This window comes from Oxynema mangrovii CENA135 (genome assembly GCF_016632315.1).
In the GTDB taxonomy this organism is placed as follows: domain Bacteria; phylum Cyanobacteriota; class Cyanobacteriia; order Cyanobacteriales; family Laspinemataceae; genus Oxynema; species Oxynema aestuarii.
In genome coordinates this window covers 173015-230685 of the sequence record NZ_JAEOXH010000003.1, presented here as the reverse complement: position 1 = coordinate 230685, position 57671 = coordinate 173015, and the positions used below count along the sequence as shown (strand labels likewise).

Here is a 57671-nt window from a genome sequence, read left to right as displayed (position 1 = left end):
GGCTAAATCGATGGTCATGCCTTTAAGATGCCAGGTGATAATATCGGCGAGGGTCAAGCTGGCAAAAAAGACAATGACGGTTAAGCTCCCGTTGACTAACAGTTCTTTATAGAAAAAACTCGATTTTTTTTCACGATCTTGAAGAATAGACGAGCGAATGAGGTCGTCTGTCGCAACTCCACACAAGCGGCGGAGTTCTCCTTTACTAATTTCCAATCCTTCTAAATCTCGTCTCACGGTTTCTTACTCCCGCTCATCGCCTGGTCGCTTGGACGATCGCCCTTCAGCCTAAATTTCGATCGCGAGGATCGCATAATTTGGCTAGTTCTTGTCTGGTGTTGAGGGCAATGTTTAAGGCTTCGGCGAGTAGGCGTCCGTGTTCGGTGGCGCGATCGCTGACCTGGAGTGCGGTTAAAGCGGTTAAGTTATTGGTAAATAGTTCGGGATTGCGGTTGATAAAATATCGATTTTTTCTCATAATCCGTTCGGTTTTTAAGGCGCGAATTAAATCGTCTCGGGTTAAATAGAGTGCTTCGATGACGCGATCGCGGTTCTCTAATTTAACTTGGGGATTTCCCGCTTCTTCGAGTCGGTCGTTGATATCGATGGTTTTGATAACGGCATTATAACGGTCGATGTCTTGCAGCAACCCGATGAGGGAGTTTCCCATGCGGTATTTCAACCAGAGAAACTGGATCGATTTGGCGATCGCGATCGCCACGGCGAGTTCGATAACGAAGGCGAAGATCTGGTAAGTCACTCCCCATCCGAGTTGACTGCTGACCCAACCGTGCGTTAAGGCGACAAAAGCGGCGACGATCGTCGAAAAATGCCGAAAAACCCAGGGAACGTCCGGCCCGAGATCGAGGGTCATCAAGGTTTCGATGGAGGGTCGCAGGAGAACTTCAGCATCGATACCACTGAGTTGGTGGATCTGTCGTTTGCTAATGGGTAAGCCTTCTAGATCGGGTTTCACCAGTCCCTTTCCTCGGAGTTCTCAATTGACAAACGGACGCGAAATCAATGAGGAGTGACTCCCCGCGATCGCGGAGGGTTGCAGTCTTTTCCTATTTTGGCATAGCCCGCGCGATCCCCTGGGTCGGCCACCGGAACTCCCCGGAATTTTCTCCCGTCACAATTTTGAGGTCGATCGGTAGGGGGCGATCGCCCGATCGAACGCGGTTAAGTCTCTTACTTGGTATCGAAAACAGGGACGATCTCAGAGAAAAAACAAGGGGGGCGCTTCCCTAGGAAAGGAGGTCTGGTTACAATTACAAGATGCCTAAAAACTGGGCGATCGCCCGGTTAACGACCCCAAATCCGGTGGTTTCCCCAACAGGTAGCTCGTCCCATCGAGGGCAATGGTGCCTCAAGAGAGATAATTTTTGCTGTACAGATGAACTGGGAAAATATGTTCGATTTCGAGCGTTTAGAGGAAATTTCCGGAGGAGATCTGGAATTTCAACGAGAAATCCTCGAAGCTTTTCTAGAAGATTCGCGGGAAACCTTAGTAAGAGTTCGCCAAAGTTGGCAAACCCAAGATGCGGGGGCGATCGCCGATGGCGCCCACCAAATCAAGGGTTCCAGTAGCAATGTCGGCGCTTCCTCGATTCAGAAAATCGCCCTAGAATTGGAACGTCAGGCCAAACAGGGTAATTTGAGCGATACGTTAGCGGCGATCGAAGGCTTAGAAGAACAACTCGACGGCGTCAGCCTGTTTATCCGGGAGCGATTGTCGGTGTGACGGAGCGCTCCGGTCGGGAGGGGGGAGACTCCCGACTTGAAAGATACTTTTCCGCTCGATTTTTTCTCTTTAAGTATAAATTTTTGACCGTTCCCTCCGATGCAGTTCTCGGGATGGTCGATGCGTTTAAAGGGTCGAAAACCCTTGTCAGGCTTGAATTTCAACTAAATATTACAAATTAAATCGTTAGTTTAAGATGTAACATAGACTACAATTGTCGATCTAAAACTCCCCTAAGTTATAAAGAGATTGACCATAAATTTGCTTTTAAACCTGAAGTTCAATTATTTTTCGATAGCGCCTTATCAATCTCTTCAATCTATAAACAAAGAGCAACTCAAGACAGAAATCAAATCCTGTGAGAAGGGGGAGAGTGCATTGAGTTCGCTCTGACTGGCGACAACAACGAAGATTCTGGGTGTGGTGTCGTGATCTTAAATTCCTTTTTTCTTTTTTCTCCCAGTCGTCCACCTCTATCTTCCGAGCCTCCGTTGCAACTGACAGAGATTCAAGACCCCAAAGAGCGCAGCACCGTGCTGCGAACCACGATCGGCAAAATTTGGAACTCCCGAGACTTTAGCGCGATCGTGCAGACGGCAGTGAACGAACTGTCGGCGTTACTCGATCTCGACGGCTGTAATTTCTTTTGGTATACCCCGGAGTCCCGGACAGTTCAGGTCGTCTGCGAACGGTGGAGCGACGATCGCCCCAGTGGCCCGCTCGGTAGCTATCCGGTCGAGCGCCTCGGAGCTGTCGCCGCCGGGATCGAGCGCGGCGAGGCGATCGCGAGTTCTGGGGAGACGGAGGGCGACGCGGCGACGCCGTTCGGGGCGATCTCCTACCTGTTCGTTCCCGTCGAATCTCCCGAAGGCGGATACGGCTATATCGGCGGGTTCGAGGCGGGGTCGAGGGAGTGGTCGGCGATCGAACTCGAATTCGTCCAACTGATCGCCCAACAACTGGCGATCGCCATCCATCAAGCCCAACTCTACGATCGCGTCAAAAAACAAGCCCAACGAGAACGACTGGTCAACCAAATTACCAGCCAAACGCGCCAAAGCTTCGACCTCGAAACGATTTTAACCCAGGCGATCGAACAAGTTTTAGAAGCCCTCGAAATCGATCGCTGCTTGGTTCACCTAGTCGAACAACCCAACCACGGCGATCGCGATCGCGGTTTCGACTCGTTCAAACGGCTCAATCGCGAGCTATTCGCCCCGGATCTCGACCCGGATGTCGCCTTTCGGCGCGCCCACCTGTTTGAAACTTGCCGCGAACCGTTTGCCAGTTCGATCGACGACTTCGACACCCACGGACCGATTTCGGAATGGGTAATCCAGCACCGCCAACCCGCGATCGTCAACGACGTCAGCGCCGACTCGCGCATCGGCACTCACAATCCGGAATATCAGAAAGCCGAGATCAAATCCTCCCTCGTCGTTCCCGTGCAAGCGAACGGCATCCTGCACGCGATCCTATATTTAAACCAATGTTCTCGGGTGCGCTACTGGTCGAAACACGACCGCGAACTCGCCCAAGCCGTCGCCGACCAACTGGCCATTTCCATCCAACAAGCCTGTCTGTACGCCCAAACCCGCGCTTCGATGGAACGAGAATCCCTGTTGCGCTTCATCGGCGAGCAGATCCGGCGAACCCTCGACCTGCAAACGATCTTGACCACGGTGGTGCGCGAAGTGCGCTCCTGCTTCGACAGCGATCGCGTGGCGATTTACCAATTCCAACCCGGGCGATCGGGCAAAATCGTCGTCGAAGAAAACAGCGTCACCCCCTCCCTGAGCGAAATTGTCCGACCCGACGATGATTTCTGCCGCGATTGCGAGCAATACCTCCAGCAGCATCCCAATAGCAGCGTGCGGGCGATCGACAACGTGCGCCACGCCGGATTCGATGCGGACCAACTCGCCTACTGGCAGCACCTGCAAGTCCACGCCAGCATGAGCGTCCCGATCGCGATCGGTTCCGAGTTGTGGGGGGTGTTGGTGGTTCAAGAATGCCAGCAACCGCGCAGTTGGCTGTCTTCGGAAATGTACCTGCTCGAACAGTTGGCCGATCGCCTCGCGATCGCCATCAAACAAGCTCAACTGTACGAACAAGCGCGCCTCGCGGCGGTCAGCGCCCAAATGAAAGCCGGAGAACTCGAAGCCGCCTTAAATCAACTGCGCGAAACTCAAAGTCAGTTGATCCAAAGCGAGAAAATGTCCAGTCTCGGTCAACTGGTCGCCGGAGTCGCCCACGAGATTAACAATCCGGTTAACTTTATCTACGGCAATCTCTCTCATGTCGATGGCTACACCGAAGATTTACTGCATCTGATCGAACTGTACCGACAACACTATCCCGATCCGGTGGCGGCGATCGCCGATTATGCCGAACAAATCGACCTCGAATTCTTGAGCGAAGATATGCCCAAGATCGTCAACTCGATGAAAATCGGCGCCGATCGCATTCGCGAAATCGTCCTTTCCCTACGCAATTTCTCGCGCACCGACCAAGCGGAAATGAAACGGGTAGACATTCACGAAGGGATCGACAGTACCCTGTTAATTTTACAAAACCGCCTCAAAGCCAAACCCGGCCATCCCGCGATCGAAATTGTTAAAGAATACGGGGATTTACCTCGGGTCGAATGTTATACCGGGCAGTTGAATCAAGTGTTTATGAATATTCTCGGCAACGCGATCGACGCCCTGGAAGGTTATAACAAAAAACGCTCTCGCGAAGAAATGGCCCAACATCCCAACCGGATTTTAATTCAAACCTTCCCCCTCAAAGCCGACGGCCAACCGTGGACCCCCGAGAGCGATCGCGCGATTCCCGACAAGGTGGCGATCGCCATCTCCGACAACGGCGAAGGCATGAATCACGAGGTTCGCGCCCGTTTGTTCGACCCCTTCTTCACCACCAAACCCGTCGGCAAAGGAACCGGATTGGGACTGTCGATCAGCTATCAGATTATCGTCGAAAAACATAAAGGCAGCCTCCAATGTATTTCCGCTCCCGGACAAGGGGCTCAATTTAGAATCGAAATTCCCGTGCGTCAACTGCCCGAAGCGACCAAAAAAAAAGAACGGAGTTTAGCCGCCGTCAATTAGTCTCTTTCGGAACGATTTTTATCAAAAATTGATTTAAAATTGGGTTGCAATCTGCTCGAAAGATCGCCAACTCCGGATCGTCGATCGCCGGGGTTGGCTGTCGTCTTTTGTCATTAAATCGTCGCCATTTCCAGATAAGGAATCCGACCGTCCAAGCGATCGAAAGCGGCACGGTCTTCCCAATAGTGGAGGACGAACAAGTGCCCGCCTGCGTCGATGCGGCGGTAGTCGCCCAAGACTTCAGCCAAGGGATCGCCCTCGTGCAAGCCGACAATAAAATAATGCCATTCTCCCCGACGGCGATCGCGGTATAGGTGGCGCAATAAGGCGCGAAAAATCTGGGGATCGTTGTCGCGAATCGCCACAAAACCGACGTAAAAACAAGGCACCGCCGCCCCCGGTTCCGGAAGAGGTCGGAGCGGGGTCAGACGGGCGATCGCGTTGTAAAACGGTCGCATTGTCCCTAAAGCCCGGCTGTATTTTTCGACATGGGTTTGACTAAAACTGCGCCGATCCCAGGCGGCGATCGCCCCGACGATCTCGTTCTCTCGCACGGCTAGATAGAAGTCTTCCGGGTTTAATCCTCGTAAGCGATTCGTTTGAAAATCTTCGACAAAATAACACGGTGCAAATTGTTTGTTCGCCTGTTCCAAGCGGACAAATTCTAAAATTTTTGCTAAATTTTGCCAACTGCCACGCTCGAATCGTACTCCAGAAATGCGAATTTCGGGTTTAGGTAAATCGAGATAAATGGCCGGAGTTTGAATGAAACCCACCTCTCGATATTCCGGCAACCCCGCCCGTCCGCCGACTAAATTTTCTAAGGCGTTGCGATTGCCATCGAGAATGAGAGAATAATATAAAGAAACGGGATCGGCGTCGTGAAGTTGTCGCAAAAAGCGATAACCTCTGGCGACGATCGTCCCCCGGCGATAGGCGGGATGAATCCGTAAATCGGCGAGATAACCGCAACGTTGGATCGTTCCATTTATCCATAACCGATTGGTCAGGCGACTGCCCAAACCGACAATTTGCCCGGTGTGAGTATCGGTACATTTAATCACCTGAAACGAGCGTCCTTGAACCTGACAGCCGCGAAAATAATTCGGTTCGCGGCGAAAACTGACTGAAATTTCGCCTTCCATCCAATCCCGGGCCATGCGATCGCGCAATTGGGCGTCATCGTCGGCAGTGGCGAGTGCAAAGACATATCGACTCACGATCGGTTCTCCAGATCGAAACTCATGGCAAAACTATAAAACTTCATCATGTTATTGAGGGGTAGGGAGGGGAGAACGATCGCCTTGAGGGGGCGCACTCGGGGGGATGGAGGCGATCGCGATCGCCCCGCGCCCCAGGAAGCGAGATCGGGCGGGTCTCATCCCCGTCGGCGATTTCGGTTAAAATACAAGTTCCAACGGCTCTCGTGATAGGAGATCATGGGCAACACTTTCGGGCATCTTTTTCGGATTACAACGTTTGGAGAATCTCATGGCGGAGGAGTAGGCGTCGTCATCGATGGATGCCCGCCCCAGATCGAGATTTCCGCAGAAGAAATTCAAGTCGAACTCGATCGCCGTCGTCCGGGACAGAGCAAAATCACCACCCCGCGCCGGGAAACTGACACCTGCGAAATTCTGTCCGGAGTTTTTCAAGGCCAAACCCTGGGAACCTCGATCTGTATTTTGGTTCGTAATAAGGACGCGCGACCCCAAGATTACAGCGAAATGGCGGAAAAATACCGCCCGTCCCACGCCGATGCCACTTACGATGCCAAATACGGGATTCGCAACTGGCAGGGGGGCGGACGGTCTTCAGCCCGCGAAACCATCGGACGGGTCGCCGCCGGGGCCATTGCTAAAAAAATTCTCAAGCAAATCGCCGGGGTGGAGATCGTCGGGTACGTTAAAAGAATTAAAGATTTAGAAGCGGTAGTCGATCCGAATACGGTGACCTTAGAACAAGTGGAAAGCAATATCGTGCGCTCTCCCGACGGGGAATTTGCCAACCGGGCGATCGAAGAAATCGATCGTTACCTGCGTCAGGGCGATTCCGTCGGCGGGGTCGTCGAATGTGTCGCCCGCAACGTTCCCAAAGGCTTGGGAATGCCCGTATTCGACAAACTCGAAGCCGATTTAGCCAAAGCGGTGATGTCTTTACCTGCGAGTAAAGGATTTGAAATTGGTTCGGGTTTTGCCGGAACCTTACTGACGGGCAGCGAGCATAATGATGAATTTTATATCGACGAAGCCGGGCAAATTCGCACGGTAACCAATCGTTCCGGGGGCATCCAAGGGGGGATCTCGAACGGAGAACATATTATCCTGAGAGCCGCCTTCAAGCCGACTGCTACAATTCGCAAAGAACAGCGCACGGTCACGCGATCGGGCGAGGAAACCGTACTCGCGGCGAAAGGACGCCACGATCCTTGCGTGTTACCCAGAGCGGTGCCGATGGTGGAAGCGATGGTCGCTCTCGTTTTGTGCGATCACCTCCTGCGCCATCAGGCTCAATGCCATACGGTGCGATCGCCCATCGAGGGCTAATGCGTTGGCGTCGATCCGGGACAATTGCCGATCGCCTGTGCCAAAGTAGATCGGGATCGGGATCGACCATGACAGGCTTTATCCGTGGTGGTTGTCCGGCTTTGCCCGATACCATAGTACCTGAGCCATGTAAAGGAATTTAAGAGCCAGTATGGAAACTAGCCCTTCCTCCAATCAATTTGTCGTCCAGTTTTGGGGCGTTCGCGGCAGTGTTCCTGCCCCTGGTAAGGATACGGTTCGCTATGGCGGCAATACCTCCTGTATCGAAATGCGCATTGATGGCAAACGCTTGATTTTTGATGCGGGTACGGGATTGCAAATGCTCGGCCAACAGTTACAGGCCCAAATGCCCGTAGAAGCCTACATGTTTTTTACCCACTACCATTGGGATCACATTCAAGGCTTCCCTTTCTTTACCCCCGCTTTCATTCGTGGCAACTCCTTTAAAATTCACGGAGCCCTCCCCCCCGATGCCGAATCCATTCAAGAGCATTTCATCGAACGGATTTTGCACCCCAATTCCCCGGTTCCCCTAGAAGGAATGCAGGCGGATCTCAACTTTTATGAAATTGTTTGTGGAGAGAATTTTAAACTCGACGATATCAAAATCGAAACCGGACCGCTCAATCATCCCAATACGGCCATGGGATATCGAGTGACGTGGAACGGTCACTCGGTATTTTACTGTACCGATACGGAACATTTTCCCGATCGCATCGATGAAAACGTCCTCGAACTTGCCCAAGGGGCGGATGTTTTGATCTACGATGCCATGTACACCGACGAAGAGTATCACAACCCGAAATCGCCGAAAATTGGCTGGGGTCATTCCACGTGGCAAGAAGGGGTCAAGGTCGCCAAAGAAGCGGGGGTCAAACAGTTAGTGATTTTCCATCACGATCCGACCCATCACGATGATTTTCTCGACGAAATGGCGGTTAAAGTGCGCGGGGCTTTCCCGAATTCGGTTCTCGCCCGCGAAGGCTTGATCCTCGACGTTCTCAAAAGCGGTACGCCCGTGGCGGTGTAGTCGTCCGGGGCGGCGAGGAAATTAAGATCGATCGCGCGATCGTCGATCGCCTGAATTCGCCCTCAATCCATTAAAACGGCTCGATCTCACGGAAATTTGATGCGTCTACATCGATGAGGAAAGCCGACGCACAAAAGGCACGATCGCCGTCGCGAAGTCCCCAGGAGTTTCGTAAGGCATGACATTGCGCCCGGAAATTTTTGTCCCTTCTCCTTTCGGTAAATATTTGAGATAGTCATTGAGGCGATCGTCGGGACTTTCTCGTTCGCCTTCTTTGCTGATACTCGATGCTTTTTCGCCCATCACAACCAGGGTAGGTTGGGCGATCGCTTCGATTTGTTGTTGGTAATTTTCTCGCCAAAATCCAGCTAAAAACGAAAATACGGCATAACGACTCGCTTCGTTACTGGCGCCGTTTTCTAACATCCCCAACCAATCTTCTCCCACATCTTCGGGGCGATCGAACAGTTGCCGAACCGAGAACGATCGCAGAAATTCCCGACGACGGGCATAGCGATAAAAACCCCGTCCGACTAAACTATCAAAAAATAAATTCCACAGCAATTTTTGACGCAGGGGCGGCGTCGCTTTGGTAATCAAGGGCCACGATGGCGGTCCGGATAACACCAATCCTTTCACGAAAGGATTCGCAACCCGGTCGGGGTTTTCCTCTCCAGTTGTTTCAATTTGGACTAATTTAATCGCCACGGGAAATAACGCCCCTTGCACGACCAAAATCGCCGATCGCCCGACAATATTTTTGAGGAAATACTGTAATTGCTGCGCCCAATCGGCGGGAGTATAGGCGATATGGGGCATGTCGCTTTCACCGCAACCGAGTAAGTCGGGATTGTAAATCGGGTTAGCATTCGGTAACGATTGCCAGCGATCGCAAAATCGATCCCAAAACGCTTTCGACAATCCCACGCCAATCGGATGAACTAACACTAGGGGAACTTGACTGGAGTCGGCGTTGGGGCGATCGACTCGATAAGCGCATCGATAACCTTTCCATTGATAAAACTGGGTGTTTTGTGAAGTTACAGTTTGAGTCATCTTGGCATTTAAAAAGGATTCTGACGGACAATACTTGTTGTAACAATACTTGTTTGAAATTAAGCTAATCGAGACGTATTCAATTCAAAAAGGCGATCGATGTTCGACCATCAACTTCAACCCTTTTGTGAACTCACTCCCGATAAAATTCAATCGAGAGAAACCGCATCGACATCGATCGTTTGTTGCGAAGTTTCGGCGCGATCGCCCCCCGTCGCATCCACTCCCCTCCCGTCAAACACCTGACGAGTTTGCCACCATTCGCGGATAATTTCAGAAATACTGGTGGCGAACAAAAGTAAAAGCGCAATATCGTCAATTTGTCCGATTAACGGCAGTAAATCCGGGGATAAATCCAGAGGACTGACGAGGTAGAGCAAACTCCCTAAAATCACCATCCAGCGAGATTTTGGATTGCGAAGGGCTTGGCTGTAGAGTTGGGTAACAAAATCGATAGGGGATTTCATTGGCAATCAGTTTTTAAAAAACTTGGGCAACAATGGCAATTTTAGTAATTTTATCATGGCTGAGGCGATCGCCTCTCGATGGAGAAGAGAAAAAAGGCAAGAGGGAGAAATAGGGTGGCCATGCTACCCTTACTATTGTATTGACTCCAGATATTAGATGTATTTTTGATTGCGTATTTTAGCGACAAAATTAGAATTTTGACCAAAATTTACCAGTCCGACTAGACGCACCACAGACAGATTCGATAGAGAACAGCAAGGTCGATCGCTTTTTAACTGTAGAAATATTCAGGTTAGCTCAAAAGAGAGACAGTTGTTTATTCGAGTTAATCTAGGTCGGCGATCGTGATTTTAAATACTTTTAAACTCCGCATTATTCATATTTACTCTTAATTCACTACTCTTGCTATCATCACTGGCAAGGTCAGCACTCTGGATCGCAACTTTTTATTATCCTTACTTCGACAATCTTTTAAGGGTTTAAAACTTTCAGGAGATAACAAGCTGTACAACTGACGTTCGATTTGTTCCACTGGGGGTGTAGTGAGTTGGATTGGCCTCCTCAAATCGGGATGACCACAAGAACCAGGATATTTTGTGCTCATAATTCTATCAAGTTGTTAACCAGCAATATAGAGGAAAGAACCTATAGGGGTCTCTGATGATTTTACATATTGAGATCCCCTTTTTGCTTAAGTTGAGACCAATGGAACCTACCCCTCCAAAATCACCGATTAATTGCACGAGATCGCCCCAACTCTTTGCAATTGAGCAAAAATACTGAATCTTCCCCTAGTTTGTGGAAGGGCGATCGCGATCTTTCCAAAATGGCTAATGTTAACAAAGCCCCCAATGGCTAGAAAGAAACCCGTTAACCGCCACCAAAACCGCCTCAACTGCGAACTTTGCACTCTAAACTCTCAAATAGCCGATCGCTTTTTGTCAACAAACCTTAACCTTGTAGCACGAAACGACAATTGTTAAAAAAGTTACAATATTGAGTCGGTTCGGTCGGATGCCAGAGGGCGATCGTCAAGACTGAAATTGAAGGATTTCCGAAGATCGAGACAGTCTCGTCAATACTTCGGTCGTTGCTGCACAATCGAAACCCCTCCAATTTTCTTAAAAGTCTCGACACAAGCCCGTCCGAAAGCAATCCTACAGACCGAAAATGTCAGCAGGTGGAGGCCCAAGTCAGTCGTGGTTGTCGATCTTAACCAAAATTCCTACGAAGCGAAAACCCAAGAAATTGCCAGAGATCTTTTAGCGGCAACCCGGGAAAAACGCTCGTTTTTTGCCCAAATTCAAGATAAAATGCGCCTCGACGATAAATTACTGGCGTGGGCAATGAGCAGTCCCGGTTTGCGGGTGCAGTTGTTTCGCTTCATCGACTGCTTGCCCGCGTTGCGATCCAAAGCGGAAATTGCCCGTCACCTCCAAGAATATCTCACCACCGAAGACGTCGAACTTCCCGACGCCCTCAAAAAATTAATTAGCTTTAGCGGAAACGATTCCGTCCCGGGAACCGTAGCGGCGACGACGGTGGCGACCGGCGTGGAAACCCTCGCCCAAAAATATATCGCCGGAGCGACCGTCAAACAGGCGATCGAGACCCTCAAACGCCTGCGAAAGGAAAAAATGGGGTTCACCCTCGATTTGCTCGGCGAGGCGGTGATTACCGAGGCGGAAGCGAAAGCCTATTTGCAAAACTACCTCGATTTAACCGAGCAGTTGACCGAGGCGGCTCAAAGCTGGTCGAAAGTGGCTGCAATTGACGAAGCGGACGGCGAGACTCTGCCTCGGGTGCAAGTTTCAGTGAAGCTCACCGCTTTTTATTCCCAATTCGATCCGGTGGACGAACGCGGAAGTGAGGAACGAGTCGCCGATCGCATCCGCACCTTGTTGCGCCACGCTCAAAAAGTCGGGGCGGCGGTTCACTTCGACATGGAACAGTACGAGTATAAAGATTTAACCCTGTCGATCCTCAAACGGCTGTTACTCGAAGACGAATTTCGCGATCGCTCCGACCTCGGGGTCACCCTACAAGCTTATCTGCGCGACAGTTACGCCGATTTAAAAGACCTGATCGCCTGGGCCAAACAACGGGGAACCCCTGTCACCGTGCGCTTGGTCAAAGGGGCGTACTGGGACCAGGAAACGATTAAAGCCCAACAAAAACATTGGCCGCAAGTCGTGTATAACGACAAGGCGGCGACCGATGCCAATTACGAACGGATGACCCAGTTATTGCTGGAAAATCACGAGTATTTGTATGCGGCGATCGGGTCTCATAACGTGCGATCGCAGGCTCTGGCGATCGCGATCGCGGAAAGCTTGCAAATCCCCCGCCGCCGTTTCGAGTGCCAAGTCCTCTACGGAATGGGGGACAAACTCGCCAAGGCGATCGCCCAACGGGGTCACCGCGTGCGCGTCTACTGCCCTTACGGCGAACTGCTGCCGGGAATGGCCTATCTGATCCGCCGCTTGCTCGAAAATACCGCCAACAGCTCCTTTTTACGCCAAAATCTCGAAAATCGCCCGGTCGAAGAATTGATCGCGCCGCCGCAAGGAGACGAGAAGGCGGAGGTCGCCATTCACGGCGAAGCCTTCCCGGAAGCGGCACCGGATACGGATTTCGCCGAAGCGCAAGCCCGTCAAAACGCCTGGGACGCCCTCAAACAGGTGCGCCAAAACCTCGGCAAAACCTATTTACCGATCGTCAACGGCGAACCCGTCAACACGATCGATCGCGTCGATTCCGTCAATCCCTCGAATCCGGAGGAAGTCATCGGCACGATCGGCTTATTATCCCTCGAACAGGGCGATCGCGCGATCGCCGCCGCCAAAGCTGCCTTACCCGCTTGGCGACGCACCCCCGCCGCCGAACGGGTCGCGATTTTACGCAAAGCCGGAGATCTGATGGAACGGCGGCGCTTTCACCTGTGCGCCTGGATGATGCTCGAAGTCGGCAAACCGTTGCGCGAGTGCGATGCAGAAGTCACCGAGGCGATCGACTTTTGCCGCTATTACGCAGCGCAAATGGAGGCGATCGATCGCGGTTACAACTTCGACGTCGCGGGAGAAACGGACCGCTACCACTACCAACCGCGCGGGATTACGGTAGTGATTTCGCCGTGGAACTTCCCCCTCGCCATTCCCACGGGGATGACCGTCGCTTCTTTGGTGGCGGGGAACTGCACCTTATTAAAACCTGCGGAAGTCTCTTCGGTGATTGCGGCGCAAATTGCCGAAATTCTCGTAGAAGCGGGGATTCCTCCCGGAGTATTCCAGTACGTCCCCTGTAAGGGTTCGACGGTGGGGGCGCATTTGGTCAAGCATCCCGATGTCAATACGATCGCCTTTACCGGATCTCAAGAGGTCGGCTGTCGGATTTACGCCGATGCGGCGATTTTGCAACCGGGACAAACGCACCTCAAGCGCGTGATTGCGGAAATGGGGGGCAAAAATGGCGTCATCATCGACGAAAGCGCCGATTTAGACCAGGCGGTGGCGGGGGTCGTACAGTCGGCGTTCGGTTATAGCGGTCAGAAATGTTCTGCCTGTTCGCGGGCGATCGTTCTCGATGCGGTTTACGATACCTTTGTGGCACGGTTGCGCGAGGCGACGCGATCGCTCAATGTCGGCCCGGCGGAGGATCCGAGTACCCAGGTCGGTCCGACGATCGACGCTACGGCGCGCGATCGCATCGGCGAGTACATCGCCAAGGGGAAAGCGCAAGCGGAGGTCTTGGTGGAAGTTCCGGCGCCGGATACGGGCTATTTCGTCGGTCCGATCGTGTTTGGGGAGGTCAAACCGGAGGCGGAGATCGCCCAAGAGGAAATTTTCGGTCCGGTCTTGGCGGTGATTCGCGCCCGAGATTTTGACGAAGCCCTGGCGATCGCTAACGGCACGAATTATGCCCTCACCGGGGGCTTGTACTCGCGCACCCCGTCTCACATCGAACGGGCGAAAGCGGAGTTTGAAGTCGGTAACTTATATATCAATCGCGGCATTACCGGGGCGATCGTCTCCCGTCAGCCCTTCGGCGGCTTTAAGTTGTCCGGGGTCGGGTCGAAAGCGGGCGGTCCGGATTACGTGCTGCAATTCCTCGAACCGCGCACGATAACTGAAAACGTCCAACGGCAAGGGTTTGCCCCGATTGAAGGGGTGGATTGAGTGCGGGGGAGTTAGGAGACGCTTCGCGATTCTCCTGGGGAGACGCTTCGCGTCTTCTCCCTCGGATCCGGGGCGATCGCTTCGAGATCGTCCCACAACTGAGGGGCCGTGAAGTCGGCGATGACTTGTGAAGCGCCGATCGCCCGCAAGGTCTCGGGGTCGTGGGTGGAGGCGACGCCAATGGTATAAATCCCGGCGGCGGTGGCGGAACGGATGCCGGAGGGGGAGTCTTCAAAGGCGATCGCCTCTTGCGGGGAAAGACCCAACTGCTGCAAAGTCTGTTGATAGGGAAGCGGATCCGGTTTTCCGGCGGGGAGATCTTCGGCGATCGTCACCGGGGCAAAGCGATCGCTCAGGTGCAAAATGTCTAGCATGAAACGAACGTTTTCGCGGGGGGCGTTGGTGACGACGGCGCACTTTAAGGCGCGATCGCTCGCCCAAGCGAGTAATTCCGTCAATCCGGACAGGGGTTGCAATTGAGTCGCAAATTGGCGAAATTGTGCTTCTTTTTCGTCAGCCACCCGCGCCGCTTGTTCGGGGGAAAGATGGGGGAGTAGATCGGCGACGATCGCCGGATTGAGTCGTCCGCTCATCTGTTTTTGATAAAACTCTCGATCGATTTCTAAGTCATAAGTTCTCAGCAATTCTTGCCAAGTTAGAAAATGAATCGGATCGGTATTGGCTAAAGTTCCGTCTAAATCGAATAAAATGGCGGCGATCGTCATGGGGTAAGTTGTTGTTAAATCAGGTGGACGGATAATCGTTTTTTACCATAACATCGCCGCGATCGGGGACGATCTCGTTTTTCACCCGATTAACCTCTTCTTAACCCTAAAAAGGGTAAACTTAGATGGAAATGAGATCGAAACAGACCGCCCCTCGATTTTGAGAACCGAACGTTTGGTCGGGTTTTATTTTAACTGGGCTCGACGATCGCGGGCGATCGCAGGCGATCGATTGGCGCTACAATACGAATTCTGAATGTGGAGAATCAACTTAAAATGCACGTCACTATTTACTCCGATGGAGCCTCCCGAAAAAACCCCGGTCCGGCGGGCGCGGGCGCGGTGTTAGTCGATGAAGAAGGGAATGTTTTAGAAGAACTGGCCAAATATTTAGGCATCGCCACCAACAATCAAGCGGAATATCAAGGGGCCATTCTCGGTTTAGAAAAAGCCCTAGAAATCGGAGTCAAACGGGTCAGGTTGCGTGCGGACAGCCAACTGATGATCAAACAAATTCGCGGCGAATATCGGGTTAAAAATCCCGCTTTAAAACCGTTATACGATCGCGTCATGACTTTACTGAGTCGCTTTGAAGGTTACGACCCGCCGGAACACATTCGCCGGGAACAAAATCGCGAAGCGGACGCTCAAGCCAACCGCGCCATCGACGAGTACGAACGCGATCGCCAGGAAGCGTCCTAGAGCAAGGTTGCCGCCAGCTCCGGAGATCGTTAAGGCCACGGAGTGCTATATATAGCATATCTAAAACATACGCCTGTCGTACCAAACCACCGGGTTCGCAGGGGGTCTCCCGAGGAGAATCGCCCCGAGTCCGTCAACGATCCCCGTCTTGACGCCAGGGGCGATCGTTTATTCAAATCTAAAGAAATCTTTGAATTTACGGAGTTAGGTTCAAATCTTTACTGCAGGCGGTATGTATGTTTGTTAAGGTATGGGGTGGAAAAATTTTAAGGCAGTGTTTCAATAACACTCTTTAAATTATGCAAACGTGCAGAAACTGTAAACATCAGGGAACCCAACGTTGTCCGGTGAGACAACGGACTTTTTTTGTATTTGAGACCAGTCAATTACTGTCAAAAGGTTTTTGCGATCGCTGGCAACATGCAACTTCCGGTTAATGGCGATCGCCCCCTGAGTGAAGAACGTTAAAAAATCCGATCGATCGAAAGGGATAGGGGTAGCCGTTACGGTCGATCGGGTTTTTTAGAAACCCCGTAAAAATTGGATGTTTCGGCGTCACTAAAACCGACTGAATTCGCGCAAGATGCGATCGTCGAGGGCATAATTCATCTGCAATAAAATCGCACGGATCGCCCAATTTTCATTGTGAATCCACCACGACGCGGAAGTAAATTGCTGCAAGATACTGTGAATGTGGTTTTTAGCAATTTCCGGTAAACTTTTCACCGGATCTAACCGATCGAGGGCGGCGATCGCCCCTTCTCGAATTTGTTGCGATCGCTCGACTTCTTCCGGGTTTCCTTCCAAGGGAGGCAAAGCGGTTCTCGCAAAACCAGAAGATATTTCTGCGTCGATCGACCAATTTTCTTTAAGTGCGATCGTCTGACAGAGACATTCGAGGATCAGTTTTTCCATCATCAATAAATTCGGCTTCCAGCGATCGAGTAACTGGAGGGCGCTATCGATTTCGATATAATCCTCTTCCACCAACGCTGTAGACGACTGACTGTAGGGATAAAGCGGATCGATCTTGAGTTTGCGCGCCGGAATATTGCGTAATTGTTTCTCGATTTTCGTCCAAAGTTTATCGGGCAATCGAGTTAAGCCGTGCAGTTCCGAGGTGACGATAAACCGCTTAAAAATGGCGATCGTGTCTTCCAAACTGACCATATCGACCCACAGGTCCAGATAAGCTCCCGATGCGGTGGGTGAATTTTTTTTCAAAGGCTGGGTGGGTAAGCGGCGAATTGCACATTCGATAGCGTCGAACGTTTGAAAAGAGTGAGTATCCAAGGAAATCAAATCAGACATGGTTGGCGATCTTATGGCAGTTATAGATGCAGTTATAGATGCAGTTATAGATGCAATCCTCTCGAACGTCTGCCGTATCTTGGCGATCGCCGAGACGCCGAAGGCGTCGCTTCACGAACGCCACAGATAGAGCAGTCCCCTTTTCCGTTGTAACCGATGGACGGGCGAACGGCTCGCAGTAGGGGAACGACTACATCGATTTAGATCCGCGCTTTCTGCCAAAACGGCGGCGGTGGAGGACGAAAATCGAGAGTAACGCCGAGATCGAGAGGGCGACGAAAGCGGCAAATGCGATCGCCAACATCGTTTTAAGGCGATCGGGAAGAAAGCCTTCAACTTGGCTCCATACGCCGAACAGATTGCCTTGCATCAAATAGCTCACTGCACTTAACAGTTGCAAGACTTCCGAATCCGGAGCCAAGGCGAAGGCGCGATCGAGGGCTTTTTGTGCCGATCGCGGTTGCCAGTCGTAGAGGTGGACGAAAGCGAGATAGGCGTGAGCGTAAGGGTTTTGGGCGTCGAGCACCGTAGCTCGTTTGAGGGCGGCGATCGCCCCTTGGGGGTCGCGCTGCAAGACCCGAGCTAAGGTTAAATTATAGATAAAATCGAGGCGATCGGGTTGGGTTTGCAAGCGATATTCGAGCGATCGCGCCGCTTGTGCGAGATAATCTTGTACCGGATCGTACTGATTGATGCGGGCGACCTCTTCAAAGACCGGACCGAGGGCGTCGGGACCTCGGGGCATCGCTTGGGAGAGCGATCGCAGTTGGGTTACCCAGTCTAATTCCGGCGCCGGAGTGGGGGTCGCATTCTCGTCGATGGTCAGACTCACCTCTGGGGCGGCGATCGGGTAAGTTTCTCCAGTTTCGCGATTGAGATAGGTCACTTGCAAGCGATAGACCCCGGGAGGTAAATCGGCGGGGGGTAACATCGCCGTGCGATCGACGAGGCGAACCGGAACGGACGTATCGATTTGCGAATACAAGCGACCGCCTGCGATCGCGCGATCGTGCAGCCAGCGATCGCCGTTGTCATTTTCCCAGGTAACGATCGCCAGTCCCCGTTGCAACGGTTCCCACGGGCCGGACCATTGATAGGTGACGGGAACGGGAACCCCGGGAGGGGAGGCGGGAGGGACGATCGCGCGATCGAGGCGCACGGGAAGACTCGGCGACCCGTCGGCGATCGGTTCGACCGCTACTGTGGGCGGTTGACGGCGGTACAGTTGCAAGGTGCTCGGATCCTGCTTCGCAGTCGCTTCGCGAACGGGTAAAGTCCATTCTCGTTGTAAAATCAAGTCCGGATTTTGGGCGATCGCCGCCGAGATCGCGCCGTAGGCGTCCTCGGGAACCGAACCGGGATCCCCCGTTTTAGTCACGAACCAATCGAGGGATCGCACGTCGCGATCGATCTGAGACAAGCGCGTTCCGACCTGGCGTCCGTACACCTGGAAATCGGCCAAGGCGCCATAGTAATTAACGTTATGCTGGTTAATTTCCGGCGTCGAAGGCAGCACCCCCACGGTGGTTTGTAAATAGGGGGAGGTATCGATAATTTCGGCGATCGCCTCGGGATGAGGCCATGGCGGTCCGGTGTAGGGGCGGCGGTCGGCGCGATCGCCCAACAGTGCGGATCCGGGCAAGGTAAAACCCCAGGGAAATAGATGATTGAGTACCAACAGCACGGCGATCCCGAGGGTTCCCCAGCGCACGGAACGCGCCCATTTCCCCCGCCAGCAGCTCAAGCCATACGCCAGGGCGATCGCCACGACGGGTAAGTAGGGTAAGACGTAGCGAAAGTCTTTATTGATATTGACCGAAGCGAAGAAATAAGCGCCGAGGAAGTAAATCGCCAGCCAGCGCCAAGGATGGGGAACCGGGGACGGCGAGAGATCCTTTTGGCGGCGTCGGTAGTAGAGGAGAAAGCCGACAATGGAAACGATCGCCAGCAACCACGAGACGTGATTTGGCAGTTGTTCGGCGTAATAAGTCCAGGCGTCGAGGCTGGTCAGGGAGGGATCCCCTTCGGCGATCGCCGCATCGACGGTGGCGCGTTTGCTTCCGGTGAGGATTAACAGCCAGTTGGTGCGATACCAGGGGTAAATGACGAGAGCGGCGATCGCCACACCGAGGCTGAGTTGCCCGCATTGGCTCCATTTACGCCCTTTGAAGCTGGCGATCGCCGCCCACAACAGGGGGACCGAGAGAAATAGCAACGCCGTTTGTTTGACCATTAAGGCGAGACCCGACGCCATCCCGAAAGCGGCAGCCCACAGCCACGGTTCGAGGGAGGGGGGCAGCTTGAAACGGCTTGGGGGTCTGGTGTGGAGCCTCGGGGAGTAAGTTCGAGACCGCCACAGGGTCAGGCAAAAAAAGGCGAGGGTGACCGTAGCGGTTAAGGGATAATCGAGCAGAAAATCGAGGCGCGATCGGTAAAAGGCGGGAAACAGGGTACATAAGGCGGCGGCCCACAGACCAATGTTTGGGTTGAACAGGATCCGGCCCAAGCCGTAGGTACTGGCGAGTAAGATCGCGCTGAAGAGGAGATTGACCAGGGTCGCGCGATCGCTCCCGGTTCCGAAAATTTGGTGAATGACGGCGGTCGCGAGGTAGGTTCCCGGGGGAATTTTGGAGGAGAGTAACCAGAGATTCGTCCACCATTCGCCGGAAAACCAGTGGGGGTGTTCTAAGGCGTTGGCGTAGTTTAATGCCCCGGTGAGGTAGTCGGCCCTATCCCAATCCGGGACGGATCGATCGAGGGCAAACCAGAGGCGATCGCACGCGCTTTGTAATAGCCAGATGGCACCGAGGGCGATCGTCCGATGCCAACGCGAATTGAGTTCGATCACGACGGATTCTCCCTTTTTTTTTAGCGTTGCCGTTTTTAGGCTTAACATGACATTGACCGTCTCGATCGCAGGTATTTTTTACCCTTTGAGCCGATCTCGTTCCCTTGAGCCTGCCTCTAAAATCTCAAATCTAAAATCTAAAATTCTCCATTAGTTCCCCCGATCTCTTTTAGTTATGCCAGTATGCTGATGTAGATCTCTAGGGTTTGGTTCTTTTTTTCATGACTAACCGTTTTGCGTTCGCGCAGCGTCTGCCTTGCAAAATCGACTGGCATCGCATCGTTTTGCTTCCAATTACGATTGTGGCGATCGCGGGGAGTGCATCGGGCGTGCGCGCCGACGATATGTATAACCCTATTCGCCTTCCGGGTAGCAATGAAATCAGCGATACCCTCTCAGAACAGGATATTCCTACAGGTCAGGGCGGCTTTGCTCGCGACTATATTGTCACCCTTCAAGAAGGCGACCAAGTGGCGATCGACCTCCTTTCCGACAGTTTTGATACGATCGTCGCCTTAATTGCCCCCGACGGCACGACGATCGCCGAAAATGACGACGGTCCCGACGGTAGCACGAACTCCCTATTATTTTCGCGCATTACTCAAGGTGGAGATTACATCGTCCGCGTCCGCGCTTTCGGTGAAGGGGGTACGGGCAACTTTACCCTCAAGGTTACCCGCCTGCGCCCGATCTGAGCTTTTCAATCCGCCTGGGTACTCTTCTTTTGGCGACCCCAAGAAAAATTTTTCCTTTAGGGGTTGCCAACCCCTAATAAATTTGCTACGTTAGTTAAGCGTCAAAAATAAAGCGCGCCGGGATAGCTCAGTCGGTAGAGCAGAGGACTGAAAATCCTCGTGTCGCCGGTTCAAGTCCGGCTCCTGGCATCTCCTAAAACCGCCGTATCTTCAAGCTTATGAAGGTTCGGCGGTTTTGATTTTCCCCCTTTTTTCCTCTGATTCCGTCCCTCGACAGAAGGCGGGTTTCAGCGTTTAATCACTCTAAGTGACGCTGGAATTTAGGGAAAGATTAGGGAAGCTCATGGGATGTTCGGAGCTTGACGAACTCAATCGAGAACTCAAACAGATTAATGCTGGCGTAACCGTCCGCCAAAAAGGGAATCGCTTGTACTTGAGAGGGACTTTCCCCCCAAAACCGGGGAGCAGCAAGCAGAAACCCCATCAACAAGACCTCAAGCTCGGGATCTATTCCAATCCAGCCGGGTTAAAACGGGCAAAAATAGAAGCTTTGCGCGTTGGTAGTTTACTGGCGTCTAAGACCTTTACCTCAATGTTGCAAGAAGGCTCCCGCCATCATCTTTGATTTGGCGGTGAGATGAATTGCCACCCACAAAAAAGAATGCAGGATTTGTGCTTATCCGCATTTCTCTGCGGTCAAATTAAGTCATGATAGTTAGAGAAGCCAAGCTACTAAACGGCTCTAAGGTACAAGATCCAGGGTAAGCTCATCTAATTTTGTAGCGAATTTACTTGACAAAAACAACAAAATGTCGATCAAGCTGGATTAAATGAATTTGGTTAAGATCGAGATGCATCGAAATTGAGAGTGTTTTGAATTCAAGATTATGGCTAAAGGTTTTGCCCCCACGGTTGAAGCGAAAAACAAAAAGACCGGGAGTCAAGTTCAATCCATCCCCTCTATCTCTGAAGTACAAGACAATTTATTGAGTTATGTGGAAGAAATTAAAGACCCTCGCTCACCCCGAACTCAAAAACATTTATTGAAAGATATTTTAGCGATCGCGATTTTAGCCGTTATTGCGGGTGCGGAAGGATGGGAAGACATGGAAAATTACGGGCTGAGCAAATATGTTTGGTTAAAAGAGTTCTTAGCCTTACCCAATGGCATTCCTTCTGATGATACGTTCCGGCGAGTTTTTGAACGAATAAACCCCCTGGAGTTAGAGCGAATATTAGCCCGATGATTTCAAAGTATTATGGGGTCTTTAGTGGGAGAAGTCGTCTCGATAGATGGGAAATGTCTGCGAGGCTCTTATGACCGAGAAAAGGGGATTAAAGCGTTAAGTTTACTGACCGCTTGGGCGGGGAAACAACAACTAATTTTAGGACAAGTCAAGGTAGAGGATAAGTCCAACGAAATTCCGGCAATTCCCACTTTGTTAAAGTTATTAGATCTTCAAGGAGCTGTCGTCACGATTGATGCTCTAGGGACTCAAGTTAAAATTGTTCAACAAATTCAAGCCCAAAAAGCTGATTATGTCCTCGCCTTAAAAAAGAATCATTCCACCCTTTACACCCAAATTGAAGAAGAGTTTGAATCCTTAAGAAAATCTCCGAGCAACTCCAGTGAAGTGAGCTACGAACAACGCCTTGAAAAAGGACATCATCGGGTTGAGAAACGACGAGTTTGGGCGATTCCCGTTTCCCAATTTACCCATCTTCATCATCAAGAACAATGGTGCGGACTTCAAACAATTGTTGTGGTCGAACGAATTCGTCATCTCTCGAATAAAACGACTCGGGAAGTTCAGTTTTATCTGTCTTCTCTTCCAGCTAATGCTTCCCTTTTAGGCAAGATTATTCGACAGCACTGGGGAATTGAGAACCAAGTTCATTGGGTTTTAGATGTGACTTTTAATGAAGATTCCTGTCGGATTCGTTCCGGTCATAGTCCTCACAATTTATCTTTACTCCGGCGCTGGGCTTTGAATGTTCTTCGTCAAGAAACCACTCTTCGGCTTTGCGACAAAAACAGAAACGAGCCGCGATGAATAACGACTACATGACCACTGTTCTCAAAGCCTTTTGTCAAGCCTGATTGAGATGCTCTTACCCTGGTTCTCGAATTAAGTATCGTTAAGATCTAGTATTCCGTAGGGTACGTGACTTGAAAACCGGAAAACTCTCGGGAAAGCTAACCCCTCGTCACGCACCGACCTTACATCGGCATCTATGCTAAGATTCCCTATATAAATAAAATCGATCCTCCAAATTGAATCTCAGTACATCATTATGTCGCTCCTGTCAATATGGGCAAAAGACTATAAAAATTTAAACTTTTACGAAACCCCTTTAGAGTTCGATCGACTTAATCTTTTAGTCGGTCCGAATGGCTCGGGAAAGAGCAATTTAATCGCACTGCTTAGATTTTTACAATTATCAGTATCTCAAGGTTTCGGCTCCGTTAGCGGTTTTCGCTATGCTTGCGAAGAACTCGGCGGTTCTCACATACTCTCGTTTAACCTCGATCGACCTGGAACCGTTCTCCTCAAGTACAAATTCGAGGGAATTGAGGAAACCCGATATCAACCAATTTATCTCGAAATAAAGTTATTTATCAGCAAATTGACTAACTCTGCTGAAATTCACGAAGAACTTCTCTATTCTCCGATTAATGGGGATGAAAATAACCCCTTTTATTACTATAAGTTACACAACCATCAATTAAACACTGGTGTAGTTTCAATTCTTCAACCAGATGGAAGTCAAAAATTTCAGCGCATTTCTAATGTGCCACTTGATTCTCTCGGGCTTTTAGTAATTAACGAACTGATTCAACAAGAAAATGAAGAAATTCGAGAGTTATTGCTTAGATCTAATATTTACTCAGTTCGCAGACATTTACTCAACGGGATTGAAAGTTGGCGGTTTTATAATGCCAACAATATGAACTTAAAGGAGATTCGCGAATCCGAACCTAAAATTGGTTCGGGAGCGTTAAATTTGCATTTATCCGAAACTGGAGAAAATTTAGCCGCCGTTTTGGACGAACTCTGTAATGAAAGCTTCGATTTTGAAGACCAGTTCAACGATGCTGTCAAGCAGTTTTTACCGATGACGCGGCGCATTCGATCGACCCGAGCGGGACGTTTGAATTTAACAATCGAGTGGGTCGTCGAAGGACTCGATGAGGTTTTATATTTACGAGATATGTCGGATGGCTCAGTTAGAATGCTCTGCTGGGCTATCATTTTATTATCTCACAGATTGCCGTCTTTACTGGTGATTGACGAACCGGAAATGGGGATTCACGTCGCCTGGATGAAAGTTTTGGCAGGGTGGATTGAATATGCGTCGCGACAGACGACGATTATCGTTTCAACTCATAGTCCAGACCTACTCGATCGCTTTACCGATCGTTCTGAATCGGTCATCTGTCATACCTTAAATAATCGCGGTTTTGCGTCGATGGATCGCATCGAACAAAATCAGTTTCAATCTCGCCTACAAGAGGGATGGGAACTCGGCGATCTCTATCGAGTTGGCGACCCCAGTATTGGAGCGTGGCCGTGGTAATTTGGTTGTTTGCGGGAGGCGGACCGCCGGAATACAGTGGCTTGGTGAAACTCCTCCAAAAAACCTTTCGTAATTATCATTTCGATCGCCAACTTCCTCAACTGGTAAAGCCAATAGGGAAGCCAAATCGTAACGTTCCTATGGTGCGATCGACCACGGGAAAAGCCTTATTAAAATCTATTTCCGAGCAACTTTCTTTTCTACTTGAAAGACATTCGATCGAAGAGCGATTAGCCAAAAATACTTTATGCGATGCAATTCTCATCATTGACGATTTAGATTGTCGTCGCTGGAACGGAGAAATTTGCAATCTCGTTGACTCACCGGGATTTAAAGAAATCAGAAATTACTACGTTCGGCGAGTTCGAGAAAGCCTCGACGAAGCCATGCAAAACTTGGATGAAAATATCCGAAATCGCCTCTCCGAATCTGGATTTGAACCGAAAATCATCATCGGCTTTGCATCGCCAGAAATCGAATCTTGGATAATTGCAGATTGGGGAAACTGCAAACACCGAGATTTTTCACAACATCAATGGCTTCGGATGAGAAATTGGCTCAGAGACGAAGCAAAAGTTGATTTTGAAAATCCCGAAATTTACGGTGGTTTTAATGAAGAGACTGGCGTTTGTCAGTGTAAGATTTCCGAGAAAATTGTAGAAGCCTCCATCCAAGCTCAAACGATTGAGAATGATGGAGAACTCTGTGAATACAACAAAAGGCAACATTCATCGGAGTTATTGGAAAATATTTCAATGAACCGAATTCAGGGAAACTGTCCGATTTTTAGGTTGATGTATCGCTGTTTACAGAATTTAGAGTAAATCGTTGCGTAGATTGGGTTGACAACAGGAAACCCAACAAAAGCAGTCAACATTTGTTATTGTTGGATTTTGCAAATTCAACCCAATCTACCCGGATAGAATTGAGAAACGGTAAGCTTAGGCTAAGTAGTAGGATTGAACTCAATCCCCTAAACTGTTCATCTTAACGCCGTTCCCGATCGCTGCCATTTTCCACTCGTTATTATGTCGGTAAATTTCAGCGACAATCGTATCCGTCATTCCTTGGTATTCACAACCCGAGAGATTATATCGCGCCAGTTCTTTACCGTTGGACATATCCACTAAGCGAATGAAGGCATTCTTCACTTGTCCGAAATCTTGTTGACGCTTTAAACACTCGTAGATATTAACGGTAAACACCAGTTTGTTAATCTCAACAGGAATTCGTGGTAAATCCACCAGAATTTGTTCGTCCTCTCCCTCTCTTTCTCCGGTGAGATTGTCGTCTAAATGCTGAATTGCACCCGAACGATGGCTAAGATTGCCAAAATATACAAGATTGGTGCGGTTGGTGATTTTGTTGTTGCGATCGAGACAAATCACAGAAGCATCTAAATCAAAGTCTTTGGTATTGAAGCTATGGAAAAAGCAACAATTGACGATCGGGCATCAGCTTACGCCTACCCGATCGCCGATGAACTGACTTGAATTAGGATAAATGGGCGTTTAACTGTCGGTACAATTCTTCAATATCTTTTAATGAAATTAATATTCTGAGATTGTATAGTTTTTTTGATTTCTCTCGGAAAGTTGCCGATCGCCCGTATCGCTCCCCTCGAATGATACGCCCTGGCCGCGACCCGAAAGACAAAAGTGAGAAACCCAGGCTGCCTCTCTAGAAACAACCTGGGGCAAAAATTAAGGACTATTCGCGGCCCGTTGTCTGGCGACTTCCATATTTTGCCGATAAGTTTCTACCCGGGGTTGAGCTTGGGAATAATTAGCACTCGACTCAGGAACCGCGTTCATCAAATCGCTGGCTTGTTGCCACAGATTCGCCACTTGATTCCACTGGGCTTGAGTTTCGGCGGTTTGTGCCAATTGGGCGGCTTGGGTCGCCTTCCGCACGGCTTCCGCAAAGGGATCGGCAGGAGTTTCCGTTGCCGTCGGCGTGGGGGTTGCGGTTGCCGTCGGCGCGGGGGTCGTCTCCCCAGTGGGGGTTTCGGTGGCGGCGGGAGACCCTCCCTCTGGCGTGGGGCTGGTCGGCGTCGCTTGTTGGGAATTGAATTGCTGCTGGTAATACCACCAACCGCCTACTCCGGCGCCAGTGAGGAGTAAAACAACGACGGGAATGGCGATCGCCAATTTCTTATTCATTCCTTTTTTAGCAGAGGGTTCTTCATCGTCCAAACCAACTTCTGCATCTTCTTCTAACTCGTCGTCGAGGTTGTAATCGTCTTCGATGTAATGTTCTTCGTCGTCGCCTAAGTCCTCGTCTTCCATATCCTCGGCGAGATCGTCATCGCCGACCAGCTCGAAACCTGCCCCCGCCATGTCGTCGCCTTCGTCGGACAAGTCAAACTCATCGTCGGGTATATCGTCGTCTTCTTCTTCCACGGGTACGGACATCGGCGGTTCGATTTCGATTTCCTGTTGCCAAGCAGGATGCCGTTGCCCCTGCTGGCGCCCGTACACTTTCATGGTCGAGTACGGCTCGATCGCCAATTCCCTCACCCCCTGTTGGATGAAGGGAACCAAAGATTCGCGATCGGGGATTTGAGCCGCCTCTAACAACAGCAGTAAAGAACCATCTTTGATCGCCGCTTTCGCCGTAATTCCTTCAGATTGAATGGCTTGGTTGACGATCGCGGAGATCGCCTCGGGTTCGCCTTGTCGGGCGCGTTCTTTGAGTTCTGTCGGTGCTTGAAATAAGGGCATGGGAGGGGCCGATGGATATATTAGACTTTATGAACTGACACTCACCGCCCTAAAGGAGCGGGGATTCTTGGTTCGTCCACCTGCCGTAACATCGCAGGACCTATCCAACGATGCTAGAGGGCTGATGTCCCCAAGGGTTAAAGTTCCCGTGTACCCCACGGTACTGAGTCCACGTTGCAAGATGCTGATGGCAGGGTTGCGATCTCTGTTCAACTCACACCCACATTTGCAGATATGAGTACGAGTTGAGAAGGACTGTTTCACAACTTGACCACAGCTCGAACATTCTTGACGGGTGTAGTGGGGAAGCACTGCAAAAGTGATTTTCCCGTACTTTACACCAAAATATTGAAGCCATCACCTGAATGTTGACCATCCTGCGTCACTCATCGACTTGGCAAGACGCCGATGACGAACCAGCCCTTTTACCTTCACCTCTACATAGGCCACCCGATCGTTAGACGGGATGACGGAATATGCCAATTTCTTGCTTTGTAACCCGTTGACCCCACAGGGGAGCCTCAAGCTCATGATTACGAACTCGGAGGGCTTGGGAAGCTGGCGCGCTTTAGGCAGTGGCGATCGCGGCTCGATGGGCTTCCGTCGGTTATTATCTGTGAAAAAAAATTACAAGAAAAACTAGGAGCGATGACACTCGTCGGTAACGGCACGAGTGAAAACGGAACAAAGCTGACAGACTGGGAAGTTGAGGCAGGTCGAGGGGGTCAGGACTGGCGGCGGGGAGCGATCGCGGTTAGCATGGAACCGCACTCAATCCACCACTCGTAGCAGTCCTCGACGCAAACCGTCGAACACGCGATCGATGTGAGATTGCTCCTTAGAACTGAGGGAATCTTTCGCCAGCAGAGCCGTCATAAACCGTTTTTGGTCGGCTCGGGTAATCTGATGGGTCGAGAAGATGCGCTCGACAATCTTCTCCAGAGTTGCATCGGGGCTGTGTGCTGAGACACTCATAACCGTAAAACAAGCAACAGCTAAACTTTTAGTCTTTTGTACCACTATCGCTTATTTTGGCCACTTTTACAGTGATGCCTGTCACTGCTTTATGGCCGGGTTTTATCTTGGGGCGCCTTAACTTCAGTCGGCAAACTCACCGTAAAGGTCGAACCGACGCCCAATTCGCTACTCACCGTAATTTCGCCGCCCATCATGTGGCAGAACTGCTGGCCGATCGCCAATCCCAAGCCCGTCCCGCCGTATTGCCGGGTTGTCGAGGGATCCGCCTGCACGAAGGCTTTAAAAATCGAGCGGGTTTGTTCCGGACTCATGCCGATCCCGGTATCCCGGACGACAAAGATAGCGCGATCGCCCTCGGTGGGGTTCGGTTCTCGGCGCACTTCGAGCGAAATCTCGCCATCGGTGGTAAACTTGGCCGCATTGCTGACTAAATTGAGCAGAATTTGCCTAACTTTTGTAAGATCTGCATACATCGTGCCGAGGCGATCGCCGCCTTCACCCCGTTCAAAGCCGATCGTCCGCAAGCGGTTGCGATTCTTGACGATTGCCGGATAGGTCGTGGCGATCGTCGATTCGACCAAACTGCGAAGCTCGAACGTTTCCAACGCCAGCTCCATCTTGCCCGCTTCAATTTTAGAAATATCGAGAATATCGCTAATTAAATTGAGTAGATGCCTGCCTGCGGTTTGAATTCGCTTCAAATCCGTCATCAACAGCTCGTTCCCCTCCTCTTCGGCCTCTTCCAGCAGCATTTCGCTGTAACCGATAATCGCATTGAGGGGCGTTCGCAATTCGTGGCTCATATTCGCCAAAAACAGACTTTTTGCTTGAGACGCAGCCAGGGCCGTTTCTTTCGCCCGTTGCAGTTCCGCTTCCGCCTGAGTGCGTTCCAGTTCGGAAGACGCGCGAATCGCAAAAATCCGCAGTAAAGAGGCGGCCATTTCTTCCCGTTTGAAGGGTTGGGAATGCATGACCACCAGCCACCCGAGGGAGCGGTCGTTGGAGTCAAACAAGGGCGAGGCCAAATAATGTTCGATGCCCAACTGGGCGAATAGCTCGTGATTCGGAAAGCGATCGCACTTTTGTCCTTTCGAGAAACACATTTGAGAGCCTTGGGTCAAACCGCACCCCTGACGCTTCAACTGATACTCAAAATTATCGACGATTTCGCCGTGAAGAGAGACCGCAAGACTTTTAAGCCGATAGTTATCGCACAGTTGCGCCACAAACGCCCCATCCACCTGTAACGTTTTCGCCAAATACTGAACCAGGGAGCGGAAAAAAGCGGCTCCGGTTTCCGCCGAAACCCCTTCGGCAATATTGCGAACCAGTTCTTCGCTGCGCTTGCGATCGCCGATTTCGCGCACCACCGCCACCAGGCGATTTTGACCGCCGAGTAACGCCTGTTTCAAATTGACTTCGATCCAAAACTGCTTTCCGGCGCGATCGCGGGCGAGCCATTCAAACTGTTGCGGCTGACCGCCGACCGCCTTGCGAATCCACTCGATCGCCCGAGGTTGGGTATAGGGTTCGACTTCGGCACTCAAGGCGCCGACGTCGAGGGCTTTGATTTCGGCTAAGGAATAGCCGTACATTTTGCACACCGTGCGATTGACGTCGAGAATCGCTCCGGTTTGCGGGTCGTGAATGAAAATGCCTTCGGTGACGGCGTTAAAAATTTCTTCGTAGTTGGCTTGGGAGATTTTGAGGGCTTCTTGAGTGCGCTTGCGTTCGGTAATGTCGCGGGTCAGGGAGAGCAAGCAGGGGATCCCGTCGAGCTGGATGATATCTGCAGAAAACAAACCGATGCGGATTTCGCCGGATTTGAGCCGGAAATGAGCTTCCCAATTGCGGACGATACCGTCTTGGCGCAGTTGTTGCAAGAGGCGATCGCGATCGCCCGGATCGACCCAAATATTTAAGTCAAAAGCACTCTTTCCGAGGGTTTCGGCGAGGGTATAGCCCGTAATTTCCAAAAAAGCATCGTTCACTTCGAGATAGCGCCCGTCGTCGAGGGTGGTAATCGCGATCGCGTCCGGACTGAAGCGAAACGCTTTGGAAAACTTTTCTTCCGACAGGCGCAACGCTTCTTGTGCTTTGCGGCTTTGGGTAATATCCGTTTGCGATCCGGCGAAACGGTACGCCCGCCCCCGTTCGTCGCGCACCGCCAAACCGCGCGCCAGCATCCAGACGTAATCGCCGCCAGCGTCGAGCAGGCGATATTCACTTTGAAAATGGGGGGTTTGACCCGAGAGGTGCGCGTCGATTTCGGCCCGGACGCGATCGAGGTCTTCCGGGTGAACGCGCCCCAACCACTCCTCGGGGCGATCGCCGATTTCCACCGGATTGCAGCCGAGCATCGCCTTCCAGCGCGACGAAAAGTAAACGCGCTTGCGGTTGAGGTCCCAATCCCACAGACCGTCCTTAGCTCCGGCGACGGCGAGGGCATAGCGTTCTTCACTTTCGCGCAGGGCGGCGGTGGCGCGATCGATCCCCTGTTGGAGGCGATGGGGTTCGCGCACCAAAATAAAAATACACCCCCCGGAAGAGAGTGCCAGCAATGCGCCCAAAGCGTACAAGCCCCACAAGCGCGAATGATACCCTTGCCAACCGCCGCGAGGAATGGCGGCTAACTGCCAACTGCCGTTGGGGAGGGAGATGTCTAAGAGGATCGGGTTTTGCTCGAATACGTCTGGATTGCCGAAAAACACTGCTCCGGCAGCGCCCAGCCCGTCTTTCCCGCGTAGGGCGTAATCGAGCGAGAGGGTGGACCGCCACCAAAATTGCCGGACGAGATCGCCCCAGGAGCGCCCCGTCGGTGGGGCTGGAGCTTCGCGCAATCCCGCTTCTTGCATTAAGGTATCGCGATCGATGACGATCGCCGCCAAGCCCCAATATTCGCGCCCGTCCGATCCGGGGCTGGAGGGGGCGGTCTGCGGTTCGTCCGAGGCCACAAAAATAGGGGTTCGACTGATAAAGCCAACCCCACCCTGAATGAGATCCAACGGTCCGGCGACGACGGTTTTCCCCGTGGCGATCGCCCGGAAGGCGGCTTCTTTCGCTTCGGGATATTCTAAAAGGTTCAAACCGAGGGCGGCTTCGTGTCCCTCCAAGGGATAAAGATGGGAAATGACGTTGTTTTTCGCCAGTTGGAGGTTGAGAATCCCCGTTTGTTGGACACTCAGTCCCCGGGCTAGTTGTTCGAAGTCCTCGGGGTTGAGGTCGGGGTGAATGGAGACGTAGGCGACCAAGCCTCGGGTGAGGAACAGCCGGGAATTGAGCGAGGTTTCCAAGCGAGCGCGCACCGCACTCAATTGGTTGAGGACTTCCGTGCGAATTTTTTGGCGATCGCGCTGCTGCTCGGCGCGCACGAGTCCCCAGACGGCAACGAGGACGATACTGCCGACAATAACTCCAGCGAGGTGAGGTGAGAATCGCGATCTCATGAGCGTCTTCCTAGCGATCGGTTCCTGTGAGGAGCTTAACCGCCCCTTTCATCGGTTCGACGTCCAGAACTCCTGCCCGAACGGCAACTGAAGGCGATCGAATCGCGAGGTGGCTTGCCTCTGGTTTAGCACGAATCTCTCGTCTTGATGTCACTGCAATCAATTGTGATTCCCTACACCCTGACCGTCGAGCTGGCGATTTGAGCGGGGTTCTGCTCGATTTTAGCCTTTATACCAAAAGATTTTGTCGGGGTTTGAACGTTTCCACTTCGCGCAACTGTTCGTAAAGTTCCCGCTCGCGATCGCTGAGTTGTTTGGGAACTAACACTTGAATTTCGACCAACTGATCCCCCCGTTTGCCGCTTCCGGTGGGATAGCCTTTATTCGCTAAGCGCAAGCGCTGACCCGATCGCACCCCCGGCGGCACCGTCATCTTCACCAAACCGTCCAAGGTCGGCACTTCCACCGGACCGCCCAACGCCGCCTCGCTCGGGGTCAAAGGCACCTGACAGGCAATTTCCGCCCCTTCGACTTTAAAAAAGGGATGGGGATCGACGGTAATTTTTAAATAGAGATCGCCGCCGCCCATCCCTTGACCGCGCAGGCGAATGCGCTGTCCGGTTACCATTCCCGGCGGCATCGTCACTTCGAGCGATCGCCCGTCTTCGAGACGAATGCGCTCCGACCCGCCGCTATAGGCTTTTTCGAGGGGCAAGCGCAACCGAGCTTCGATATCGCGGCGAGTCGTGCGCGGCGGCACCGTATAACTGGTTTTGCTCGTTCCCGGCTTGAAATAATCCCGAGATGCCGTGCGCGCGCTGCTGCGGGGGCTGGCGGTCTCGTAACTGCGCGTGGCCGTCGAAACCCCGCTTCGCGCCCCTGACGCCCGGCGTCCGAGTAGTTCTTCGACGAAGGCGTTAAAGTCGCGGAATTGGCTGAAATCGACATCCTCGCCCCGGCGATCGCCCCCGACGGCACTGCGTCCGTTGGCAGCTTTGGCGCGGCTGGCTTTGCGTCCTTGAAACCCTTTTTGACCCCAAAAGCGGCTGAATTGGTCGTATTGCGCCCGTTTGTTGGGGTCGGAAAGCACTTCGTAAGCTTCGCCGATATCTTTGAATTTTTCTTCGGCAGCTTTATTACCGGGATTGAGATCGGGGTGATACTGGCGCGCTAGGCGTCGGTAGACTCGCTTGATTTCTTCGCTGGTTGCATCTCTGGCAACTCCCAGAATCTCGTAATAGTTCCGAAAGTTTTGCATCTTACAGGTTTAGAGTGGAGATCTCAGAGGGTGAGTAACCGAACGGGCGATCGCGATCGCCCGCCGCAGGGATGACTCGACGGGTTCGAACCGTCGCCGAAAACCCCCCGCCCGGGGTGCGGCGATCGCTCAAATCCAATCCTCGTCATCGTCGTCCCAATCTTCATCCTCGTAAGGGTTATTGTATCGATTGCTGCCGTAGGGCGAAGGCCGTCCCCGACGGCGGGCTGGGGGTCGCTCCCCTTCGGGATAGCTGCGTCCGGTACGCGGGTAATCGCGCGGGTAGTCTCGCGAAGGATAATCGCGCGGGGGATAATCGCGCGGGGGATAATCGCGCGGGCGCTCTTCGACGGGATAGTTCTCCCGACGGCTGTTATACGCCGACTCGAAGAAATTATCCCCGCCGCGTTCGCGACCGCGAATCGGCGATTCTTCGGCGAATACCCGGCGGATCGATCCGAATAACCCGTCTTCGTCTTCCTCCTCCCGGGTTTGTTGATAAATTTCCCGATTGAGTTCGTAAACGGCATCTTGCAGGTCCGATTCCGCCAAATCGATCCCCCGTTCGTCGTTGCGATCGAGACTTTCGCGCAATTGCCGGATCAAACTTTCAATCCGGGCGCGATGGGGGCTGACGAATTGAATCCCGTAGTCGAGGGTCGCCTCGCGCAACTGCCGTTCCGCTTGATAGGCGAGGGCTTCGACGCGGTTGCGTTTTTCGACCCGTTCCCGTCGTTCGCGATCGACGTCGTAAAATTCTTCCGCTTCTCGAATCATTCGGTCTACTTCCGCCTCGCTCAGGGTGGAAGCCCCTTGGACGATGATACTCTGCTCGCGCCCGGTCATTTTATCCAAGGCGGACACTTGCAAGATCCCGTTGGCGTCGATGTCGAAGGAGACTTGAATCTGAGGCACCCCACTCGGTGCGGGGGGAATTCCGGTGAGTTTGAAGCGTCCGAGGGATTTGTTATCGGCGGCCATTTCCCGTTCCCCTTGCAGGACGTGGATTTCTACTAAGGTTTGGTTGTTCTCCGCCGTGGAGAAAATGTCCGATCGCCGCACCGGAATCGTGGTATTGCGCGGGATCAGTTTTTTCATCACCCCGCCGATGGTTTCGAGTCCCAAGGATAAGGGGGTGACGTCGAGTAACAGCACGTCTTTGACTTCTCCGGCCAAAATTCCCGCCTGAATGGCGGCCCCGATGGCGACGACTTCGTCGGGGTTGACATTCTGATTCGGTTCGATATCGATCGCGCTGCGGACGAGTTGCTGCACTAAGGGGATGCGGGTCGAACCGCCGACTAAGACCACTTCGTCAATTTGAACCGGGGTCAGTCCCGCATCGGCGATCGCCCGTTTTACCGGAATCCTCAAGCGGGTGACCAAATCGCCGCACAAGCCCTCGAATTGGCTCCGAGTCAGCCGCGTTTCGAGGTGTTTCGGTCCGTCTTCGGTAGCGGTGATAAAGGGCAAGTTAATATCGGTGACTTGAACGCCACTGAGTTCGATTTTCGCCTTTTCGGCGGCTTCGAGCAGTCGTTGCAAGCTCTGGCGATCGCGCCGCAAGTCTACCCCTTCACTTTCTAAAAACTGTTCGGCGAGCCAGTCTACAATTTTTTTATCGAAGTCGTTCCCTCCGAGTTGGGTATCCCCACTGGTGGATTTCACTTCAAACACGCCGTCGCCGACTTCGAGCACGGACACGTCGAAGGTTCCCCCGCCGAGGTCGAACACCAGGATCGTCTGACTGTCCCGACGGTCCAACCCGTAAGCGAGGGAGGCGGCGGTCGGTTCGTTGAGGATGCGTTTGACCTCCAACCCGGCAATCCGTCCGGCGTCCCGGGTGGCTTGTCGTTGGGAGTCGTTGAAATACGCCGGAACGGTAATCACGGCCCCGGTGACGGGTTCGCCCAAGTAGCGACTGGCTTCGTCGGCGAGTTTGCGCAAAATCATCGCCGAAATTTCTTCCGGGGCGAAATCTCGCTTCAGTCGCGGACAGCGAATTTTGACGTTCCCGCCGTCGTCTTTGCGAATCGTGTAGGGAACGCGCTTGGAGTCGGGGGACAATTCCCGATATTGCCGACCCATAAAGCGCTTGACGGCATAAAAAGTATTTTGGGGGTTGAGGACTGCTTGTCGTCTGGCCATTTGCCCGACGAGCAGTTCTCCGTCTTTACTCATACCGACGACCGAGGGAGTGGTCCGCATTCCTTCTGCATTGGCGATCGCTATCGGCTTGCCTCCCTCCATTACCGCCACTACTGAGTTGGTCGTTCCTAGGTCAATGCCGACTACTTTGCCCATGCCGTTGTCTCCACCTCTTACCTGTTGCCGATCGCATCGAGTCGTAATGATTTTCTTTTGCTATTTGTAGCCATCAGAAAACAAACTGACAACTGATTGTCGCAGCTTTTGGCCGTCGATCGCATCTTGAAATCCTGCCAGTTTGTCTGTCGAGGAGAGCTTGCAGTCCCCTGCAAGCTTCAAGTTTGCTTTCAGTTTATTGTATCTTGCCGTGCGGGGGGGCGGTTTGGGGCGATCGCCCGGGTACGGTGACGGAAAAAGCCCCCTACACTCGCGTGAGGAGGCTGGAAGCGCTGCGTCCGGGCATCCCCCGTCCGTCAGCTAACTGGCCATATACTCGCCCATGTCGCTTTTGCGCTTGCGCAGTTTGGTCAGGGCTTCGCGCTCGATCTGTCGCACCCGTTCGCGACTGATGTTGAGGCGATCGCCGATTTTGGCGAGGGTCATGGTCTGCCCGTCTTCCAAGCCGAAGCGCAAGGCCAATACTTGTCTCTGCTGTGGGGTCAAATCGGCCATCAGTTGCTCTAAATCCGAGCGCAGGGCCGATTGGGTGGCGAAGTCTTCCGGAGACGGTCCGGTATCTTCGAGCAGTTCTCCCAATTCCGTATCTTGGTTGTCGCCGACGCGCAAGTCTAAGGAAAGTGGATGGCGCGCCCGTTCGAGATATTCGCGAATTTGTTTGGGCGATAAGTCTAACTCTTCGGCGAGTTCGCCGATGGTCGCGGCTCTCCCGTATTGTTGGGACAGTTGCCGTTGGGCTTTTTTAATTTTATTGAGTTTTTCGGTAATATGAATCGGCAGTCGGATCGTGCGACCTTTTTCGGCGATCGCCCGGGTAATCGCCTGACGAATCCACCAGTACGCATAGGTCGAAAATCGATACCCTTTGGTCGGATCGAATTTCTCGACCCCACGCTGCATCCCGATGGTTCCTTCTTGAATTAAATCGAGCAGGTCAACGTTGCGTTTGATATATTTCTTCGCCACGGACACGACTAAGCGCAAGTTCGCTTCGACCATCTTGCGTTTGGCGGTTTCGGCTCGTGCTAACTCTCGCCCTAAGTCCTCCTCGGACAGCTCGGCTTCCCGCGCCCACTCCGCTTCGGTCGGGTCTCTCCCCAGCTTCTCGGCTAAGGTCTCTTTGAGTTCTTGCAATGCACTGCCGCGCTGCACTTGCTTCCCTAAATGAATTTCCTGCTCGTGGGTCAGCAAGGGAACCCGGCCAATTTCTCGCAGGTAAGTGCGAACTAAGTCTGTGGAACTTTGAGCAGTTTTCATGGCGCCTGTCCGTTTGCATGAATGTGGATTTTATTAAATCGGTGGGAGGCTGAACTCTCCACCTCAATCGCCCTGAGAAAACGCGCTGGCAACCAACCTCAAGCTCTTCGATGCCAAGCTGGTTGCCACTGTGAGCGTACAAACCCCCCTCGCTCCCAGAACGATCGATCGCCGCTCTGGAAAGGGCAAACTCTCTATTTCTGGCGATCTCTAACGCGCACCGGAATCAACTCCGGTTGCACCTGCTCCTGACGGCTCGATCGATCCTGGGCGGCCCAGAGGAGAGCCAAACCTAAAACAGTGAGGATGATGGTGGTGGTTGTCATAATGTTTCTTAACTCAAACTTGTCTATGTTAAAAATTGTAACATTTCTGAGAGAAATGTCTACTGGCAGCTCGACGATCGCCTGGCGGGTTCGCCCCGCGATCGCGCGCCAATTACCTAGAGATTACCCACTAACTCCGTTTCTAAATGCATCCTGTAAAACAAAACGAGCCGATTGCGAACGGACGGGTCGGCTTTTCCGAGCGATCTTCGTGTAAAGTTTTGTAAAATCATTGCTTGACAAGCCCGCCGGACAATGCAGGGGTGCTGGGTTTCCCCCCTCCGAGCGCCTCGCTGGTGTCCGGGAGTCGATCGGGGGTCTGCCCGATAGTTTTTCCTCCTTTTATTTATTTTAATGCACCTTTTAAAAAACAGAAAGTCTTTTAGGATAATGTGTTTCTATGGATGGAAAAACTTGCGTTTATAGAATAAATTTTTCCTGAAAGGGATTGACGACGAGGGACGGCTCGGGGAGAGGGGATCGCGATCGCCCCTGCTAGACCTAGAATGCCCCCGAAACGCCGGAAATTATCGACCTGTTTAAAACACGTAAAGACCTACAAAGACGGGGCTTTGTAGGTCTCGAACGGGGGGTTTAACCCTCGATGGCGATCGCCAGTCTAAGAAACTAACTCCGCTTCCGGTTCGGCGATATAATCCTGTAACGCTTTCACGTCCAACGGATCGCTTTGCAGCGCTCGGATCGCCGCCGCCGTCGCCTTCGCCCCGGCAATCGTCGTAATAATCGGCAACTTGTAATCCAACGCCGTGCGACGAATCAAACGGGCATCGGTTTGCGACTCTTCCCCGGTCGGCGTATTAATAATGAACTGGATTTGCTCGTTCTTAATCCAATCCACCACGTGGGGACGACCTTCGTGGAGCTTGTAAACCAAGTCCACCGCCTCGATTCCGTGTTCTTGCAGCACCCGCCGGGTGCCTTCGGTGGCCACAATCTTAAAGCCCAACTCGATCAACTCCTTCACCACCGGAACCACGAGGGGCTTGTCGCGATCGTTCATCGACACGAAAAACGTGCCACTGAGGGCCAAACTGACCCCCGCGCCCAACTCCGCCTTAGCGAACGCCTTGCCGAAGTCCGTATCGATGCCCATCACTTCCCCGGTCGATCGCATTTCCGGTCCTAACAAAGTATCGGTTCCCGGGAACTTGTTAAACGGCAACACCGCTTCTTTGACCGCAATATGTTGGGGAATCTTCTCCTCGGTAAAGCCGAGACCTTCCAACGTTTCGCCGGACATCACTCGGGAGGCGAGCTTGGCGAGGGGAACTCCGATCGCCTTAGACACGAACGGAACCGTCCGCGAGGCGCGGGGGTTGGCTTCGAGGATGTACACCTGCTCCCCTTGCACCGCAAACTGGATATTCATCAAGCCGATCACTTGCAGTCGTTTCGCCAGTTTGACGGTCCATTCGCGGATCGTATCGAGGGCCGCAGGTTGTAAAGACGTATAGGGAATCGAACAGGCGGAGTCGCCGGAGTGAATCCCGGCTTGTTCGATGTGTTCCATAATCCCGCCGATGACCACGCGCCCGGTGGCGTCGGCGATCGCGTCTACATCGACCTCGATCGCATTTTCGAGGAACTTATCGATCAAAATCGGGTGGTCCGGTTCGACCTGCACCGCAAAGGTCATGTAGCGCTCTAATTCACTGTCGGAGTAGACAATTTCCATCGCCCGTCCGCCCAAGACGTAGGAGGGGCGCACGACCACGGGATAGCCGATCTTTTTCGCCACCCGCAGGGCATCTTGATAGCTGCGCGCGATGCCGTTGGGGGGCTGTTCGATCGCCAGTTCTTCGAGGATTTTCTCGAAGCGTTCCCGGTCTTCGGCAGTATCGATCGAATCCGGGGAGGTTCCCCAAATTTTGGTTTGAATATTGGCGTCGGGACTTTGCAGACCGCTTGTAGGATCGAGGAACTGTTGCAGGGGCACGGCCAATTTGAGCGGGGTTTGACCGCCGAATTGAATGATGACCCCGTCCGGGTTTTCCGCTTCGATGATGTTGAGCACGTCTTCTTTCGTGAGGGGCTCGAAGAAGAGGCGATCGCTCGTGTCGTAGTCCGTGGAAACGGTTTCCGGGTTAGAGTTGACCATGATCGTCTCGAAGCCCGCATCTTGCAGGGAGAACGAGGCGTGACAGCAACAGTAGTCAAATTCGATCCCCTGACCGATGCGGTTGGGACCGCCGCCGAGAATCATGACTTTGCGCTTGTCGGAGACTTCGAGTTCGGTTTCGTCTTCGTAAGTGGAATAGTAATAGGGGGTGAAGGCTTCAAATTCGGCGGCGCAAGTATCGACGAGTTTGTAAACCGGGACGACCCCGAGGGATTTGCGGTAGGCGCGGACTTCGTCTTCGCTGGTTTTGCTGGCGAAGGCGATTTGACGATCGCCGTACCCCTGTTGTTTGATTTCGCGCATCTGGGATTCGCTCAAGTCTTTAAGCGGGGTGCGCTTGAGGAATTTTTCCGTGGCGATCAGGTCTTGCATTTTGTCGAGGAACCAGGGGTCGATCCCGGTGAGTTCGTAGATTTCCTCGACGGTCATCCCCATGAGCATCGCATGACGGACGGTGAAGATGCGATCGGGGTTGGGGGTTCGCAGACCCGAGCGGATATGTTCTAAGCTGGGTAGGACTTCCTCACGATCGCAGCCCCAGCCGTAACGCCCGATTTCGAGCGATCGTAGCGCTTTTTGGAACGATTCTTGAAAGGTTCGACCGATCGCCATCGCCTCGCCGACGGACTTCATTTGCGTGGTCAGGACCGGATCGGCCCCGGAGAATTTCTCGAAGGCAAAACGCGGGATTTTGGTGACGACATAATCGATGGTCGGCTCGAAACTGGCGGGGGTTTTTTGGGTGATGTCGTTGGAAATTTCGTCGAGGGTGTAGCCGACGGCCAGTTTAGCTGCAAATTTGGCGATCGGGAAACCCGTCGCTTTCGACGCCAACGCCGAGGAACGGCTCACCCGGGGGTTCATTTCGATCACGATGATTTCGCCGTTGACCGGGTTGACCGCAAACTGAATGTTCGATCCGCCCGTTTCGACCCCGATCTCGCGGATGATTTTAATCGAGGCATCGCGCAGGCGCTGATATTCTTTATCGGTGAGGGTTTGCGCCGGGGCGACGGTGATCGAGTCCCCGGTGTGAATGCCCATCGGGTCGAGGTTTTCGATCGAGCAGATGATGACGACGTTATCGGCTAAGTCGCGCATCACTTCGAGTTCGTATTCTTTCCAGCCGAGGAGGGATTGCTCGATCAGAATTTGGGAGACCGGGGAGGCGTCTAATCCGGCGGCAGCCATCAGCTCGAATTCTTTTTGGTTGTAAGCGATACCGCCTCCAGTACCGCCGAGAGTGTAGGCAGGACGGATGATGAGGGGATAGGTGCCGATGTGTTGGGCGACGGTTTTCGCATCGTCTAGGGTTTGGGCGATCCCCGAGGGACAGACGGCGACGCCAATCCGGGCCATTGCTTCTTTGAAGAGTTGGCGGTCTTCGGCTTTTTCGATCGCGTCGAGTTTCGCTCCGATCAAATCGACGCCGTATTTGTCTAATACGCCTTTTTTACACAGTTCGACGGCCAGGTTCAGCCCCGTTTGGCCGCCCATTGTCGGCAGGATGGCGTCCGGTCGTTCTTTGGCGATGATTTTTTCGAGCACTGCCGGGGTTAATGGTTCGATGTAGGTCCGATCGGCCATTTCCGGATCGGTCATGATCGTCGCCGGGTTGGAGTTGACTAGAATGACTTCGTAGCCTTCTTCCCTGAGCGCTTTACACGCCTGGGTCCCTGAGTAATCAAATTCGCACGCTTGCCCAATCACAATCGGGCCAGAGCCAATCAGCAGAATTTTGTGGAGGTCGTCGCGACGGGGCATAGGCTTTATACTTCGACTCGTCAAAGGTGGGTAAGGACAAACGACGGTTCGCCCTTACGGCGATCGCCATCGAGCAGAACGCTCGTTCGAGGTGGGCACGTTGCACGCCCTCGGGCAATGACTGTAGCCGAACTCTTCCCGAGCGATTGCTAAATCCAGATTATTTTAAGGGTTTTCGCCCGCTTCGTTATCAATTTCTGCCACGGACTTTGACAAGATTTGTTGACTTATTCGTTTTTGAGGGGTTTATCGGCTTCGATTGTCTGGATTTGCAGTTGTCTGGATTTGCAAAAAGTGGCGATCTCTTTTTTTACAGGGGCGATCGCGATTTTTGAGCAATGGTACGACCGCCGACGCGGGCCTACCGAGCGGAAGCCGGATATCATCGAAGCGGTAAAAGTATAAAAATTAGGGTCATACCTTACTAGCTCAGTTCCAATTGTACCAAACCGCAAAACCCCGATTCGGTCAAGTTCCGCACCCGTTGCGGCACGAAATTGGTGCCGTTATCAAAAATAATGGGTCTAAAATCCCGTCCTTTTAGGACGGCTTTATGTTAGAGCACAATGGAGTCGGTGACTCTGGGAACGCAGGAAATAAGAGACATTCCGTAATCCTTAAATCTCTAACTGTCAATGGTAAAGCCCACACAGTAAGAGCCTACAAAAATCAAATACGGTGGGACACATCGGAATTCACCCTTGGGGAGTAGATCCGAGCTTGTGGCATAAATAGCGATATTTGTGTCGGACTAGAAATGAATGTGTAAGACCAAAACTAACTAAATTGGTAGAGTATTCAGCCCAAGAATCCTTGTACCTTTAGCAGGGTAAACGCATCAAAATTAGTATAAATTGTACTTGACAAAAGAGCCAAGGTTTACAATCTCCTTAACAGGAGATCTATACATAAGTTTCTGATTCATCCACTTGTCCTCACTGTAGGACAATGGTGCCAACCTAACCGTGCAACTCCATGTCTGATTCCTTCTGTCTGTCTTCCTGCGTTCGTACTCATTGTGGCGATCTCGAGAACCCCAGAGTACAAGGGCGCTGCGCCCATCAACTCTTCGATCTCGCTGTGATTGCCCTGTTGGCTGTCTTGACTCGTGCAGAAGGCTGGGATGCCATGGAGACCCCACCCAACTTGAAGCATCTACATACTCTAGCTGGTGCTTGGTTTGAGGATTTTGAGTAACAAGACTGTCCTGACGAGTGGATGGTTGACCACTGCCACTTAGTAGAGAGTGGACATCACCGGGAAGCCTCGGTTGGTCAGAGTTGGTCAGGACTCACGTCTGTGGTGGTGATTCGCTCTCAATGTCACTTGTGCAGACTACTTGTCAGACCCGCTTTTTTTCTCAGTTCTCTGGCTGTTGATGCCGCCAACTTTGCTCGCTATATTCGCTCCCACTGGGAGATTGAAAATGCTCTGTATTGGTCGTTGGATGTGGTTTTTGCTGAGGATCGTAGTCGCATCCGTAGCGAGCAGGGGGCGCGTCACCTTATATAATCTCTGTCACTCCACCAACCTTCTCATATAAACCCGGTTCTATCTTCGTGGGCGATCGCTTTTTTGCTAGGTTTGTAGTCACGACGAAGAGTCTTTAGTCTTTTTAACAGCGATCGCATTTTTGGTGGAGCGCAGAAACCGGTTTTCTTTATAAAATCTCTGTCACACCACCAATATTCTCATAGAAACCCGATTTCTCGATTGGAACGTTAAATTAATTTTTGGGTAGTTCCGGGATCGCTCTAAAATGGTATATTAGAATCGAGATGAACTGGAAAGTCACATGGGAAGAGGAAGACGAGACAAAGTAATTCTGAGTGTAGAAAAGAGAAAAAATCTAGAAGCAATTAGCCGCAATGGTTACGCGCCAACGAAGAAAATCCTTCACGCTCAAATCCTACTGATGTCAGACGAAGGAGAGAAAGCCACCCAAAAATGGACAGATGAACAAATAGCCAGTGCGCTAAATATGCACCGCAACACGGTCGGTCGAGTCAGGAAAAAATTTCTCCAGTTAGGAATTGCCCCAGCCTTGGAACGTAAAATCAGAAAGAAGCCGCTAGTAGAACCGATTGTTGATGGAGAAACTGAAGCTGAAATTATTGCCCTGTGTTGCTTGTCTCCACCTGACGGCAAAAAATACTGGAGTATTCGCCTGTTAACAACAGAATTGAAAAAACGTCAGATTGTCACAGAAATTGGCCGAGAAACAGTACGACAAACACTAAAAAAACCAGTTACGCCCTTGGAAAAAGCAAAGATTCTGCATCCCAGAGTGAGACTTACCTAGATTTGTAGCCGAGATGGAAGTGGTTTTAGACCAATACATCTGTCCGGAGAATCCAGAAGTTCCTTTGATTTGTATGGATGAAGCAAGCAAGGAATTACACGGTCACTTGTACGAGCCGATTTCCATCAAGCCTGGAATTGATGCCAAAGAAGACTATCACTACACTCGTTAAGGAGTCAGAACCCTATTCATATTTTTAGATCCCCATCGTGGTTGGCGACGGGTAAGTTGTCGAGATAGTCGCACTTGTGAGGACTGGGCTATTGAGGTGAAACATCTATTAGATGTTGACTATGCTCATGTCCCGAAAATCCGATGATTATGTGACAACCTCAATGCCCATAACATTACCTCTTTATATAAGACCTTTCCCGCGCCAGAAGCCTACCGTTTAGCTCGGCGCTTAGAAATCATTCACACCCCACGTAATGGTAGCTGGCTGAATGTCGCTGAAACGGAGTTGTCTGTGCTTTCCCAGCAATGTCTTAACCGTCGAATTGCCACGGAACAAGAACTTTGGCATGAGGTTGATGGGTGGCAGCAGGAGGGTAACCAAAATGTTGCCAAGGTAGTTTGGCAGTTTTCTACCAAAGATGCCAGAGTCAAGCTCAAACATTTATATCCTGTTTTTGAACTGGATGAAAATTTGACAAATAATGCCCTATTTTAAGGCGGTCACGGCAGTAGTATTCTTAGATAAATTCTCAAGCCAGAAAATGGGGAAAAGATGGGTAGTCTCTTGACCACTTCAGCCCTAAATCTGTAATTCTTTTATGATCGTAAGCTTCGGTTCCATAACCGAAGTTCATCGGCATCAGTTTTTCAGATAATATATGTACAACATTTAATCTGCATAATTTCGATGCCTTATGTAAATCAAACACAATTGGATCGAAAAGAGATACAAGATCCTGAATTTGCATTTTTTTTACCACAGGTTCTTTATGGCTTGATGAGATTAACCATTGTACTTCCTGAAGACTTTCAGGGTAGAAATATAATAAACCATGTTGAACAGGTGTTTCAACTGTTTGTGGTAAAATAGGTTGACGTTTACAATTGCGCCAAGACATTAAACCAAACTCTGCTTCATTAAAAGCTTTTTCAATACACTTGGATAAAGAAAAATGGGCTGCCCCTCCACAAATAAAACTTGGATAGTTAGATTCAGACCAGAAAATTACAAATACAACTGGAACGCTATCCAATGTAAAATCTAATAATTTGACAGACCACCCTTGTGTATTCCAGTGTAAAATCCGTTTTTGGATAGATTTATTGGCATAATATTCTGGAATGGAATATACCTCTTTCCGAGAATACCAAGTAACACATAAAGCATCCCGTTCAATTAATTCAAGAAGCCCATTTTGAATAGCTAACTCGTATTTAAAGTGAGCAGCAACACCATTAGAACTGGCAAAATAAATTCTTTTTCTACCTAGATAACTTTCATTGAGTGGATAAAAGACATTATCTATAGTTGCATAAATTGGTTCTTCGTTTTTTATTCGTCTGCCTTTAACCCATTGCCAAATGTTGTTTTGGCTGAATGGCTGTAAAGCATCTAATCGTGAGTAAACTTCTGGATGAAAAGATGCAAATGTATCAGGATCAATCCATTGGGCATCTAATTCATCTGGTCTAGCAATTTTATCTGTACGAACTATACTACTTTGATACCTCTCAAAGCCTTCTGCAAGAACCTTAATAATTACACCGTCTATGGAATAATCTGTAGCAAATGAATAGCTCTCATCATCAGAGTTAAGAGTTATTGAACCATGTCTATATTTTGCTCTTGCGAACCAGAGTGGCATTTCGTATCCATCTTGAAGTAATTCAGATACTTCAAACCATTCAATAGGTTTTTCTTCACCAACAATATCATGCTGAAGTTGCCAAGAACGATCGCGTTCAAGATAAACTGAGTTTAGTAAATTTCCATCAGCCAGAGGATCGGGTACACCAATAAATAAGCTGATTAATGCCTCTTCATGAGGCTGAAGTTTTAGTATTGTATTTAATTTTGAATTGTCAAAACCACCATATTCCCAGGCTCCTAGCGAGTTTTCTGTAGCAAACATAATTCCATTCTGGGCAGCGTGTCCAGCTTCAAGTAAAGTATATAAATATCCTCGATTAGAGTATTTTTCAGGATGAATATTAAGATCGGCTGAAATTACAATAATTATTGAGGCTGTTTCAATAGCCAAACGACTGTCAAATATTTTAAAAAGAAGTTCCTCTGGAAAATCATAACCTCTATTCTCCAAAACATGATTTTGGGGATGATACCTAAATACGCCAAGTTCTACTTCAAGATTAGGATCAAGAACTAATAGGTAAAGACTTAGAGGATATAAACCTCCTGCCGATGGCGTACTTCTGTTACCCTCAGTAGATACCATAGCTTGTAAAAGCCCACCAATTATATTAGAGGCAATTTTTTGCCTCTTAAAGTCTCTTATTGTCTTGCGATGTTTACATAAATCTAAGAAATTACTTGAGACAGTGCCTAAACTGGTAATTCTATCTTCTGGAATATTATATTCAAGTCTATGTCGATTATTGTTTAATTCAGAAATTTGACTGGGACTGAGAGATTGATAGAATGACTGAGGATTTGAAGCTAACCGATGAAAACTACTATATAGTTTACGCCCATCCAAGATAATCTCTTGTTCTTCTAAAACTGTCAAAATTTCATTAATTTCTCGCTCATTTAAGTGTTTTTCAAGCTTTTGTTTGATCCATTCAAGCGTATTATGGCCATTACAAAGTGATAAAACCTTTTGAATTTTTTCAACTTCCTTGGTAAAAACAATTTGTCCATCAATTCTTAGAAAAGCCAAGTTTCCGTCTTCATTAATAAATCCGTAACAATTTGCTCGTGGTTTGAAGTGATTTTCCACTTTGTAATCTCCTAATAATTTAGAGCTTTAGCTTGGTTCTCTCGATCCGATATAGGTGAATAGAAAATTTTACAAAAAATAATAAAAAAACCCACAAGGTATAAAGCTTTTGACTGACTTGCGGGTTGTGTGTAAGCTTTCTTTGAAAGGCTTGATAATTATTTGCTTGAGTGATTGCCTCCTTGGCAACCCCCAGCGGAGTTTCCACCACCAGATTGACCAGACGCAGCACCACCGCCACCGGATTGACCGCCGCCACCGCCACCAGTACCGCCACCACATTGACTGCCGCCACCGCCACCGGAACCGCCACCGGAACCGCCAGATGCGTAAGGAGTGAAAACGAATTCCAATTCCAAAGACATAAATTTTCCCTTGTGTGAATGTAGTATGTGTAACATCACTATTGCTTAGAAATAAAGCTTTGTCCACCACAAAAATGTTCAAATTTGATCCGATATTTTAGTTGGAATTATCTCATGTCATTGACTTTTGTTGAAAATAGTTCAAAAATGTATGAAAGTGTTCCTAAATGTGAGCTATAATAGACAAAATTCTGTCATCCCCTTGAACCGATGAATCTTAAAGAAATGTTACATTTTGCCGATCGTATAGTCTTCGATCGCACCGGAAAACACCTCAACGACCTACAAGAAGCGGTACTAAGAGGGACTGTACAACGGGAGACATACAAAGAAATAGCCAAAAACTTTGATTGTTCGGAAAGCAGTGTTCGGAAAGTTGGCTCAGAGCTATGGCAGATCCTTTCAGAGGAGTTAGACGAAGATATTAATAAATCAAATGTCCAATCGACCATACAGAGATGGCAAATTTCTCATGTTACAAATTTTGCACAGGACGTTGTAGCAATTAGTAGTTTTAACACTTGTGAAGAAAGTAGACATCCGCCAAACACACCCAACTCAAACCCACAAAATCGAGAAACATCGAACCCCGAACAAACCCCAAATTTCCATCACGATTTAAGTGAAATACCTAAGCTAGGCAGCTTCTACGATCGCACTTCCGAACTGGAAAGCTTGAAAACATCAATCCTCATAGAAAAAGCACAACTCCTCACCCTTACTGGGATTATTGGCATCGGCAAAACCGCACTGGTAACTAAACTCGTAGCAGAAATTAAATATCAATTTGAATATGTAATGTGGCGCAGCTTAGAAACTTGCCCGACCGTCACCGAACTGCAAAGTAATCTAAGCGAACTTTTTACCCAGGATGCCAACGAAATATCGCATTTACCTTTAATCAAATACCTGCAAAAACATCGCTGTCTCATCATCTTAGATGACATCCATCATCTTTTCAGTCGCGGAGAACTTGCAGGTCAGTACAAACCAGGCTATGAAGATTATCGCAGCTTCTTTAAGCAAATTCGAGACTTATCCCATCAAAGTTGCTTTCTCCTCATTGGATGGGAAGTACCGCGAGACATTGCTAAAATTAAAAATAAGCAGATCCCTAAGTTCACTCTTACCGGTTTAGACTCTTCATTTGCACGGCAAATTCTCCAAGAACAAGGATTAGAACCCGAAGAGAACTGGGAAAGCTTGATTAATCATTATCAAGGCAACCCGCTATGGTTAAAAACTGTGGCGAATTTTATTCTTGAGTTAGGATTAGCCGTTGCGGATGTGTTACAAAATCAGTCTTTATTATTGCCCCAAGATTTGAAAGATATTTTACAGCAGCCGTTGAGTTCTCTATCGGAAGCGGAAACAGAAGTTATCTCTCGATTGGGAACAGAAGATGATGTGACTCTGGCTAAATTATTAGCAATTGCCCAAATGCCATCTTCAGATTTACTCGATGCACTACAATCTCTCTGTCGCCGTTGTTTGGTGGACAAAACTGATAAGGTTTATGTTATATCATCGGTATTGAAGCAATATATTAAAGAATTATAGGTTCCAATTGGTCGTGCCACGATCGCCCTAAAATAAGGCTTTAGATGCTTGAGAAATGTATGCAGGAAAGCTGATTTTTGGAGTAGGGGTTTGGTAACCAAACCCCTACTCGTTGTTTTATATTTTTTTATAAAAAGTGTCTTAGAATCTAGATTGAAAATCAGGTGCAAACTCGATGATTTTATAAAAGTTTTCAAGATAATAATTCTAGCTGGTGGATCGAAACAATTAACACAAATTTATCTGACAAAGAAGTTTTTTACCAAGACTTCTATAATCCCTGGTTAAAACAATCCTTTGCTAAATTTATTCCCGATTGAAACAGTCTCCATCACACATTCAACCGCAGAATCGAGGGTGCTAACTTTGGCTCTTTGGGGAGAAGCAAGAAGTGCGATCGCCTAAAACAGACAAAACACATCCAAGCTGCTCGAAGTCAACAAAAAACCGCCAACTTTCCGAAAATGCGATCGCCTTCGGAAACACAAAAGGACTGAGTGAATTCTAGATCTTATAGGGATTCGACGGACTGTTTAAAATACGGAAGACCGAGAACGTCGAAGCCCAAACAGCGATTGAGGAAAGCAAACCCTATGAAACGGATTCAACATGTCTTGTGGGGCATCTTGGGGGCGGGTTTATTTACCGGGTTGAACCTGCTGACCACCTTTACCCCAGCCTTATCTACTTTATCCCAGACCCAGGAAATTGCATTCGAGCCGGGATCGAGTGCCTTTCAAAAACTTGTCGAAGCCGATCGCCTCTACTTGCAAGGACAGATTGCGGCGGCGGAACAGCTTTACCGGGAAGTCAAAAGACCGTTTCCCGAACATAGCGGCGCCAGCGAAATCCGCGAGGCGATCGTCGATGAAAGCCAACTGACGGGGGCGGCGAAAGTTTACTGGCGCGAAGCCCAAGCGGGATGGGAACAAGATCTAGAAACTCGTTTGTTCGTTCCCTTAGAAAAACTGGTGGCGGACTATCCGGAGTTCATCCCCGGTCACGTACTGCTGGTCAAAGCCTTGCTGAAATACGATCGCGGCGACGAGGCGATCGCGGTAATGGAACGCGCCACCAGCCTTTATCCCGACAATCAAGCCCTGATCGAAGCGGAAGTCGAAGTCCTTCAAGCCCAGGAAAAATGGCTGGAAGCTTCGATCGCCGCCCGACAATTCGCCGTCCTCAATCCCGACCATCCCCAGGCGGACGAATATAAGGCGATCGCCGATGACAGTCTGGGGCGTTATCGTTCTAAAATCAAACGCAAACTGATCGGTCAGACCATCCTCTCCGGAGTCCTCTCCGTGGGCGATTTAGTGCTGACCGGGAATGCTTCCGGAACCATCCCCGCCTTGCAAGTGACCATGATGTTGCTACAAGGCGAGTCCTCCTTCGGCGGTCAATTTGCCGAAGCCTTCCGCCAACAATTGCCCATGGTCGAAGACGCGCAGATCGTCAACTACGTCGATGAAGTCGGACAAAAAATGGCCCGTCTGATGGGACGCGACGAGTTCGAGTACGAATTCTATGTAGTGGACGACGATAATCTCAACGCCTTCGCCCTTCCCGGCGGCAAAGTATTTGTCAATACCGGGGCGTTGATGCAAACCAACTCGGAAGCGGAACTCGCCGGACTGTTGGGTCACGAAGTCGCCCACGCCGTCTTATCCCACGGCTATCAGCGCGTCGTCCAAGGGACCTTACTCTCCAATTTAAACCGAGTCGTACCGATGGGCGACTTGATTGCGGCGTTAATCGGTCGGGCGTACAGTCGCCAAAACGAACGACAAGCGGACATTCTCGGGTCTCGGGTATTGGCCAATTCTAACTATGCAGCAGACGGATTACGCAATTTAATGGTGACCTTTCGTGAGTTAGACGAAGAACGGGGCCGCCCTCCAACCTGGTTGTCCTCTCATCCGGCGTCATCCGATCGCGTCACCTATCTCGAAGAGTTGATCCAGAAAAATCGTTATAATCGGTATGCTTACGAAGGCGTAGAACGACACGCGCAGATCCAAGCGCGGGTTCGAGACGTCGTCGGTTATGAAGAAGAGTAAAAGAAGGCGATCGCTCTTTTGGGGGCGATCTCTTTCTTTTTGGGCGTTGCTCAAATCGGGGATGAATTCAACTGCAAACTGGGAGAGCAAAACAGGAAAGCAATATTAAAACCCTACAAATGGCCTACAAACGTTCGATTTCCAGGCGGGAACCTTGCGGAGATTTATACACTTTCACCTGGGTGGGGAGGCGTTCGCCGAGGGATTTGACGTGGGTGATGATTCCAATGAGGCGGTTTTGTTGGCGTAGGGATTCTAAAATGTGGGTGACACTTTCTAAGGTTTCCCCGTCCAAGGTTCCGAAGCCTTCATCTAAGAATAAACTGCCCAATTCGGCGCCCATCGAGAGTTTTTCGGAAAGGGCGATCGCCATCGACAGCGACGCCGCAAAGGTTTCGCCGCCGGAGAGGGTGCGAACTCGGCGCAGTTCGCCGCCATTCCAGTTATCCTCGACCCAGTATTCCCCTTCTTCCATGCGTAAGGTATAACGGGCGTCGGTGAGTTCGCGCAGTAACAAAGTGGCGCGATCGACGAGTTCGGCTTCTAAATGTTCTAAAATATAGGCTTGAAACTCGTTACTTTTGAGGCTTTGAGCCAAAGTATGATAAGTTTCGTAAGTGGCGCTGACGGTTTCTAAGGTTTGGGTGAGCCGATCGCCTTGTTCTAACTTGCGATCGGCATCTTGCAACCACGTCCCCAACTCGACCCGCCGTTCTTGCGCCTCAGCGAGCTGTTTTTCGGCGTCCTGCTTGGCTTGACGACGATCGCCGATCGCCCGTTCGTCGGTGGTGCGATCGCCGATCGCCTCCGCTAAATCTCGCACGCGGGTATTCAATTCTACTTTCATTTCCCGATAGTCGGCGATCGCCTGTTGCCACGCGGCCCGATCGCCCGCCGACGCCAGCGCCCCTAAAAAGCTCTCCTCGTCGAAGTTTGCCGCCTCCAAGCGTTCTCCCCAGGTCGCCTCGGACTCCTCTTGTTTGGCGATCGCTCCCTGTAAGGCACTTTGTGCTTGCTGGGCGTTCTCTCGCCCTTGAATGAGCTGGGTATTGACCGCTTGATAGGCAGTTTCCGCCGCTTGCAGGCGATCGCCCAGGGCTTGCTTTTCCCGTTCCAAAGCGTTAACTAAAACCTCGTAAGCCTTACCCTCAGTTAACTCTAGCAATTTCGCCCGCACTCGTTCCACCCCCTCGCGGGCGCGATCGCGCGCTTCCGTCGCCGCCGTCACTTCCGCCTGGGCCGCACGATCGCCTCGGCGCGCAAACTCTAGCCCCTGTTCCGCCTGCGATCGTTGTGCTGCCGCCTTTTCTTGCGCCGCCAGCCCTTCGCGATACTCCGCATCCCGCGCCTCCAAGGCTTCCCGTTCCGCCTGCAACGGCGCCACCTCCAGCGCTGCGTCTTCCCCCACCCCCAACACCGAGGCAATTTCGGCGCGCAAGCGGGCTTCTTCCCGCGCGTTGCTCTCTCTTTGTTCCTCCATTTCTTCTTGGCGCTGGCGGCAACGGTCGAGGTTCGCTTCCGCCTTGCTCAGTTCAGTTTGTGCCGCTTGTAACCCTTGCTGCGCTTTGGCTTCGCGCGATCGCAACGGCCCGAGATCGAGCGGGGATCGTTCCGTTAAAGGCGGTAAGGCTGCTGCTTCCGGATGGACGCCCCCGCACACGGGACAGGTATCCCCGGGTTGTAAGGACATACGTAATGCGGCGGCATGGTTCGATCGCCCGATGTCGAGATTTTGCCGTTCCGCTCCTTCCAAGGCTTCGCAGGCATCCTGCAAGCGCTTGGCTGCCTCCTCCTGCCGCGATCGCGCTCCGGCTAATTCCCCTTGCGCCGTCTCTCGTTCGGCGATCGCGCGATCGCACTGTTGCCGAGATCGTTCGAGCTGCTGTCTCACCAACCCCCATTCCACCAGTAACGGCGCGATCGCCTGCAACTGGGTCAATCGTTCCCCGCCGGGCGCCAGACCTGCTAATTGACGATTGGCTTGTTTTAAAACAGTCTCGGCGCGATCGAAACGATCTTGCGCCTCTTTTAACTGTTTCTGCGCCTCTTTTAACTGTTTCTGCTTCTCTTTCTCATTTTTTTCCGCGATCGCCAGGTCTCTCTCTAACTGTTGCCGTTGTTCTTCGTAAACCTTCGCCGAGGCGATCGCCGCTTCGCGGGCCTGCAATTGGGGTCCGATCTCCGCTTGGCGCGCGCGTTCGGCGTCTAACTCACTTTGCTTCAGCTCGAATTGGCGCTCTACTTGTGCCAAGCGCTTCGATGTGGACTGTAGCGCACTACTCGCCGTCTTCACTTGCTGGCGAATTTCTCTCACTAGCGCCCAGTCTCCTTGTAATTCATGGGCGGCGATCGCGCGATCGAGGCGGGCGATCGTAGCTTCGATCTCGGGCGATCGCCCCTCCAACACCTCCAATTGCTCGCGTACTTTTCGCAATTTTACAATTTGAGCGAATAGGCGTTCTTCTTCATCCAAAAGCACTTGAGCTTGTCGAGCTTCTTGCACAAATTGCGGAAAATCCGCTTCTAATTGAGCGAGTTGCGATCGCTTCAATTCCACCTCTACCGCGTCCGGAACTTCCAACTCGGCGATCTGCCGTTCCAACGCGGCGACTTCTTGTTTGAGCGATCGCGATAGATCGTTCGTTTGTTTGCGCATTTTCTCGAAAATCTCAAACCCAGCAAGTTGACGCAAGATTTCACGCCGTTTTGCCGTATTTCCCTTTAAAAACTCGTCAAACTGATTTTGCGGCAGGACGATCGCCCGGGTAAACGTATCGAAATCCATCCCGAGAATCTCCGCGATCGCCTTATTCGCCGCCCGTTCCTTGCTTTCGAGGGTTTCCCAACTCCCATCCGCCAACTGTTTCTCTAACAACACCTTGGTAACTGGGGTACTCGGTCGGTAGCGCCAGCGCCGGGTGACTCTATATGAAGTTCCGCGAACGGCAAAGCACAATCGCACTTTTAAGGTTTCCGCCCCCTGACTGACCAATTCCGCGACTTGCTTAGTGCGCGCCGTCGTGCTGTATAATGCATAAGTCAGGGCATCCAATAGGGAAGATTTCCCCGCCCCCGTCGCCCCGGTAATCGCGAACAAGTCCAACTCGGTAAAATCGAGGTTTTGTTCTCGGCGAAAACTGGTAAAACCTTCTAGAGAAAGTTGTAAAGGGCGCATAATTTACAAGGGCGATCGAGGGGCTTTGGTTATTGTATCATTCAATTTTATTCACTTCTTCCGTGCGGGTTCACTGACCCCGATCGCTTTTAATTCGCCGAGGTCATAACGAATACTCCTCAATTGTGGAAACACAGGGCTAGATTCTCCAATGGGTCGAGGCGATCGCCTTCTACAATCTTCAGATTTTGCAATGGATTGCTTGACGAATTTCGAGCTGAGTTCCGTGCGATCGCCAACCGATATTTTTCGGAAAACTTGCCGACCTATTCCGCCGACCGAACTGCTCAATTTTTCCTCAGAAGACTGCCTCAGCTTGCAATTTTGCCGGGAATTTTGCGGGGTCGATCGCTTCAAATTCTTGGGAGTGGGAGCATCTTGCTCCCGATTTAGGTTACAAATCCATAGGATGGCTATATCCCCCGGAGGAAAACCGATCTCGATGTTCGGTTTTCCGTCATCAAAGGGCAGTGGAGCGGCGATCGCCCTACGGATTGACCGACTGAACAGCTCGTTTCCGATAACCGAACTCGCCATGACGGGAACTACTACCTGGGATAGATTGAAAAGTTTTTACAATTTGTTACATTGAGAATAGCGAAAGGCCAAAAAGCCTCGAGCTTTTAAAAAAAGGAGGTTCTATATGAACAACAACATTCGAGTTGGTAATTTATTCGGCATTCCTTTTTATATTAATCCCTCTTGGTTTTTAGTTCTGGGGCTAGTGACCTTAAGTTATGGAGGCTTGCTGGCCAGCCAATTTTCGATGGGCGGAATTCTGCCTTGGATTTTAGGATTTGTGTCGGCGTTATTGCTATTTGCATCGGTCTTAGCTCACGAATTGGGGCATAGTTTTGTCGCCCTCAAACAAGGGATTGATGTCAAATCAATTACCTTATTCTTATTCGGTGGGTTGGCGAGTTTAGAAAAAGAATCGGACAGTCCCGCCCAAGCATTTTGGGTGGCGATCGCCGGACCGTTAGTGAGTTTGGCGCTCTTTGCTACCTTCAGTGCGATCGGGATTGCCACGGGAGCGAGTGGTCCACTCGGTGCCATGCTGGCGCTGCTGGCGTCGATTAACCTGGTGGTTGCCCTGTTTAACCTGATTCCCGGTTTACCCCTCGACGGCGGTAATATCCTCAAGGCGATCGTTTGGAAAATTACTGGAAATCCGTATAAAGGGATTAACTTTGCCGGACGAGTCGGTCAAGTGATTGGCTGGATTGCCATTCTTTCCGGTGCGATTCCCCTGCTGTTCTACGGTAACTTTAACAGCATTTGGAATATCTTAATCGGTTGGTTCTTGTTACAAAATGCCGGATTTGCGGCTCAATCGGCGACGGTTCAAGACCGCCTTTCAGCCCTGACGGCGGCGGATGTAGTCGATCGCGAAAACAGCCCGATCGTTTCTGCGGACTTGTCCCTGCGCCAGTTTGCTAATAACTACGTCATCGGTAAAGAAAAATGGCGCAAGTTCTTAGTCACTGACGAAAGCGATCGCCTCATCGGTACGTTGAACGTAGACGATCTCAAGTTAGTTTCGACGGCTGACTGGCCGAAAACTCAAGTGAGGGAATTGGTCAAACCGATGGAAGACACGTTGACCGTTACTTCCGATCGCTCCTTACTCGAAGTAGTCAGCTTGTTAGAAGAAAAACAAATTAACGAGTTGCCCGTTGTCGGCGAAAATGGGGCGTTAGTCGGACTGTTGGAAAAAGCTGAAATTATTCGCAAGCTGCAACAACGCACGGAAACGAAGGCGGATCGATCGCAATTTCAACTCCCCGCTTAACTTTTAACTTTTAAGGTTCAACCCGGTTTCTGAGGAAGCCGGGTTTTTTATTGCGCAAGGGTGCGATCGCATTGGCGAAATGCATAAGCTGGAATTGGGACCCCCCTAAATCCTTATTAAAAAAGGGGACTCGATTGGAGTTTCTCTTTTTTTAGGAGAGTTGGGGAATCCCAATGGAGGCGATCGAGGAAAGCCGATCTACTGAGTGTAAAAACAGCCGTCGGTTACAGTTTGATTACAGTTTAAATACATCCATGACGATCGATCGCCCGCCGACAATTCGTTCGGGATTGGGGGAATCGTAAACGACTAAAAGGGATTTTTGGCCTTCAAATCCGGAAAAGATCGCCAATCCTTCCGCCCGATCTTGGCCGAAGTGAAAGGGGAGATCGAAAACTTCTTCTAAATCGCCGGAATCGCGATCGGAAAACATATCTTTTTTGGCGTCTAAAGCATCTTTCAAGCGAAAGACTTTCATCAAGCCTTCGCAATCCATGGTCGGTCCGGAGAGGATTAAGAGGTCGTCGCCGTCGAAACATAAATCGCGAATGCCATTCCCATTCAAATTGACGAAATGTTTGCGATAGGGGCGATCGGTTTTCTCGAAGGTGTTGAGGGTTAAAATGCCCGGTTCGGTGTCGTTGACTTCGAGTTCGAGAATGACGGCCCAGCCGCGTAAAACTGGACCGCGCAAACCGAGGAATAAACGGTTATTGCTGACGGCTAAACCTTCAATATCGAGGCCGTTTTCTTTACTGGGAATTCCCGCCGAGACAAACAGTCCTAAATGGTCGTCAGTTTTGAGGGCATCGAGAAGGAGGCGGTCCGTATCTTCGGAGGAAAGACAAGCGGCGGTGAGTTCGTAACATTCGGCATCGGTTTGACCGGGATGGACTTTAAAGAGTTCGCCGCGACTGATAGGAATGCGTCCGAGTAGATAACGGTTTTCTTCGGTTTCAATGCGGGTTAATCGGTCTAAATCTTTTTTACGACTTTTGCCTTTAGGTTTTTTACGTTTGCTACTGTGAGAACCGGTAAACCAGAGATAGGAACCGTGGTAGTCTAAGCCTTCGATGTCGATTTCTTGTTCGGCATTGACACGATCGAGGTATTGGGTGAGAGGGAATTGACGACGATCGCCGAAGGTACAAGAATCGAGACGAGAGAGGCGATCGAGGCTCGTCAATTCATCGGAGGCGATCCACAAACTGCCATCGGGACTAAGGGTAACGGCGGATAAATCGGCAATTAAATCGTCAGCTTCGTTAGTAAATTGGAAGAGAACCCGGGCGAGCAAAAATGATGAGGTCATGATATTGAGTGACAATGGGGGAGAATTAAAGACGGTTCTTATTTTAGAGGGAGAGCTGTTGCGGTTAGAAGCGGGCGATCGCGATCCCCGTGGATCGCGGCGGGATCGCAGGGGGATTTGCGTGGAAGAATTGCGGGCTAGAGAAGGGAGAAAATTGGATTACAAACCATGAAGTTTGCCTCAAATAACGGGGCGATCGCACGCAAAGGATCTATAATGATTGCAAGCCAATGACTTATCGATATCTGCTATTTTACAAACCTTACGACGTTCTCAGTCAGTTTACAGATACCGAGGGAGAGAGCCGAGGAAAGCGACGTTTGACGTTGAAAGATTTTATTTCAGTTCCACAGGTGTATCCCGTCGGTCGTCTCGACCGAGATAGTGAAGGGTTGTTGTTGCTGACCGATTGCGATCGCGTGCAGCATCGCTTGAGCCATCCGCAATTTGGCCACCCACGCACCTACTGGGTGCAAGTGGAGCGAATTCCCGACCGGAAGGCATTAGAGCGACTCAGAGAAGGGGTGCAAATTAAGAATTATCGAACGCTCCCGGCGCGGGTCGAACTCTTGGGGGGGGAACCGGAGTTACCGCCGCGAGACCCGCCGATTCGATATCGCAAGACGGTACCGACGGCGTGGCTGGAGATGACACTTTCGGAAGGGAAAAATCGTCAAGTCAGGCGGATGACGGCGGCGGTGGGATTTCCCACCTTGCGCTTAGTGCGCGCCGCGATCGCGCACTTGCACTTAACCGGGTTGGAACCGGGGCAATGGCGGGAGTTGACTCCCGAGGAGGTCGAGCAGTTACACCAGATCCTGGGCTTTGGCAAAAACAAAAGGAGTTGAAGCCGTAGACAACGGCGAGTGCTTAGGGCGATCGCCGTGAAGCCCAATTCAATACGGACGGCAATTCGAGCGCATTGAATTGAAAAAATCGCACTCGGATATTTTGTGCTGCGAATACCAAGAATAACAAGCTACGTTGACAAAGGCAACAATCCCAATGATTGGTATTTGTATATTTCAGTGTTTTTAGCTACATTTAGGTTGAAGTCGTTGTAAGCTGCGCTCGATGCGAGCGAGAAGACATCCGACGCAGGGGAGAACTACAGGGGAAATCGCACGCCAGACCTGGGCTGAGGGCTGTTGAGAACCGAGCAACCGTTCCGATCGCCCGCTCGCCATGAATAACCGTCACCAAAAGTACGTTCGAGAAAAGTACCCTCGGACGGCGGGGGATGGTGCGATTCGCATAGCAACAGGCACGGGATCTGAGCCTGAGATCGATCGGACACAGGGGTAGAACTCAAGCAATGAAACGCAACAGCGAACCAAACGAGGGGATCGGTCGCCGCGATCGCCCGTATTATCTCAAAAGACCGCGACCGCAGCGCTGGAAGGGGCAAATTTCCCTACAGCATCCGAGAACCCGACGAGCGCCACAGAGCGATCGCCACTCGTCATCCCAGGGATTCCCGTCCCCCGGAGCGGGGGAGACAGATTCCCTTGAGCGCTGGATTCAACCCAAGGGAAGCGTCAAATGTTGCACGCTCGAGCGCATAGGTAAATCGATGGACTTCACCCTCGAACCGTCAGGTCAAATTGTGGCAGTCGATCCGCGAATCGCTGCCATCCTGGGCTACGCCGAGTCAAGCTTAATCGGTACGCCCTGGATCGAGTACGTCGATGGGCGCGATCGCCCGTTCGTGTTGCAGACCTCAGCCCCGGCCCTGGGCGATCGCAACGGAAACCTCGTCCCCACCCCCATGACGATCCCCCCCTTCCGATTGATCGCCCGAGACGGTGCCGCGATTTGGGTCGAAGCGACGATCGCCCGCCAGATCGGCGATCGCCGGGTGCGACTCTCCTGCCGTCGGAGCGCCCAACCGCCGAGGAACGAGCCGCAGCCCCGGGTCAGCCTCCAGGAGGCCATCACACCGATGTGGCGGGCGATCGCTGCCGGACGGATCGACTGGAAT

Annotated in this window: 39 protein-coding genes, 1 tRNA gene and 4 pseudogenes (2 of these 44 running past the window's edge); 20 read left to right on the top strand and 24 right to left on the bottom strand. The window is 51.0% G+C overall.

Features of this window, described 5'->3' with window-relative positions:
- Both JJD41_RS20755 and JJD41_RS20750 read right to left on the bottom strand, forming a co-directional pair.
- On the bottom strand, positions 1-237 hold the 5' end (the start) of the coding sequence (locus tag JJD41_RS20755; RefSeq protein WP_200669425.1) for a hypothetical protein. 483 nt of this gene lie to the left of the window's left edge; 237 of the gene's 720 nt are visible here — the first part of the coding sequence; its start codon is at positions 235-237; its stop codon lies off the left edge, out of view.
- A gap of 46 nt (positions 238-283) precedes the next feature.
- The gene (locus JJD41_RS20750) at positions 284-976 is read right to left on the bottom strand and encodes a hypothetical protein (RefSeq protein WP_200669424.1); all 693 of its coding nucleotides are present in this window, start codon (positions 974-976) and stop codon (positions 284-286) included.
- 420 nt (positions 977-1396) lie between these two features.
- Here JJD41_RS20750 and JJD41_RS20745 point away from each other — a divergent pair, with 420 nt between their 5' ends.
- Both JJD41_RS20745 and JJD41_RS20740 read left to right on the top strand, forming a co-directional pair.
- A complete protein-coding gene (locus tag JJD41_RS20745) occupies positions 1397-1744 on the top strand; it encodes an Hpt domain-containing protein (protein ID WP_200669423.1) in 348 nt (115 codons plus the stop codon).
- A 491-nt stretch (positions 1745-2235) separates the two neighbouring features.
- Entirely contained in the window at positions 2236-4857 is a 2622-nt protein-coding gene (locus tag JJD41_RS20740) for a GAF domain-containing sensor histidine kinase (protein WP_200669422.1), read from the top strand.
- A gap of 113 nt (positions 4858-4970) precedes the next feature.
- Here the strand turns inward: JJD41_RS20740 and JJD41_RS20735 are convergent, their stop codons facing one another.
- The gene (locus tag JJD41_RS20735; RefSeq protein ID WP_200669421.1) at positions 4971-6077 is read right to left on the bottom strand and encodes a hypothetical protein; all 1107 of its coding nucleotides are present in this window, start codon (positions 6075-6077) and stop codon (positions 4971-4973) included.
- A 219-nt stretch (positions 6078-6296) separates the two neighbouring features.
- Between JJD41_RS20735 and aroC the strand changes: the two genes are divergently transcribed.
- Both aroC and JJD41_RS20725 read left to right on the top strand, forming a co-directional pair.
- A complete protein-coding gene (gene aroC, locus JJD41_RS20730) occupies positions 6297-7403 on the top strand; it encodes a chorismate synthase (RefSeq protein WP_168569916.1) in 1107 nt (368 codons plus the stop codon).
- Between the two features lie 151 nt (positions 7404-7554).
- On the top strand, positions 7555-8433 hold the full coding sequence (locus JJD41_RS20725; RefSeq protein WP_200669420.1) for an MBL fold metallo-hydrolase: 879 nt from the start codon (positions 7555-7557) through the stop codon (positions 8431-8433).
- A gap of 105 nt (positions 8434-8538) precedes the next feature.
- Here JJD41_RS20725 and JJD41_RS20720 read toward each other — a convergent pair whose 3' ends face one another.
- Complete coding sequence (locus JJD41_RS20720) at positions 8539-9489, bottom strand: alpha/beta fold hydrolase (protein ID WP_200669419.1); 951 nt, start codon at positions 9487-9489, stop codon at positions 8539-8541.
- 149 nt (positions 9490-9638) lie between these two features.
- Positions 9639-9956 carry a DUF1232 domain-containing protein gene (locus JJD41_RS20715; RefSeq protein ID WP_168569913.1) on the bottom strand — a complete coding sequence of 106 codons (318 nt, stop codon included), beginning with the start codon at positions 9954-9956 and terminating at the stop codon, positions 9639-9641.
- A 1200-nt stretch (positions 9957-11156) separates the two neighbouring features.
- Here JJD41_RS20715 and pruA point away from each other — a divergent pair.
- Positions 11157-14132, top strand: coding sequence for an L-glutamate gamma-semialdehyde dehydrogenase (gene pruA, locus JJD41_RS20710; RefSeq protein WP_200669418.1), 2976 nt, complete (start codon positions 11157-11159; stop codon positions 14130-14132).
- Between the two features lie 11 nt (positions 14133-14143).
- On the opposite strand, the gene JJD41_RS20705 is transcribed toward pruA, so the two are convergent.
- Complete coding sequence (locus JJD41_RS20705; protein WP_200669417.1) at positions 14144-14857, bottom strand: HAD family hydrolase; 714 nt, start codon at positions 14855-14857, stop codon at positions 14144-14146.
- 276 nt (positions 14858-15133) lie between these two features.
- On the opposite strand from JJD41_RS20705, the gene JJD41_RS20700 reads away from it, so the two are divergent.
- Positions 15134-15559, top strand: a complete 426-nt coding sequence (locus tag JJD41_RS20700) for a ribonuclease HI family protein (RefSeq protein WP_200669416.1) — start codon at positions 15134-15136, stop codon at positions 15557-15559.
- A gap of 558 nt (positions 15560-16117) precedes the next feature.
- On the opposite strand, the gene JJD41_RS20695 is transcribed toward JJD41_RS20700, so the two are convergent.
- From JJD41_RS20695 to JJD41_RS20690, 3 genes are all read right to left on the bottom strand, one after another.
- On the bottom strand, positions 16118-16870 hold the full coding sequence (locus JJD41_RS20695) for a hypothetical protein (protein WP_234489034.1): 753 nt from the start codon (positions 16868-16870) through the stop codon (positions 16118-16120).
- Positions 16863-16985 (bottom strand): hypothetical protein, encoded by a 123-nt coding sequence (locus JJD41_RS25480; protein ID WP_255547391.1) that lies wholly within the window; start codon positions 16983-16985, stop codon positions 16863-16865. Before JJD41_RS25480 ends, JJD41_RS20695 begins: the two co-directional genes overlap by 8 nt.
- Positions 16986-17060: 75 nt before the next feature.
- Positions 17061-19718 (bottom strand): phospholipid carrier-dependent glycosyltransferase, encoded by a 2658-nt coding sequence (locus JJD41_RS20690; protein ID WP_370583910.1) that lies wholly within the window; start codon positions 19716-19718, stop codon positions 17061-17063.
- A gap of 221 nt (positions 19719-19939) precedes the next feature.
- Between JJD41_RS20690 and JJD41_RS20685 the strand changes: the two genes are divergently transcribed.
- The 6 genes and pseudogenes from JJD41_RS20685 (at position 19940) to JJD41_RS20660 (ending at position 24816) form a co-directional block, all read left to right on the top strand.
- A complete protein-coding gene (locus JJD41_RS20685; RefSeq protein WP_200669413.1) occupies positions 19940-20413 on the top strand; it encodes a PPC domain-containing protein in 474 nt (157 codons plus the stop codon).
- Positions 20414-20529: 116 nt separating this feature from the next.
- Positions 20530-20602: transfer RNA gene (locus JJD41_RS20680), tRNA-Phe, on the top strand.
- Between the two features lie 154 nt (positions 20603-20756).
- On the top strand, positions 20757-21038 hold the full coding sequence (locus JJD41_RS20675) for a hypothetical protein (protein ID WP_200669412.1): 282 nt from the start codon (positions 20757-20759) through the stop codon (positions 21036-21038).
- A gap of 262 nt (positions 21039-21300) precedes the next feature.
- Positions 21301-22514 (top strand): annotated as a pseudogene (locus JJD41_RS20670) (ISAs1 family transposase).
- Positions 22515-22708: 194 nt separating this feature from the next.
- Positions 22709-23992, top strand: a complete 1284-nt coding sequence (locus tag JJD41_RS20665) for an AAA family ATPase (protein ID WP_200669411.1) — start codon at positions 22709-22711, stop codon at positions 23990-23992.
- The gene (locus tag JJD41_RS20660; protein ID WP_234489033.1) at positions 23980-24816 is read left to right on the top strand and encodes a hypothetical protein; all 837 of its coding nucleotides are present in this window, start codon (positions 23980-23982) and stop codon (positions 24814-24816) included. The genes JJD41_RS20665 and JJD41_RS20660 overlap by 13 nt, the downstream gene beginning before the upstream one ends.
- Positions 24817-24957: 141 nt before the next feature.
- Here JJD41_RS20660 and JJD41_RS20655 read toward each other — a convergent pair whose 3' ends face one another.
- The 11 genes and pseudogenes from JJD41_RS20655 to JJD41_RS20610 form a co-directional block, all read right to left on the bottom strand.
- Positions 24958-25440, bottom strand: coding sequence for a TerD family protein (locus JJD41_RS20655; protein ID WP_200670217.1), 483 nt, complete (start codon positions 25438-25440; stop codon positions 24958-24960).
- 255 nt (positions 25441-25695) lie between these two features.
- A complete protein-coding gene (locus tag JJD41_RS20650; protein WP_200669409.1) occupies positions 25696-26715 on the bottom strand; it encodes a flagellar basal body-associated FliL family protein in 1020 nt (339 codons plus the stop codon).
- A gap of 27 nt (positions 26716-26742) precedes the next feature.
- A pseudogene (locus JJD41_RS25035) lies at positions 26743-27060 on the bottom strand (zinc ribbon domain-containing protein); the annotation flags it as partial.
- Between the two features lie 426 nt (positions 27061-27486).
- Positions 27487-27690 (bottom strand): hypothetical protein, encoded by a 204-nt coding sequence (locus tag JJD41_RS20640; RefSeq protein ID WP_200669408.1) that lies wholly within the window; start codon positions 27688-27690, stop codon positions 27487-27489.
- Positions 27691-27779: 89 nt separating this feature from the next.
- The gene (locus JJD41_RS20635; RefSeq protein ID WP_200669407.1) at positions 27780-31139 is read right to left on the bottom strand and encodes a PAS domain S-box protein; all 3360 of its coding nucleotides are present in this window, start codon (positions 31137-31139) and stop codon (positions 27780-27782) included.
- Between the two features lie 229 nt (positions 31140-31368).
- Positions 31369-32397, bottom strand: a complete 1029-nt coding sequence (locus JJD41_RS20630) for a DnaJ C-terminal domain-containing protein (RefSeq protein WP_200669406.1) — start codon at positions 32395-32397, stop codon at positions 31369-31371.
- A gap of 129 nt (positions 32398-32526) precedes the next feature.
- A complete protein-coding gene (gene dnaK / locus JJD41_RS20625; RefSeq protein ID WP_200669405.1) occupies positions 32527-34701 on the bottom strand; it encodes a molecular chaperone DnaK in 2175 nt (724 codons plus the stop codon).
- 321 nt (positions 34702-35022) lie between these two features.
- Complete coding sequence (locus JJD41_RS20620; protein WP_200669404.1) at positions 35023-35979, bottom strand: RNA polymerase sigma factor, RpoD/SigA family; 957 nt, start codon at positions 35977-35979, stop codon at positions 35023-35025.
- 194 nt (positions 35980-36173) lie between these two features.
- Positions 36174-36305: a hypothetical protein gene (locus tag JJD41_RS25475; protein ID WP_255547390.1), complete on the bottom strand. Its 132-nt coding sequence runs from the start codon at positions 36303-36305 to the stop codon at positions 36174-36176.
- A gap of 619 nt (positions 36306-36924) precedes the next feature.
- Positions 36925-40209 (bottom strand): carbamoyl-phosphate synthase large subunit, encoded by a 3285-nt coding sequence (gene carB, locus JJD41_RS20615; RefSeq protein ID WP_200669403.1) that lies wholly within the window; start codon positions 40207-40209, stop codon positions 36925-36927.
- The gene (locus JJD41_RS20610) at positions 40130-40315 is read right to left on the bottom strand and encodes a hypothetical protein (RefSeq protein WP_200670308.1); all 186 of its coding nucleotides are present in this window, start codon (positions 40313-40315) and stop codon (positions 40130-40132) included. The genes carB and JJD41_RS20610 overlap by 80 nt, the downstream gene beginning before the upstream one ends.
- Positions 40316-40649: 334 nt before the next feature.
- Here JJD41_RS20610 and JJD41_RS25810 point away from each other — a divergent pair.
- From JJD41_RS25810 to JJD41_RS20595, 3 genes and pseudogenes are all read left to right on the top strand, one after another.
- Positions 40650-40769, top strand: a pseudogene (locus tag JJD41_RS25810) (hypothetical protein); the annotation flags it as partial.
- A 658-nt stretch (positions 40770-41427) separates the two neighbouring features.
- The gene (locus JJD41_RS20600; protein ID WP_255547389.1) at positions 41428-41721 is read left to right on the top strand and encodes an ISAs1 family transposase; all 294 of its coding nucleotides are present in this window, start codon (positions 41428-41430) and stop codon (positions 41719-41721) included.
- 283 nt (positions 41722-42004) lie between these two features.
- Positions 42005-43181, top strand: a pseudogene (locus JJD41_RS20595) (IS630 family transposase).
- A 34-nt stretch (positions 43182-43215) separates the two neighbouring features.
- On the opposite strand, the gene JJD41_RS20590 reads toward JJD41_RS20595, so the two are convergent.
- Positions 43216-45426, bottom strand: a complete 2211-nt coding sequence (locus tag JJD41_RS20590; RefSeq protein WP_200669400.1) for a YcaO-like family protein — start codon at positions 45424-45426, stop codon at positions 43216-43218.
- Between the two features lie 19 nt (positions 45427-45445).
- A complete protein-coding gene (locus JJD41_RS20585) occupies positions 45446-45739 on the bottom strand; it encodes a hypothetical protein (protein ID WP_200669399.1) in 294 nt (97 codons plus the stop codon).
- A 262-nt stretch (positions 45740-46001) separates the two neighbouring features.
- On the opposite strand from JJD41_RS20585, the gene JJD41_RS20580 reads away from it, so the two are divergent.
- Positions 46002-47351 carry an NB-ARC domain-containing protein gene (locus JJD41_RS20580; RefSeq protein WP_200669398.1) on the top strand — a complete coding sequence of 450 codons (1350 nt, stop codon included), beginning with the start codon at positions 46002-46004 and terminating at the stop codon, positions 47349-47351.
- A gap of 593 nt (positions 47352-47944) precedes the next feature.
- Positions 47945-49411, top strand: a complete 1467-nt coding sequence (locus tag JJD41_RS20575; RefSeq protein ID WP_200669397.1) for a M48 family metallopeptidase — start codon at positions 47945-47947, stop codon at positions 49409-49411.
- Between the two features lie 124 nt (positions 49412-49535).
- On the opposite strand, the gene JJD41_RS20570 is transcribed toward JJD41_RS20575, so the two are convergent.
- On the bottom strand, positions 49536-52586 hold the full coding sequence (locus JJD41_RS20570; RefSeq protein WP_200669396.1) for an AAA family ATPase: 3051 nt from the start codon (positions 52584-52586) through the stop codon (positions 49536-49538).
- A gap of 643 nt (positions 52587-53229) precedes the next feature.
- Between JJD41_RS20570 and JJD41_RS20565 the strand changes: the two genes are divergently transcribed.
- Positions 53230-54378, top strand: coding sequence for a site-2 protease family protein (locus JJD41_RS20565; RefSeq protein WP_200669395.1), 1149 nt, complete (start codon positions 53230-53232; stop codon positions 54376-54378).
- A gap of 235 nt (positions 54379-54613) precedes the next feature.
- On the opposite strand, the gene JJD41_RS20560 is transcribed toward JJD41_RS20565, so the two are convergent.
- The gene (locus JJD41_RS20560) at positions 54614-55690 is read right to left on the bottom strand and encodes a DUF3616 domain-containing protein (RefSeq protein ID WP_200669394.1); all 1077 of its coding nucleotides are present in this window, start codon (positions 55688-55690) and stop codon (positions 54614-54616) included.
- Positions 55691-55920: 230 nt separating this feature from the next.
- Between JJD41_RS20560 and JJD41_RS20555 the strand changes: the two genes are divergently transcribed.
- Both JJD41_RS20555 and JJD41_RS20550 read left to right on the top strand, forming a co-directional pair.
- Positions 55921-56538, top strand: a complete 618-nt coding sequence (locus JJD41_RS20555; RefSeq protein WP_200669393.1) for a pseudouridine synthase — start codon at positions 55921-55923, stop codon at positions 56536-56538.
- Positions 56539-57005: 467 nt separating this feature from the next.
- Positions 57006-57671, top strand: partial view of a PAS domain S-box protein gene (locus tag JJD41_RS20550; protein ID WP_234489032.1) — the start only. It continues 4518 nt past the right edge of the window; only the first 666 of its 5184 coding nucleotides appear in the window; it begins with the start codon at positions 57006-57008; its stop codon lies off the right edge, out of view.

What these genes read in the sequence shown, in the direction of transcription:
- JJD41_RS20705 (WP_200669417.1), bottom strand. Translation starts at nt 14,857, where the DNA reads ATGACGATCGCCGCCATTTTATTCGATTTAGACGGAACTTTAGCCAAT.
- dnaK (WP_200669405.1), bottom strand. Translation starts at nt 34,701, where the DNA reads ATGGGCAAAGTAGTCGGCATTGACCTAGGAACGACCAACTCAGTAGTG.
- JJD41_RS20745 (WP_200669423.1), top strand. Translation starts at nt 1,397, where the DNA reads ATGAACTGGGAAAATATGTTCGATTTCGAGCGTTTAGAGGAAATTTCC.
- JJD41_RS20575 (WP_200669397.1), top strand. Translation starts at nt 47,945, where the DNA reads ATGAAACGGATTCAACATGTCTTGTGGGGCATCTTGGGGGCGGGTTTA.
- JJD41_RS20700 (WP_200669416.1), top strand. Translation starts at nt 15,134, where the DNA reads ATGCACGTCACTATTTACTCCGATGGAGCCTCCCGAAAAAACCCCGGT.
- JJD41_RS20565 (WP_200669395.1), top strand. Translation starts at nt 53,230, where the DNA reads ATGAACAACAACATTCGAGTTGGTAATTTATTCGGCATTCCTTTTTAT.
- JJD41_RS20620 (WP_200669404.1), bottom strand. Translation starts at nt 35,979, where the DNA reads ATGAAAACTGCTCAAAGTTCCACAGACTTAGTTCGCACTTACCTGCGA.
- JJD41_RS20665 (WP_200669411.1), top strand. Translation starts at nt 22,709, where the DNA reads ATGTCGCTCCTGTCAATATGGGCAAAAGACTATAAAAATTTAAACTTT.
- JJD41_RS20580 (WP_200669398.1), top strand. Translation starts at nt 46,002, where the DNA reads ATGAATCTTAAAGAAATGTTACATTTTGCCGATCGTATAGTCTTCGAT.
- JJD41_RS25475 (WP_255547390.1), bottom strand. Translation starts at nt 36,305, where the DNA reads ATGACAACCACCACCATCATCCTCACTGTTTTAGGTTTGGCTCTCCTC.
- JJD41_RS20720 (WP_200669419.1), bottom strand. Translation starts at nt 9,489, where the DNA reads ATGACTCAAACTGTAACTTCACAAAACACCCAGTTTTATCAATGGAAA.
- JJD41_RS20695 (WP_234489034.1), bottom strand. Translation starts at nt 16,870, where the DNA reads ATGTCTGATTTGATTTCCTTGGATACTCACTCTTTTCAAACGTTCGAC.
- JJD41_RS20675 (WP_200669412.1), top strand. Translation starts at nt 20,757, where the DNA reads ATGGGATGTTCGGAGCTTGACGAACTCAATCGAGAACTCAAACAGATT.
- aroC (WP_168569916.1), top strand. Translation starts at nt 6,297, where the DNA reads ATGGGCAACACTTTCGGGCATCTTTTTCGGATTACAACGTTTGGAGAA.
- JJD41_RS20715 (WP_168569913.1), bottom strand. Translation starts at nt 9,956, where the DNA reads ATGAAATCCCCTATCGATTTTGTTACCCAACTCTACAGCCAAGCCCTT.
- JJD41_RS20560 (WP_200669394.1), bottom strand. Translation starts at nt 55,690, where the DNA reads ATGACCTCATCATTTTTGCTCGCCCGGGTTCTCTTCCAATTTACTAAC.
- JJD41_RS20650 (WP_200669409.1), bottom strand. Translation starts at nt 26,715, where the DNA reads ATGCCCTTATTTCAAGCACCGACAGAACTCAAAGAACGCGCCCGACAA.
- JJD41_RS20570 (WP_200669396.1), bottom strand. Translation starts at nt 52,586, where the DNA reads ATGCGCCCTTTACAACTTTCTCTAGAAGGTTTTACCAGTTTTCGCCGA.
- JJD41_RS20555 (WP_200669393.1), top strand. Translation starts at nt 55,921, where the DNA reads ATGACTTATCGATATCTGCTATTTTACAAACCTTACGACGTTCTCAGT.
- JJD41_RS20630 (WP_200669406.1), bottom strand. Translation starts at nt 32,397, where the DNA reads ATGCAAAACTTTCGGAACTATTACGAGATTCTGGGAGTTGCCAGAGAT.
- JJD41_RS20635 (WP_200669407.1), bottom strand. Translation starts at nt 31,139, where the DNA reads ATGAGATCGCGATTCTCACCTCACCTCGCTGGAGTTATTGTCGGCAGT.
- JJD41_RS20600 (WP_255547389.1), top strand. Translation starts at nt 41,428, where the DNA reads ATGGTTGACCACTGCCACTTAGTAGAGAGTGGACATCACCGGGAAGCC.
- JJD41_RS20640 (WP_200669408.1), bottom strand. Translation starts at nt 27,690, where the DNA reads ATGAGTGTCTCAGCACACAGCCCCGATGCAACTCTGGAGAAGATTGTC.
- JJD41_RS20685 (WP_200669413.1), top strand. Translation starts at nt 19,940, where the DNA reads ATGACTAACCGTTTTGCGTTCGCGCAGCGTCTGCCTTGCAAAATCGAC.
- carB (WP_200669403.1), bottom strand. Translation starts at nt 40,209, where the DNA reads ATGCCCCGTCGCGACGACCTCCACAAAATTCTGCTGATTGGCTCTGGC.
- JJD41_RS20725 (WP_200669420.1), top strand. Translation starts at nt 7,555, where the DNA reads ATGGAAACTAGCCCTTCCTCCAATCAATTTGTCGTCCAGTTTTGGGGC.